This is a genomic window from Lysobacter sp. Soil_C_59, from assembly GCF_057656415.1.
In genome coordinates this window covers 111,737-167,407 of record NZ_JBDGKK010000008.1, presented here as the reverse complement: position 1 = coordinate 167,407, position 55,671 = coordinate 111,737, and the positions used below count along the sequence as shown (strand labels likewise).

Sequence of the window (55,671 nt, the reverse complement as noted above, 5' to 3'; positions counted from 1 at the left end):
CTGATGGAGGACTACGATCCGGAGAAGCGGCCGTTGATCCTGGTGCATGGTCTGGGTAGCAGTCCCTTAGCCTGGAGTCGTTTGACGAATGCGGTCTGGAGCGACCCGGAACTGCGCCGGCATTTCCAGGTTTGGTACCTCGTCTACTCGACCGACGATCCGCTCTTCGTCGCACGGCGCCGCATTGCGGGCTACCTGGACACGGCGTGGAACATTGTGGATCCAGAGGCAGTGGATCGTGCGCGACAAGGCATGGTGCTGATCGGACATAGCTTGGGCGGCGTTCTGTCGAGATTGCTCTGCGTAGAAACGGGCGACGCCCTGTGGTCAACGGCATTCTCGGTGCCACCGGAAGCCGTTCCGGGCGATGCGGCCGACATCGCTGCGATCGAGAGTCTCCTCGTGTTCTCGCCCTACCCCGGGGTCTCCCGTGCGATCTACCTCGCCGCCCCTCATCAAGGAAGCCCGCTCGCAGACCGGTGGTACGCGCGTTTCGTGAAAGGCCTCGCGGGCCGCGCGCCACAGGAGATCCAGGCGCTCAGTCGCATCGCCCGCGCGCACCCGGAGGTCGTCAGGCCCGAGGTCCTTGCCAGCTACCAGAGCGGCAGGATCACGAGCATCTCGACACTGCAGGCTGCACAGCCCGTCCGGCGGGCCAGCGAGCGGCTCTTGCCGGTACCCGGCATTTCCTATCACACGATCGCGGGGCGTTTGCCGTCGCATGCGCCCGAAGGTGATGGCGTTGTGCCACTGGCCAGTGCGGTCATTCCAGGCGCTACCTCGACCTTTGTGGTCGAATCCGGACATGACGTGTACTCCCATCCGGAGGCGATCGCAGAGATCATCCGGATCCTGCATCAAGATCTCAACGATGAATCGAGCATATCCGCCCGGGTCCCTTGAACGCAGCATCGTGCTACCGACTACCGCGCCTGGACTATTTCCTTGTGGACACGTCGTACACTGCGCGTAAGAGGGGCGTGTCATGGCCTTCGGTAAAACGCGCATATACGTCCTTCAGCTGCGCCCTTGCCTCGCTGGCATTCGCCGTCGCCGACCGGTCGGTGGCCATTGCAAGTTCTACCCTAACCTCCCAGCCGAGCGCCCCTTGCTGCCTTGCGATCTGCAGTGCCTCCGCCAGAAGTTCCTGCGCCTGCCCTTGCGCGATCTCGGGCTGGACCATCATCACTTCAGCCTTGGTCCTCATGAGGTCTGGAAGACTGAACACCGCGCCGGTGTCCTGGGCCAGCAAGATTGCCTCATCGATGAAAGACAGCGCTTCGGTTTCCTTTCCGTTTGTACGAAGGACCTCGGCCATCGCCTGCAGGGCATCGAAACGGAGGAACGCAACGCGAAGGCCTGGCAGGCACTTGCGTAACTCTGCTTCCGCCTCGACATAACGCCCGCGATGCTGGAGGAGAAGGCCCTTGACCATGTCAACGTTGTAGGGACGGGTGCCAACGCGATACTCAGTCGACACCGCCAGCACTTCTTGGATCAGTGCCTCCGCGGCGGCGTCAAGATCATTCATGAGAAATATTGGAAAACACATGTGGACGCAGCCGAACAATGTGGAGCGCTGCTCCCTCGCCTGTTCGATCGCCGCCCACGCTAGCTGCAAGGCTTGTTCGGGCAGGCCGAGCGCCCATTTGGTCCGCGCTACACCTATGTCGGCCATGATCTTGGTGCGGCTTTCGAAGTACTGCAGCGGTCGTAGACCCGATGCAGCGGTTAGCCGGGCTGTCTCGAACCATTCGACCGCGGGCATTAGCTTTCCGACGAAATGCAGGGAGGTTCCCATCATCCAGGCCGCAACCGTTCGGTCAGTTGCATCGCCTTCGCTCTCCGCCAGTACGACGTACCGCTCGGCGAGCCGCAATGATTCGTTGAAGCGACCTAGCCCCAGCATGGTCAGGTAGAGACCGCTGGAGAAATAGAGGGTCGAGCGGTCGTCGCCAAGGTTTCGACTCAGTGCCAATCCCCGGCGGAGCACGTACGTAACCTCGTCGCCGAAGCGCGCCATCAAGCCGTGCGTGACTGCAAGGGATTCCAGCAGGGTGAGCTCAGTCGCGGTCGACTGCAGTTGCTCGGGTAGCAGGCCAAGCGCCCGTTCGCAGCAACGCTCGCTTTCGTTCAGCAGTCGATGATGCAGCAATAATGGCGCGGCCAGCGCACTCATCTCCACGGCCAGCGTGTGGTCACCGGCCGAAAAGCACCAGTCCATGGCTGCGCGGACGTTGTCCAGGTCTTCGTCGCGCAGCTCGGTAGTGGCACTCGTCTGGGATCGCAACGTACCCTCGTGGGGCCGCAGTTGCTCGGCGTAGTAGGCCGCGTGCCGGCGCGCGGTTGTATCGCGGTCCATAGCGACGCCAAGTTTGGCTGCCGCATATGCGCGTGTCGTCTCCAGCAGTCTCAGACGCGTGCCCCCTCTCTCCCATCGCACCGTGACCAGCGACTTGTCCGCCAGGTCTGCAATTGCCGCAGCTGCCTGAGGGGAATCGAACTGGGTATCGCTGAGTACGCGAATCGCCGCGTCAATCGGGAAGCTGCCGGAGAACACCGAGAGTCGGTGCAAAGCCACGCGGTCACGCAGCGGAAGAAGATCGTAAGTCCAGTCCAGCATCGCCTCGACCGTCTGGTGCCGAGGTGCGGCGTCACGCCTTCCTCGCCAGTGCAAGGCAGACTCGCTCGCCAACAACTCCGACACGCCCTGCACGCCGAAGGTAGCGACGCGACTGGCCACCAGCTCTATCGCCAACGGGTTGCCGTCCATGCGTCGGCAGATCGCGGCGATACTGGCTGCGTTCTCGTCGTCGATAACCTCCCTCGCACCGCCCGCCTGCGCGCGTTCGACGAACAGCTGCACCGCAGGCCAGTCCCGGGTCTGCGCCGCCGTGAGCTTGCCGGTATTGGGCGGCGATGCCAGAGGCCGCAACAGGTAGACATGCTCGTCCGTCAAGCGCAGCGCCTCCCGGCTGGCACAGCAACGACACATTGCGGGTCTGTTCGCGAAGTTGCTTGCACAGCAGGGCGGTCGCCGCAACGACGTGCTCGCAGTTGTCGAGCACGAGCAGCATCGTGCGCGAACCCATGAACTCTGCCAGCCCGGCCACGCTGACGCTCCCGGAGGGCCGGAAGCCTACGGCCGAAGCCAGCGCTTCGAGCACCCGCTCGTCCCGCTTGACCAAGCTCAGGTCGACGAAAAATATCGCGTCGCCGAAGGACTCCAGCGCATGCGCGGCCAGAACGGCAACCGTGGTCTTGCCCGAGCCGCCGGGCCCCACCACGCTGACCAGCCGCCACTGTGCGACCAGTCGGGTCAATTCACCCACGCTCTCCTCACGCCCGATCGGCCGCTCCAGCGGCGCCGGCATGTGAGACAGGACACGTGGGCCCTGGGCCACCTCAGCCCCCTGCCCTGGCTCGCGAACCGCGCGGACAACCTCGGCGACAAAGCAGTACCCCCGCCTGGCGACGCTGGCGATATAGCGCGTCCCGTCCTTCCTCTCCCCCAGCGCCTTGCGCAGTTGAGCCACTTGTATCCGGACATTGGCCTCCTCTACCACCAGGCCGGGCCATGCGATGGCCATCAGTTCACGGTGGCCGAGCACCTTTCCTGAGGCTTCCACCAGCGCCACCAGGATGTCGAAGGCGCGACTGCCCACCGCCACGTCAGCACCACCCTTCTGCAGCGAACGCGCAGAGGGGTCAAGACTGAACGGTCCGAACTGGAAAGAGGCGCTCATCGCATGCAGTGTTCGCAACGGTGGCTCGTTGACACTATCGGCTTGTGCAGCAAAACCTGCTACGTACCAGGATGTCCGTCCTTCCAGTTTCCCACGCAGATCAAAGCTGAATGGCCATCGTGGTCATTCTCTGTAATGGAACGACGAAACTACGCGCTAGCGGTCAACCGCCAAACCGCGCTGCGCAGGACTTCACAACCTTTCACGCTGATTGACTGCGAACGCAATCGTCCGATGCTAACGTCACCTCACCTAGCGCGTCGTCTGCGTGCCGCGATCTTCCAAAGGCATCGATCGCAGCTGACTCGTACAACACATCGGCGAGAGCTCGACATGACCAACAACGCCCTTCTGATCGCCGTGCTTGCTTCGACACTCGGCGCGGTCACGCACCCGGCGCAGGCCGCCGAAGTCAAGAACATCGTCATCGTGCACGGAGCGTTCGCCGATTCGTCAGGTTGGCGCAAGACATCGGATCTGCTTGAACAGCAAGGCTTTCACGTTGCCCTGGTGCAGAACCCCATCACGTCGCTCGAAGACGATGTTGCAGCCACGCGTCGGGTGCTGGACATGCAGCAGGGTCCGAAGCTCCTGGTCGGGCACAGCTACGGTGGCATGGTGATAACCGAAGCGGGGAATCGGCCCGATGTCGTCGGTCTCGTTTATGTCGCGGCGTTCCAGCCCGACCAGGGTGAGAGCCTGATCACGTTGGCCACTTCCAAGCCCCCGGCGAGCTCGGGAGTAAAGCCGACCGCCGATGGCGAGTATCTGTACTTCGACCCGGCAGTCTTCCATGCCGACTTCGCAGCAGACCTCCCTGCCAGCGACGCATCCTTCATGGCGAGATCGCAGGTCCTTGCCTCGAAACGTGCCTTCACCACGGCGAACGTCAGCCCTGCGTGGCGCACGAAGAAGAGCTGGGCGATCGTCGCGACCAATGACCGCACGATCAACCCGGAGCTGGAGAGGCACATGGCGAAGCGGGCCGGCAGCAAGATCACCGAGATCCCGTCGAGTCATGCAGTGTTCCTGTCGCATCCGGAGCAAGTGGCGGAGTTGATCTCGAAGGCGGCGCGCGAGTCCGGCAAGGATTAGCCATCCCGCACCCATCCAGAGCCGCTGGCTACCGGGTCACCGACCGATGGAGCGCATCTCACGAGTCGATGTCCGCGCCGGGCTTTAGCGAGCCAAGCTCGCCACCTGGGGCCGGCTTGCATCATCCTTGGCGTCATCTGTGGTTATGGCTGGAGTCGCCTGAGCGATCAGGGTCGATCGGAAGTCAGGTGGCAACGCCGAGGCATCGATAACGACAAGACTGCCCGCTTCCGCCAGCAGCCCGATCACAATCTCTCCATCGACGCACGCGTAGCCGAGAGTTCCTTCCTGGATCGGGCGAACATGCAACTTCGGATGGGCCGGCACGGTGCGAACGGCGGCGCGTCCCGCTGGCGCAAAAGCCGTCGTCAAGACCAGGATAGCTTGCCCGATAACTGCGATTGCCTTACCTGAATCGAGCAAGGCATGCGGGTTCTCGTAAGCCGAGACGCCGAAAGGCGCCGCCGCCACTTCTGCCTTCCGGGCATCGGCGTCACTTCGATGGACCTCTGCGACGAAGCAATACCCTCGCGCAGCAACGCTTGAGATGTACTTCAGCCCATCCCGTCCGCACCCCAGCGCCCGGCGAATATTCGACACCTGAACGCGGACATTGGACTCCTCGACCACCAGGTCCGGCCAAGCCAACCCCATCAGTTCGCGATGCGTCAGCACCGTCCCGGCGCGCTCGACCAATGCCACGAGTATGTCCAAGGCACGACTTCCGAGCGGGACCTCGGCAGAGCCCTTCTTCAGGACGCGAAGACTCGGCTGCAAGCAGAAGGGACCGAATGTGAAGGCTTCGTACATAACCGACCCTCCTAAGACCACCAACTCGAGAGTGGAAGTGGTCTGTCATGTTGTCGCGCGCAAGCGTCAGGATCGTTCTACTCGAAACTCCGCAGGGCAGGAGGTCAAATAAGGTAAAAAACGGTAAGCAACCCTTCCTCCAGCGGCTCGCAGCTCCGTTGCGATTTGAGGGGAATGGCGAGCATCGACGCCCTTCGATATCGCCTTGTCCCCTTCACGATCTGGAGCAGTACTTCACAGCGTTTGACGGGCAGTTGCGTGCGTTCCGTGATACGAATTGATTCGTGATATCGCTTCCGCAGTTGTGGCAAGCGAGCGCACGGTCCTATGACGAATTCAGTTCCGGAGAGCCGCCATGAGCGTTAAGTACGTCCTCTGCATCTCCACGAACGCCGGCCTTATCGGTCCGCACAATCGAAAGACAGGCTTCTTCTTCCCTGAGATCGCCCATCCCTTCGAAGAGCTTGACAAGGCTGGTATCGCGATGGAGTTTGCGTCACCGCAGGGCGGAAAACCGCCCGAGGATGGCTTTGACGAGAAGGATCCGGTCCAGACCTGGTTCCTGGGCAGCGCTGCCTATCGGCGGCTCGCACATAGCAGGCCCCTGCGCGATGTCGACGTGCTCAACTACGATGCGATCTTCTTCCCGGGCGGCCTGGGTCCGATGGTCGACATCGCGACGGACACCGACGTCAAGAAGGCGGTGATCCGGGCCTGGAACGGCGGCAAGATCGTATCGGCTGTGTGTCATGGCCCCGTTGCATTCCTCGGTGTAACCCTGGATGACGGCACTCCGCTCATCCATGGACGAAAGCTCACATCGTTCTCGACTGCCGAAGAGAATGGTTACGCCGACCAGGATGTTCCGTTTGACCTCGAGACCGCCCTCCGGCGGGACGGTGCGCAGTACTCATCAGTCGCCCCATGGCAGCCCCACCTCGTAGTCGATGGGCGGCTCATCACGGGCCAGAATCCGGCTTCCGGCAGCCTGGTGGGCGAGGCACTGGCAAGAGCGCTCAAGGGTGCCTGAGGACTTCGATACCGCCACAACCAATGTGCGACAGTGAAGCGCTAGTGCGGGTGGAGCCCGTTCTCCACTTCGTCGATGAATGCGACCGCGAAGTCCTGGGTCGAGATGTCACTCGGACCACTGTTGCCGAACAGCAAATGCGGCATGGCGGTGATAGCGGTCCACTGACCTGCAGCGCTATTGTCGGCGTGCCCACGGCCATGGCGCTACTCTCGCTGAGGCATCGCCTCTGGAGTGCACCATGGCACTGAAGGATCTTCTTCCCGGCAAGCTGGGTTTCGGTACCGCCCCGCTGGGAAACATGTTCCGAGATATTCCGGAGGCGGAGGCGCGGGCCACCGTGGAGGCCGCGTGGGCGGACGGAATCCGCTACTTCGATACCGCTCCTTTCTACGGGGCGGGCCTGGCCGAGATCCGGCTGGGCGAAGCGCTCGCAGGACGACCCCGCGACGAGTACGTCATCAGCACCAAGGTTGGACGCCTGATCCTGGACGAAGTGGAGGATGTCAGCGCTCGCGACCTGGGAGAGAAAGGCGACGTGTTCAAGTACGGTCGCCCGAACCGGATCGTCAACGACTATTCGGAAGATGCCACGTTGCGATCCATTGCCGACAGTCTGCAGCGGCTCGGCACGGACCGGATCGAAGCCGTCTGGGTTCACGACGTGGCGCAGGACTTTTACGGGGATGAGTGGCTCGGCGTGTTCGAAGGTGCACGCAAGGGCGCGTTCCGCGTTCTCGACCGGCTACGTGACGAGGGCGTGATCAAGGCCTGGGGGCTGGGCGTCAATCGGGTGGAACCGATCGAACTGCTGCTCGACCTGGAAGTTCCCCGGCCAGACGGCTTCTTGCTGGCAGGCCGCTACACGTTGCTGGATCACTCCCGTGCGTTGCAGCGCGTGATGCCGCGGGTGGCTGCACGCGGACTGGGCATCGTGGTCGGTGGACCCTACAGTTCCGGCGCGCTCGTCGGTGGTCCGAACTTCGAGTACGCGCCCGCCACGCCCGAGATCCTGGAGCGGGTAGCGCGCATCAAAGCGATCGCGGACCGCCACGGTGTCGGCATGAAGGCTGCCGGACTCCAGTTCGCGCTGGCCCACCCCGCGGTCGTCGGCGCGATTCCCGGTGCGAGCAAGCCGAGCCGTGTGGCAGAGGATCGCGCGGGACTGGCCGAAATCGTGCCGGAGGCGTTCTGGCGCGAGCTGCGCGAGGCACGGCTTGTCGACCCTGCGGCGCCGTTGCCGTTCGGCGTGTGATGGATGTGATCCCAGCCCTGCCCTGCCATCGGCGATAGACTCCATGAAGGGCCGTCACGCCTGGAAGCGTCCGCGATCCGATCGACAAACGAGGATGCCAGCTTGGAACAGCAGATCGCCGTACCGACGTCACGCGAGCAGCTCTGGGCGTTACTCGCCGAAGCGGCCGAGATCGAGCACCACCTCATGTGCTGCTACTTGTACGCGGCCTTCAGTCTCAAGGAGAGCACTGAGGAAGACCTGTCGGAAGTCGAGTTCGACTCCGTCGAGCGCTGGCGCCGCGAGATTCTCGCCGTCTCGGTGGAGGAGATGGGCCACCTCGCCATCGTCTGCAACATCCTGTCGGCCCTTGGCGCGCCGGCCCATCTGGTCCACCAGAATTTCCCGATCCCGCCCGGCTATCACCCGGCGGGCGTCGTGGTGAAGCTCGCGCCGTTCAACCGGCAGACACTCGCCCACTTCGTCTACCTCGAGCGGCCCGACGACGCCGAAGTACAGGATGGCGAGGGCTTTGAACCGCCTCAGCGCTACTCGCGTGCGCTCGGCATGGACCGACTGATGACGGCCTGCACGGACTACGAAACGGTAGGCGAACTGTACCGCTCGGTGTCGGCCGGCCTGCAGCGCCTGAGTGAATCGATGGGCGAACGGCGCCTGTTCGTGGGCAATCCTGAGCACCAGCTCGACGCCGACGGCGCACGGCTGCCCGGATTGAAGACCGTCCGATGCCTGACAACGGCCCTGGAGGCCATCGACGCGATCGTGCGCCAGGGCGAAGGCGCCGACTCGTGCACCGGCGACTCGCACTACCAGCGCTTCCTTCGCATCGGTCGCGAGTACGACGCTCTGCTGGCGACCCGGCCAGAGTTTCGTCCCGCGCGAATGAGCGCCCACAATCCGGTCATGCGGCCACCCCCCACTCCCGAGGGCCGACTTTGGGTCAGCGAAGAACCCGCCGCCGCGTTGCTTGATCTGGGCAACGCCCTGTACAACCACTGCCTGCGATGCGTGTCACTCGCCTATGGCGACGTCGGCCGGGACGCGCAGGCCGCGCTCGTGTCGGCAGGTGTCGACCTGATGCACCTGCTCACGCCCGTCGCGACCCGCCTGGGCACCCTGCCCGCCAATCCGAGCATGCCGCAGGCTACCGCCGGCCTGAGCTTCGCGACCATTCGTTCGTCGGCGGCACTCATGGGCGAAGCGGGAAGCGTCGATATCCTGGTCGAGCGATTGCGCGAGATCGGCGAGCGTTGCGAGCGCCTGATGGATATGCATCCGAAGGAGGCCGACCTGCTGGAAGCCACTCGGGTCGGCACGCTGCGCCTCGCCAATCGACTCTCCGCGCAGGCGGAACGATGCCGGCGCGAGGAAGCCTCGTCGGGTGCCGATGCCGATAGCGTCCAGGTTTCAATCGTTCGTGCGCCCGAAGAGGGCCAGGTCACGCAACCGCAACGCCTCGAGAACGGTGCGGAATTGATACCGGGCCCCGCAGTCGACATCGTCTATAACGGTACGCGCTGCATCCATGCACGTCACTGCGTGCTGGGGCTGCCCGGCGTGTTCAGGGCCAATACGCCCGGCGCATGGATCCATCCGGATGCGGCAAGCGCCGAAGCACTCGTCACCGTCGCCCATATGTGTCCGTCGGGCGCGATCGCGTATCGCCGCCACGACGGTGGCGCCGAGGAAGCGCCGCCGCCGGTCAACCTCATCCAGTTGCGCGAGAACGGACCGCTCGGTGTGCGCGCCCGCATCGTTCTGGACGGCGTACCCGTTGGCATGCGCGCTGTGCTGTGTCGGTGCGGCGCATCCAGGCAGAAGCCGTTCTGTGACGGCAGCCACAACGACATCCACTTTCAGGCGACGGGCGAACCTGCCAGCGTGGATTCGAAACCACTGCCGATGCGCGATGGTCCGCTGAACGTGGATCCGCAGGTCAATGGCCCGCTCGTTCTAAGCGGCAACGTTGAGATCTGCTGCGGCACGGGACGCACCATCAATCGCGTGACATCCACGCGGCTGTGCCGCTGCGGGGGCTCTTCGAACAAGCCATTCTGCGACGACACGCACCGTCGTAACGGATTCCGCAGCTGATCCATGCCGCCGTGGCAACACCTGGCGAGGTTCGGCGCCAATGTCGCCGGAGTTGCCATCGGCCCAGTAGATGCTCCACAGCCGCGTCCTGGGATCGAACAGGCGCAACGCCACGCCTTCGTACGGCTTCGGCGGCAAGGACTCGGTGTACTTGTCGATGTTGCCCAGGCCATCGAGGATCTGGTGCATCTCCACGCGCGAGGTGAAGTCGACCCATTCCGTCGAACCGGTGAGCCGCGATTTCAGTTTGCGATTCCTCAGGTTCCAGTTGCCAATGAGGTAATCGAAGTCGTGGCGCGAAAATGTCGCAGACGGTTCGATCGCACATTAGCACTCCCCTCATGGCCGTCCTACCCCAGATGTCCGGCATCGGCCAGGACTGCGGGCGCCTGCCCCGCTGACACCTGCGCCGCCATCCGGAGCGCCAGCGCATCCACTTCAGCCTCCGCCGCAGCGATGGACGTATGCAGCCGTTCGTCGGCGAACTCGTCGTACTCGATCGCGATACGGTCGACAGCGTCGATGCCGATGTACCGCAGGGCGGTGATGACGCCGGCTTCGACGTGGTTGCTGGCGCCAAGCCGCTCGCCCGGCTGATAACCGTAGTCGCCGCGTGAGCTCAACAGCACCAGGCGCTTTCCCTGATCCGCCAGCAACGGCCAGTAGGGTTCGCCGGAGCGGCTACGATCGAAGCCGAACGTGCGTCCGACGCGGACGATATTGTCGATCCACGCCTTGAGCGTGGAAGGCATGCCGAAGTTGTACATGGGCACGCCGATGACGATGAGGTCCGCGCCCGCCAGTTCGTCGACCAGCGTGTCGCTCTCGGCCAATGCGGCCCGCATCCATGGCTCGCGCTGTTCCTGCGCGGTGAATGCGGCATGCACCCACTGGCCCGTGACCGGCGTGGGCGGTGAAAGCGCGAGGTCACGGTAGACGACCGGATCCTGAGGTCGCTTTGCCTGCCATTGGCGCACGAAACGGGCCGAAAGCCGGCGGGTGTGCGAGCCGTGCGCCTGCTCACCCGATCGACCGGGCCGGGCGCTGGAGTCGATATGAAGTAACCTGACCATGATTCACCTGTGCTGGTTGATACGCACAGGTTCGACCTGATATCGGCTTCAGTAAAACGATCATTCTGCATCCACCAGATGACTGAAATTCATCCATGAGCGCACGTCGACTGCCGCCCCTGACCGCCTTTCGCGCCTTTGAAGCCGCCGCGCGGCACCTCAGCTTCAAGCACGCCGCCAACGAGTTGTCGCTCACCCCGACCGCCATCAGCCACCAGGTGCGCCAGCTTGAGGAGCACCTCGGCGTGCGCCTGTTCGAACGCGGCCCACGGCGCGTCGATCTCACCCCGGTCGGCCAGGAGTTGTTTACCGCATTGCGCAATGGATTCGACGCGATGGCACGCGCAGTGGATGCGGTGCGTCCCGGAACGCAACCTCGCCCCCTGGTGCTGAGCACGACGATGGCTTTCGCCTCGCGATGGCTGCTGCAGCGGATGGCGCGATTCGCACAAGCGCACCCGGGCATCGCGCTCCACCTGCACACCAGTGACGAGCCCGTAGACCTGCATGCGGGCGCTGCGCAGCTGGCGATCCGTTACGGCCCGGCCAGCTACCCGGGGCTGAACTGCGTGCCGCTGCTCCCATCGCGCTTTGCACCCGTATGCGCCCCGGCCCTGGGCGTGCGGACACCGGACGACTTGCGAAAGGTCCCGCTCATCGGCTTCGAATGGTTCCGCCGCGATGCGGACACGCCGGACTGGCCGTTGTGGTTCGAGCGCGCCGGGTGTGCGCCCTTGCCGCGCCAGTTGCAGTTCTCCGACGAAGTGCACGCCATCCAGGCCGCAGTGGCCGGCCAGGGTGTGGCCCTGGTCAACCTCGCACTTGTCGGCGACGAACTGCATTCGGGAATGCTGTTCCAGCCCTTCGACACGGAACTGGCCGGGCATGGGTTTCATATTGCCTGGGCACAGGCTCACGACGCGGATGCCGGCATCGCCGCAGTGCGTGCCTGGCTGCTGGGGGAAGCGAGCGTGGAGTCATCCCCGGCAGCGAAGTAGCTGCCACGCCCGGCTCGCCCTCTCCCGGGAACCTTTTTCGCCCTGTCGCGTCCGCAAGTTGAAGGCTCCGACAGATTCGAGGGAGGTGACGAGATGAACAGCGCTTCCAACCAGGCGCGGCGTCCGCAGCGGCGCTTGTGGCCATGGATGCTCCCTGCATTGTTGGCGGGCTGTGGTCCGGGAGCCACGCCGGAGCCCGGCTCGACCAGGGCCGAAGGCAAGGCGCCTGCCCCGGCCGCCGCACACGACGCGCACAACGACCCGGCCGCGATCGCGACAGGACAGCGAATATTCCGTTTCGACACCTTCGGCGACGAATCCTTCTGGACCGACCAGCTGAAGATGCACGAGGTGATCCGCAAGGCAGTCGATCCCAAGACCGCACTGTCGGTCGGCCTCAAGGTCGATGCCGAAGCGTTGCCGCCTGAAGTGGTCAGCGCCATCAAGGACGGGTCGATCAGCCTCACCAGCCCGGACACGACGGTCGCGCTGCTCAAGCTCGATGCCGTGGTTGGACTCAAGGGGACGGTCGAGAGCGTGGATGGAAAGGACACCTTGACCCGCGTCGGGATTACCTGCGCGCTGTGCCACTCGACGGTCGACGATTCATTCTCTCCCGGCATCGGCAAGCGCCTGGATGGCTGGCCCAATCGCGATCTCGATCCCGGCGCGATCATCGCCCTGTCGCCAACGCTTACGGCGCAACAGAAGGCGATTTACGGGTCGTGGGGAAAGGGCAAGTACGATCCGCGCTACAACCAGGACGGGCGTAATGGGCCGCAGGTCATACCGCCTGCGTACGGGCTGGCCGGCCTTGATCGCATCACGGCCACGGGTGATGGCGACGATATTGCGTACTGGAACCGCTATGTCAGCGTCACCCAGATGGGCGGACACGGTTCGTTCGAAGAGCCAAGAACCGGGGTGAAAGTGAAGCATGGCAGCGATGACCTGGTAAGCAGCAAGCTTCCCGCGTTGCAGGCGTACCAGTTGTCCCTACCCTCCCCTCCTCCGCCGGCGGGCAGTTTCGATCCGGCGGCGGCGCAACGCGGCAAGATCCTGTTCGACGGCGCTGCTGGCTGCTCCGGTTGCCACAGCGCCCCGTCGTTCACGGACGCCAACACGCGCCTGCACGCACCAGGTGAAGTAGTGAGCGAGCCGGAGACCGCGGGCGTGCCGAGCTACGCGTCGCGCAGCGCGACAAAGCAATACAGGACCGCGCCGTTGAATGGCGTCTGGCAACACCCGCCGTACTTCCACAATGGCAGCGCGCCGACGCTGGAGGCTGTGGTCGAAACCTACAACAGCAGGAAATCGCTTGGCCTGACGCCGGCGCAGGTGAAGGACGTGGCGCAATACCTCAAGTCCCTGTAGCGGTGCGACCGGGAGGCTGGCTCGAACGCGCTTCGTCGCCGCTGTCAGGCGATCGCGAGACCCACCGCCTGGAGTTCCGTGCCAGGTACGCTGCCGCGGCGGCGATCGATCAACGCCGCCACGCGTGCCTGCAACTCTGTCGGGGCAAACGGCTTGGTGAGGTAGTCATCGGCGCCTGCTTCCAGTGCTGTCACCTTGTCTGCCCATGCCTCGTGCGCGGTGAGCATCAGAATCGAAGGTCTGGCCCCTTTGGCCCCGGCAATGCGGCGACATACTTCAACGCCGTCCAACCGAGGGAGAGACCGGTCGAGGATCACCAGGTCATAAGCCCTGTCCTCAAGCCGCCCCAGTGCTTCCACGCCATCGTGCGCGAAATCGATGTCGTATCCGATCCGCTCCAGGCACTCGCCGATCAGCTCGGCGATGGTCGGATGGTCCTCGACCACCAGAATCAGCCCGCATTCCAGAACTGCCATGCAACCCTCCCCCGTCGAAACAGCGGCAACCCTGAGGGCGTAACGGTGAAGACGGTGTGGATGTGGCGCCAGGCATCAGGGATCCGAGCGTAGATCCAGCTTGGCGACCTTGTCCTGGTAGTCCTTCTTCGGGTCGATGCCCATCAGCATCTTCACCCCGGCAAGCAGGTTGTTCTCGTTGAGCCAGACCTCGCCCTGGTCGGGATCGAGCCGCAGTAGCGCCAGCTTGGGATCGTTCTTTCCCTCGTACCAGGCGGCGACGAAGGGATTCCACAGACGTTCGACCACGGTGGGATCGGTGTCGACACTCAACTCGCCGCCGACGCTGGCGAACAGCGAGTGCCCTTTCGCGGAGAACGCGGCGATCGCGCGGCGTGGTGCGGTGACCTGCTTCACCAACGCGTTGTCAGTGGAGGTGAAGAACCAGATCGGGCCCCGGCTCTCGTTCTCGAGCTGCGCCGTCATGGGCCGCGTGTGCCCCTCCTCCAGTCCGTCCACGCCCAGCATCATCGTCATGTCGGACTTGAGCGCTTCCCAGAACTTCTGCTCGAGGTCGTCGGGCTTGGTCATTGTCGGTTCTCCATCAGCGGTTGAAAGTGATGTCCCAATCTGGGAGCGCCGGGCTAAAGACGACGTGAAAGAGACGCTTACGCGGCGTGACTGGCGTGCCTCAGGCGGGTTGGGATGTTCCGCGCTTCACTCTCCGCGTGCAGCGCGTGCCGTACGGTGTGACGGATTTCGCCTTGGCCCACGGGTGATCACATGCTGGAGTTGATCGAGGTAGTGGGAATGGGGTTGGTCATGGTCTTGCCCCTGGCCAATCCGCTGACCACGGTTGCGGTGATGCTCGCGCTGTCGAAAGGCATGTCCGAGCAGGAGCGCAAGCGCCAGTCCCTGCTGTGCGCTTGCTACGTCTTCGCCATCATGACGATCGCGTACTACACCGGCCAGCAGGTCATGAGCGTGTTCGGCATCACGCTGTCCGGGCTGCGCATTGCCGGCGGCCTGATCGTGGCCTTCATCGGTTTCCGCATGCTGTTTCCGGGCGATCACGCCGAGGACGTCTCCGACGCGGATCATCCCGTCGAGGAGCGCTCCGGAAAGGCCACGCGTGACATCGCCTTCATCCCGCTGGCCATGCCCAGCACCGCCGGTCCCGGCACGATCGCGCTGCTCATCAGCACCGCGGCGATGATGAAGGACGAGCAGCCATTCGCGCCATGGGTGATGCAGCTCGCGCCGTTGCTGGTGTTCTTCCTTTCGTCGCTCATCGTGCTGGTGTGCCTGCGCAGCGCGGGAACCATCATGCGCTGGATCGGCCAGAACGGCGTGGAGGCCTTCTCGCGCCTGATGGGTTTCCTGCTGGTATGCATGGGCGCGCAGTTCGTCATCAACGGCGTGCTCGACATCATCAAGGATTACCCGCAGGTGAGCTGAGCTCGCGGTGGGGTCCGCACCTACTTCGCCGCGGTGGCGCCGGCGTGCTTCAGCTCGGCGCTGATGCGCTGCACGACCGTGGCTTCGTCGACGCTGCGGCCGAAGTGGTCCTGGTACCGTCCCTTCGCGTCGAGCAGGAACATGAAGGTCGAATGGTCCATCGTGTACTGCCCCTGCTTGCCATACGGGACCTTCTTGTAGAACACGTGGTACTTGTCGGTGATGTCCTTGATCTGCGCCGGAGTGCCGGTGAGCCCGACGAAGTTCTTGCCGAATACGCCGACGTAGGGCTTCAGCCTGGCCGGCGTGTCGCGCTCCGGGTCGACCGTGACGAAGATCGGTGTCAGCGCTACGCCGGTGACCTGCTGTGCCTGCCGGGCAATGCGCGCCATCCGCGCCAGGTCGGTCGGGCAGACATCCGGGCACGACGAGAAGCCGAAGTACATCAGCGCCGGCTTGCCGTGGTAGGTCTGGTCGGTGACGGCGCGACCGGACTGGTCGGTCAGCTTGAACGAGCCACCGACGTCCGTGCGCGTGGCCGCAAGCAAAAGGGTCGGCGCGAGCGCCGTTGCGACGATGAATGCGTGCATGCGCATGATCAGTACGCTCCCGAGTAGGCCAGCTGCAGTCCGTACAGGTCCGAGCGCTGCCCGGCCTCCTTCTGCGTCCCGGCCGACAAACCGATGCTCAGCCGGCCGGTGATGTTGTAGGTCACGCTCAGTTCATTGAGGTAATCGTGGCGGCCGGCACCGGCGATCGGCGGGCGCTTCTTGTCGGTGCGCGTCGCGCCCATCGACCAGGGGCCATAGTCGACCGTGAGCGAAGTGGTCAGGTAGCTGGTGTCGTTGCCCTGCACCGCGTTCTCGTTGTCCACATCGGCGTACTCGATGAACGGCACTACATCGAGGTAATGGCCCCTGAGCGTCTCGCCCAGGTCGGTGCCGGGCAGGCGCGCCCACATGTAGCGTGCCGAAACGATCCGCACGACTTCGTCGCCGGGCATGGTGCCGTCGTTCTGGCCAACGCCCTTCTGGTTGCGCATGTAGCCGGCCTGCAGTTCGAGGAACGGCAGCGCCGGAATGCTGGTCCAGTTCAGCGCGACCGAGTAGGAATCGAGCTTGCCGGTGTTCGCGGGGCCGCCGTCGGAACGTTGCGCGCGGCCACCGCCGCGCAGGAAGGTGCGGCTGAGTTCGGTCGTGTCGAACGTGTAGAGGCTGATGTCGGGCTCGATCAGGCCGAGCTTCTGGCTGAAGTGGCGGTAGCCGAATGTGCCACCGAGCATTCCGCCCAGGTCATAGGCCGCCACGTAGTCGTTGGTGTACAGCCCCGGTGCCTGGTCCATCGCCCGGCCGAACGGCACCTGGAACTTGCCGATCATCCACGACGTGCGTGAGGTGAGCTTGTAGTAGTTCAGCTCGTCGATCACCAGGCCGATGTCGCCAAACGTGCGCTTCTCGCCCGGGTTGGGCGGGTCGGCCGGATTGATCTCGGTGGTCAGCCGGATCTGGTCGTCCGTGCTGAAACGCAGGTAGAAGGACGTGGTGATGTCCGGATAGAAATCCGTCGTGTTGCGCGGGCCGCCGTTGGTATCGCCGTCGAGTCGGCTGAAGTCGTACTGCAGCTGCGCGCTGTAGTCTATGCCGAAGTTCGGGTACTGGCCGTCGTCCGCGCGCACTTCCGGCGCCAGTCCCATCGATCCGCACAGCGTGCCCAGTACCAGGGCCCCTGCCCTTGCCCGGCTCACGGCGCACCTCCGATCGGCCAGCTGCTCGGGTACGGAACCTTGAGGTCCTCACCGGTGTTCTTGAGGTAGCTGCACAGCTGGTTCTCGCCGTAGATGCCGCCCAGTGGCTCGAGCTTCAGCGCCTGCTCGTAGTCCTCGGGCTTGACCACCTGCACGACCTGCATCATGCCGCCGTCCTCGTGCTCGAGGATGTGGCAGTGGTAGACGAACTTGCCGAGCATGGTGGGATCGCGGAACGGGATGCGCACCGTGATCGACCCGGTCGCCGGAATGTACACGTTGTCGCGATAGCCGATGAACGGCACGGGCTTGTCGTTGATCTGCGTGACCTGGAAATCGGTCTGGTGGATATGGAACTGATGCAGTTCCTGTGACGGGTTGTAAAGCCGCCACTCCTCGACATCGCCCAGTTTGACGGTGGTGTCGACGCGGCCGTAATCGAAGCGACGGCCATTGATCAGGAAGGCATTGCCGTCGGTGGGCGAATCCTCGAACGCGAACTGCCGCGTCCGTGCGACCGGCTCCCTGCTGAAATCCTCCAGCCGCGGATACGCGCTGGTGATCCTTCGCGTCGACACCGGTGCGCCGCTGGAGCGCAATACCGCCAGCTGTGCGCCCTTGTACTGGTCGCCTGCAGGACCGGTGTTACCCGAACCCAGCTCGACTGCATGGTCGCCCGCCTGTGGGCCCACCACCAGGACGCTGACCCTGGCCGAAGGGCCGATCAGCATTTCATCGGTCATGACCTGCTGGTTGACCGTGTTGCCGTCCTGCGAAAGGATCTGCACCGGCTGTCCTTTCACCCGCACGCGGAAGTACTGGTTGGCCGAGATGTTGAGCAGGTGCCACAGCTGGGTTTCGCCCGGCTGGATCTCGATGATCGGCTGCTCCTGGCCGTTGACGGTGCGGATCGATGCGGCGGAAGTGATGATCTCGCTGGCAACCTTGCCGGTGGCGGTCTTCTGGAAATTGCGCAGCGCCAGCACTCGCTCCTGGATGCCCTTGAGCTCCGGGAACGGATCGAGCATGCCGTCGACGAGGATCGGTCCGGCGATGCCGGCTTCCACCTGACGCTGCGAGCCACCGTGGAAGTGCGAGTGGTACCAGTACGCGCCCGGGCTGTGGTCGGGCGGAAGCTTGAGGTTGTAGACGCCGACCTGGTGCGGCAGGGTCTCGCGGAAAATGTTGTCGCCTGCTTCCAGCGGAGACACCGTCATGCCGTGGAAATGCAGGTTGGTCTTCTCGTCCATCTGGTTGTCCAGGCGGATCGACATGACGCCACCGGGGCGCGTCCGGATGAGAGGCGCGTTGTAGTCGTCGTTGAAGACCAGCGAGGTGTAACGCTCGTTGCCGACGTTGACGTGGGTCAGGGATGCGCGCAGGTCGGCATGCGTCACGCCGTCGGCGCCGAAGCTGAATTCCTTCGGCGGGCGCAGGGGCTCGGACGCAGTGGTTGCCTTGTGTTCGGAGCTGCACCCTGTCGTCAGTTGCAGCAGTGCCAATGCGAGTGCGGCAGTAAGGACGCCGCTTCGAGCAGCAGGTCGGCAGCTCGTCGGAAGACTTCCCTGCACATGCGCTTCCATGGGTTCACCTCCGTGTCCGGCGCTGGAACTCGCTCACCACCCAGGCGATGTAACCGTGGCGATCGTGCTGACGACCAGGCGGAAGTGCTAGCTGCGGCCACGATCGAGCTGCATCAAGAAGATCCAACGGCGCCATGGTTATCCGGCGGCCACCGGTTGCGATCGCGGCAACTTCGATAGGCTTCGCCTCTCAGGCGATTGCGTGAATCGCTTCACGATCGCCTTGCGCCGCAGGTGCCATAGGCGGCGTCGATGCTGCACTCCGGAGCGCTAGGCCGTCTCCACCTCGGCAACCGCCACCCGGTCCCGGCCTTCGTGCTTGGCGCGATACAGCGCCATGTCGCCGGCACGCATCAACTCCAGGCCCACGTTGCCGTGTTCGGGCATGAGCGCAACGCCGATCGACACGGTGATCCTGGGCAAGGTGCCCGCAGGGCCGATCCGCAGCAGGGCGGCACCGGCGCGGATCTCTTCCGCGCGTTCCAGTGCGGTGGCCAGGTCGGTCTCGGGCAGGATCAGGGTGAACTCTTCCCCGCCGTAGCGGCAGGCAATGTCTTCGGCCCGGCATTTGGCCTGCAGCATCGCGCCGAAGGCCGCCAGTGCGATGTCGCCGGTGGCATGGCCATGGCGGTCGTTGAAGGCCTTGAAGTGGTCCACGTCCAGCATCAGCACCGCCAATGGCTGGCGCCTGCGTTCGCAGCGGGCGATCTCGCGGCTGAGCGACTCTTCCAGGTAGCGTCTGTTGAACAAGCCGGTGAGCGGGTCGCGGATGGCCTGGTGCTGGAGGCTTTCCTTGAGCCGCACGTTGGCCAGCGCCAGCGAAAGCTGTTCGCACAGGCTGATCGCCAGGCTTTCGTCCGGGATGCGACCCTGTCCGAGCCGTTGCAGCGAGATCCACCCGACCACTTCGCCCTGCGCGCTGAGTGGAATGCACAGCCCCGACACTTCTTCGGCACCGGGCGGCCGTCCGGTGTGAGGACAGCGCAGGCCATGGCGCAGGTCGTCCACGCCGAAGGCTGCATTGCGCCGCACCGACCAGCACGCATGAGGCGCCGGCGTCGGATCGGTGGGCGCCAGCCCTTCGCCCCATCTGGCTACCAGCTCCGCCTGGTCGCGCGAGGCGCGAATGACGTAGAGGAAGCCGGAGGTTCCGGGCAACAGCTTGCGAAACGTGGTCGCACTGATTTCATACAGTTCCTGCGCGTCGGACGCGCCCTGCAGCATCCCCGAATACGTGCTCAGTGCCGCCATGCTGTCGGACAGGTGCGCCAGTTGCGAGACCGTCCTGCTCAGCTCGGCATTGGAGGCCGAGGCCGCTGCTTCGGCCTGCGTGCGCTCCCGGTTTTCGCGCGCCAGCAGGCGATGGGCGTGGCCGACGAGGAACAAGCTCAATGGAATGCCGATTCCGGCGGCCAGCAACATCAGCCAGGCGGCGCGTTCGGCGCTCGCGCTGCGCGCACTCAGCAATGCCTGCTCGCCGTGCCGCAGTTCACTCAGGCGCTGGCCCACGTCGATTTCGGCAGCGCGGATCATCGCCGTCCTGGCGTCGCTGAGCGAAGGCGCGACGCCGCGGCTGCCGTAATACTCCATTGCATCGGAACTGATCGCCAGGCGCCGCTCCAGCGACTCGCGCAGTCGGATACTGCGCTGGTGCTGCTGCGGGTTGTCGATGACCATGCCGACCAGCGATTCCATCTCGCGCTGCAACTGGCCCTGGACCTTCCAGAAGTTGTCGCGACTCTCATCGCTGCCGGCCAGGATGTAGCCGCGCGATTCGGCGATGGCCTGGTGCTTGAGCGCTTCGATCTGGCTGATGAGGTTGAGGGTCGCGTGGGTATGGTTGACCCAGCGGTAGTCCGACGCGAGGTTCACCGCGTTGGCTACGACGTAGACCCCCAGCGCAACGAGGATGACTGCAGCCGCGATGAAACCCCGCAATGGCGAAAGACGCTTCAATGGCATATCGGCGCGGCCCCTGCCCGCGCTGGAATCACAAATGCGTGCGCTCCCACGCCGAGTTTTCGCTCGCCCGCCGGACCTCCGCCAATAAAACGAACCGGGAACGTCCTGGATCGTCTGCAACACCTGCAACAGTTCACCGTGACCCCACCCGGAAACTGTGGACTGCGTAGCACTTTCGCGCCTTCTCCGGACTTATCGGCGGGAACAGGGAATCCTTGAGCCGCTCCGGAGCCACGGCTCCTCCCCCTCCGATCCAATAGCCGAAACCGCTACCCTGTCGCGATGAAGCAACACTACGACGCGCTCAGTGGGATACCTGTCGATCCCGTGACCCTGCTGTACCGGCTCGGCGCCGGTGGGCCCAGCCTGCCCAAGGAGCTGGCCGCCGCACGCGCGACCAAGCGCCAGCTGGCGCTGCTGCACGTCGATGTCGACATGTTCCGCTCGATCAACTCGAACATGGGCGAGGCGGTCGGCGACCAGGCCCTGGCCGCGATCGCGCAGCGACTGCGCAAGGCCATGCCGGACGAAAGCTGGCTGTGGCGCCTCAACAGCGACGAGTTCATCGCCGGCATCCGCTACCTGCCCGGCGAGACCGACGGCGAGCAGTTGGCCGAGATGCTTCGCGATGCCTTCGAGACACCGTTGTGGATCCCGCCCTACTCCCTGCCGGTGACGCTGTCGATCGGCGTGGCGGTATTCCCCGACCATGCCAACGACGCGCCCTCGCTGCTGGCCAGTGCCGAGCGCGCACTGCTGGACGTCAAGCGACAGGGTCTCAACAGCATCGGCCTGTACTCGGCCACCGCCGACAAGAAGGCGCCCAACGACGGGTTCGCCGAGCGCTTCGTCGAGGCAATGGACAACCGCGAGCTGCACCTGTTCTACCAGCCGCTGATCGATGCCCAGGACGGCGGCATGATCGGCTTCGGTGCCCTGCTGCGCTGGGACACGCCGAGCAACGGGCTGTTGCGCGCCAGCCGCTTCCTGGAAATCGTCGAGCGTGTCGGCCTGTCGGCGCAGCTGGGATCCTGGGTGGCCGAGGCGGCCGCCAGGCAGCTGGCGCAGTGGCGCGACCAGGGACTGGATTACCTGTCGCTGTCGGTGCACCTGGCGAGCCCGCTGCTGGCGCAGCCGCGTTGCCTGGACGAGATCGGCGAGCTGCTGCACCGCTTCAACCTCAGCGGCAAGTCGCTGGAGTTCGAGGTTTCCGAAAGTGCGCTCGCCCTCGACGCGCATCGCATCCACGACACCCTGGTCGGCCTGCGCGGGCTGGGCGCAACCTTGACCGTGCAGGATTTCGGACTGGGTGGCCTGAGCTTCGCCTCGCTGGCGCAGTACCCGCTGGACCGGCTCAAGATCGACCGCAGCTTCTTCCGCAATGTCGCCAGCGATCCGCGCAGCGCCGCGGTCGTGCGCGGCATCATCGCGATGGGCCATCGACTGGGCATGAAGGTCACCGCCAAGGGCGTGGAGACCGAAGCCGAGCTGGGCTTCCTGCGCCGCAACCATTGCGATTACTTCGTCGGTCACCTGTTCAGTCCGCCATTGCCAGCCGAGCAGCTCGACGATCTCATCCGGCGTCGCTTCCTCCTGCCCGGCGCATTCGCGGCGACGCGGCCGGAGCGGACCGTGTTGTTGCTGGACGACGAGGAGAACGTGCTGCGCTCGCTCGCACGCCTGTTCCGTCGCGACGGTTACAACATCCTCACCGCCAGCAGCGTGCGCGAAGCCTTCGACCTGCTGGCGAGCAACGCCGTGCAGGTCATCGTCTCCGACCAGCGCATGCCGGACATGACCGGCACCGAGTTCCTGGCGCGCGTGCGCGACCTCTACCCCGACACCATCCGCATGGTGCTGTCGGGTTACACCGACCTGGCCACGATTACCGAGGCCATCAACCTGGGCGCGATCTACCGCTTCCTGACCAAGCCCTGGAACGACGACGAACTGCGTGAGCACATCCAGGCGGCGTTCCGCGCGCACGAGCGCCGCGCGGCTGGCGAAGAGGGATTCTGAGTCGCGCGGTCAGGCAGTACCCGCGTCGCGCGGCTGCACCGTCGGCAACACCACGCGGAACGCACTGCCGGCACCGGGCTGGCTGGTGACCTCGATGCGGCCGTTGTGCTTGGCGATGATGCTGTAGGCGATCGCCAGGCCCAGGCCGGTGCCACGCCCGATCGGCTTGGTCGTGTAGAACGGCTCGAAGATGCGCTGCAATGCATCTGGCGCAATGCCGCAACCGCTGTCGGCGATGCTGATCCAGGCCTCGCCGTTCTCGGCGCCGGTGGCGATCACGATGCTTCCGCGTTCGGTGATCGACTGGCCAGCGTTGATCAGCAGATTCATCAGCACCTGGTTGATCTCCGACAGGTGGCACTCCACCGGCGGCAACTCGCCGTAATGCTTCTCCAGGCGGACCTTGTACTTGAGGTCGTTCCAGACGATGTTGAGGGTCGACTCAAGGCCACGGTGCAGGTCCGACGGCCGCATCGCCTCGTCGCGTCCGGCGTGGGAGAAGTCCTTGAGGTCGTGCACGATCTTGGTGACGCGCTCGATGCCCTCGCGCGATTCGGCCAGCAGCTTGGGCAGGTCGCCGATGATGAAGTCGATGTCCAGGCGCTCGCGCTTGATGCGGACCTCTTCGCGCGATGCCAGCGGATCGCCGGATTGCAGCGCGGCCTCGTGGGCCTCGACCAGCGCGAACAGCGCGCCGATGTACTCCTGCAGCGTGCCCAGGTTGGAGTGCACGTAGCCGATCGGGTTGTTGATCTCGTGCGCGACGCCGGCGGCGAGCTGGCCGATCGATGCCATCTTCTCCGATTGCAGCAACTGCTCCTGCGCGCCGGCCAGGCGGCGATAGGTGTTCTGCAATTCGTCGTGGCGCAGTTGCAGCTCGCGTTCGCGACCGTTGCGTGCCGACAGGTCGTCAAAGGTCAGGAAGCTGCGCACGGTGCCGCCGCGCTCTTCGCAGTGCAGTGCGACGGCAAGTACGAGGCCGTCGGCCGAGGTGACCTGGCCGTGCCAGCTGCCGCTTGCGCAGGCCAGCGTCCAGACGTCGTTGGGCAGCAGCGTCAGCAGGTATTCGGGGCCGGCGCCGGGATGGACACGCTCGGCCAACGCGCGGGTCGCGTCATTGGCCAGGGTCACGTGACCGGCACAGTCGACCAGCATCACCGCGTTGTCGGTGACGCTCAGGGCCCAGAGCATGTCGTCGCTCCAGGTCGTGGAGGACGTAAGCGTGTCGCGTTGGTTCATCCCACTCCGAGACAGCGCGCCTGCGGGCGGGCGCCCGGCTGTCCGGCGGAATCGTACACGCTCGTCGACTCGATGCGGCCAAGATGGCGCAGGGCCCAGTTCACTTCGCGACGGCGACGCGCGAGCAACACGCCGTTGGCCTGGTTGAAGTCGCGCAACTGGACCAGGCGGTCGGCCGATCCGGCGTCGGCCGCCATCGATTCGGCGCGGCGCAGCGCGGTGAGCTTGGCGTCGGTGGACGCGAGCAAGGCATCCACGTCATGCGCCAGCAGCGCCTCGCGCTCGGCCTTGAGCGCCTGCTCGAGTGCCTCCAGCGCTGGCTCGATGCCGGCGCTCATCTTTATTTGCCGAGCTGCTGGTCGAGATCGATCATGCGCGTGGCAATGGCCTGCGCGTCGACCTTGTAGCTGCCGTCGGCAATCGCGGCGCGCACTGCGTTGACGCGGGCGACGTCGATGCCGGCCGGGCCGTTGCCGAGCTGGCGCTCGAGCGCCTGCAGGCCTTCGGCCTCACCGGTCAGACGCACGCTGTCGGTGGCATTGGTGGCACCGATCGCCGTGCTGCGCTCGTTGCCGGCGCGCGCCGTTGCGGACGTCACGGCCGCTTCCGGCGGTCGGGCGGCGGGCAGTCCGCCGTCGATCTTGTTGGTCATGGCTCACTCCTGAGTGGCTCGGTCGAACACGGTATCGGCATGGCGAAGGGGAACTTGAGGCGCCCCTGTTCAGCTGGTTTCATGGCATGACTTCCACCACACCCGGGGCCGTCACCCTGCCCCGCAACACCCGGTGCGAGCTGAGGTTTTCCACGCTCACCAGGCCACCGGCACGGTCCGGGCCGAGCGCGCGGCCCTGCATTCTGACCTCGACGCCTCCGGTGCGCGAGACCAGCACCACCGGGTCGCCCCGGCGCAGCGGCGTTCCGCTGGAAAGGTCCGCTTCGGTCGGCACCCGCCCGGCGGCGAGGGCGCGACTGGGGATGCGGCCGACCAGCGCGGCCGGATCGGTGAAGGTCGCCCCACTGGCGCGGCTGATGTCGCGGCGTTGCAGCGACAGTTGACTGGCAGCGATGGCGACGCCGGCCGGTGCCGGCGAGGTGAGCACGACGACATCGGCTTCGCGGCGCACGCGCACTGGCACGTACAGGCGCCAGCCGGGCGTGTCGTCGCATCGGACCTGGGCGGTCCTCGGTCCTGAGGCGACGGCCTGCAATGGCTGGTTGCAGCGCGCCAGGCGCAGTGCAGGGTCGATGACGACCTCGGCATCCGCGTCGGCGGCGCCAATGGCGGCGATGGCCGCGGCGCGGATGTCGGCGGCCGGGTGTGGCGTGGTCGCGTGTGCGTTCGAGAGGGCCAGCAGCCACCACGCGCCCAGCATCGCCGCCATGCCTGCCCGGACCGCGGACGCGCGCGGCGGCAAGCGACAACGGAACGATGGAAGCAATCGCATGGCCAGGGGCTGCTCTACGGACGGATGCATCGACGGTGGCCTGCAAGCGCCGTGCCACGGGAAGACCTGTCGGCAGTGCTCAAGGAACCGGCGTGGCGGCCGTCAACACGGTGCATGAGCCAGGACCTGCTCGACCGCATCGACCAACGCACCCGCCTCGCCGGCCACAACCGGCTGGCCCTGCTGCTGTTCCGCCTGGGTTCGCGTCAGCTTTTTGGCGTCAACGTGTTCAAGGTCCAGGAAGTGCTGCCGCGCCCGCCGCTGTTCACCCTGCCGCAGCTACCACCGGCCTTCGCCGGCGCGGCGGACGTGCGCGGCCGCAGCGTGCCGGTGCTGGACCTGGCGCGGGTCATCGGCCATGGCGATGACGCCGCCGGCGAGCCGAAGTACCTGGTGGTGACCGAGTTCAACCGCTCGGTGCAGGGCTTCCTGGTTGCCGGCGTCGACCGCATCGTCAACATCGCCGTAGAGCAGATCCAGCCGCCACCGGAACTGGGCGGTGATTGCCACTACCTCACCGGCGTCACCCGCCACCAGGGCGAGCTGATCCAGCTGATCGATGTCGAAAGCGTGCTCGCCGAGTCGGTGCCGCGCGCCAGCGATGCCGGCAACCTGACCGCCCTGCCCGTGCACGGCGGATCGCGAGAGGTGCTGGTGGTCGACGACTCGCGCGTCGCCCGCAACCAGATCCGGGCCGTGCTCGGGCAACTGGGGCTGGAGGCCACGCTGCTGTCGGACGGACGCCAGGCGCTCGACCACCTGCAGGCGCTGGTGCAGGCCGGGCAGTCGCCGTGCGAGCGCTACGCCATGGTGATCTCCGATATCGAGATGCCGGCGATGGACGGCTACACCTTGACGACGGAAATCCGTCGCGACCCTGCCCTGCGCGGACTGTTCGTGCTGCTGCACACCTCGCTGTCGGGCGTGTTCAACCAGGCCATGGTCGAACGCGTCGGCGCCGATGACTTCGTGCCCAAATACTCCGAGAGCGAGCTGGCGCAACGGGTGGCGGCGCGGATCCACGCCCTGCGCTGAGGTCCCGGTCGGGCCATCGCGGCCCGCGCCGGCAGCGTCTGGCACATCACTTGCCTGATCCGGGAGGAGAACCCGCCCCCGGAGGGCACATGTCCGACTTCCTAGGCATCCACGGCACGGCGCTGGCGTTGCGAGAGCAGCGCCTGCAGCTGCTCGCGGCCAACATCGCCAATGCCGACACGCCGAACTACCAGGCGCAGGACCTCGACTTCAACAGCGCCCTGCAGGTGGCCCTGCAGCCCGGCGCGGCCGCTGGCGGTGATGTCATCGGCAACGCCGCGGCAGGCGCACGCTATACACGCGCGTCGAGCCAGCCAAGCCTCGATGGCAACACGGTCGATGGCGACCGCGAGAACGCCGCGTTCGCGCAGGCGTCGCTGGAATATCGGGCCTCGATGTCGTTCGTCGAGTCGAAAGTGCGCTCGATGCTCACCGCCATCACTGGCCAATGAGAACTGACCAATGAGCAACCTGCCGATCTTCGATGTCGCAGGTTCTGCGATGAACGCGCAGTCGGTGCGGCTGAGCACGGTCGCATCGAACCTGGCCAACGCCGATTCCATCTCCGGCGATCCGACCACCGTGTTCCGCGCCAGGCAGCCGGTGTTTTCAGCCGAGCCCGTCGCCAGTGATCCGGCCCTGGCCGGCGTCCAGGTCAAGGAAATCACCCAGAGCGACGCCCCTGCCCTCAAGCGCTATGAGCCCGGCCATCCGCTCGCCGATGCACAGGGCTACGTGTACGCGCCCGACATCGATCCGGTGGCGCAGATGGTCGACCTGATCTCGGCCTCGCGCAGCTACCAGGCCAACGTCGAGGTGTTCAACAGCGCCAAGGAACTCGCCCTCGCCACCTTGAACATGGGTCGCTGACGCGACGCCGCACGCACCGACATCACCCGGGGATCCAGATGAGCACGATCAGCGGCACCGACAACACATACGCATCGCTCGGCCTGCAGAGCCCGCAGGCAACGCGCAACAGCTCGCTCGGCCAGGCCGACTTCCTGCGCCTGATGACCGAGCAGTTCAAGAACCAGGACCCGCTCAAGCCGCTCGACAACGCGCAATTCCTCGGCCAGCTGGCGCAGTTCTCCACCGTGCAGGGCATCGACAAGATGCAGGGCGCGATGGAAGCGGTGGCCAGCGTGATGGAGTCCGACCAGGCCCTGCGCGCGGCAACGCTGGTCGGCCGCGATGCGCTGGTGGAGGTGTCGGAAGTGGAGCTCGGCGCTGGCGCCGGTGTCAAAGGCGAGGTCGATGCGCTCAAGGCCGGACCGATCACATTCGAAGTCGTCGACGCGGCCGGTGTAAGCGTGCGGAAGATGACCGTCGAGGCCGGCGCCGCCGGCGACACCGCATTCGAATGGGACGGCCTCAACGATGCCGGTCAGCCCGCCGCCGCAGGCCGCTACACGATCCGCGCCACCAGCGGCACCGCTGCCGACACCGAATCGCTGAGCGTGCGCGTGGCCGCGCACATCGACAGCGTGTCGGTCGAGCCCAGCGGACTGGTCCTCAACCTCGCGGGCCTGGGCAGCCACCCGCTGTCGTCCATCCGTCGCATCGGCTGAACCCTTTCAAGGAGCACACCTCATGAGTTTCCGCATTTCGCTCAGCGGCATGAATGCCGCCTCGGCCGACCTCAACGTCACCGCAAACAACATCGCCAACGCCAACACCACCGGCTTCAAGCAGTCGCGCGCCGAGTTCGGCGACGTCTTCGCGATGTCGCCTTATGGGCTGTCGCGCAACGCCATCGGCGCCGGTGTGCGCCTGGAGAAGGTCGCCCAGCAGTTCGGCCAGGGCAACACCGACTTCACCGGCAAGGCGCTGGACATGGCCATCCAGGGCCAGGGCTTCTTCACCCTGTCGGGCAATGGCGCGACCGTCTATTCGCGTGCTGGCAACTTCGGCCCGGATCCCGACGGTTACGTGACCAACCCGGCCGGGCAGCGCCTGCAGGTGTTCCTGCCCAATGCCGGTGGCAACGGCTTCGATACCGGTCGCATGGGCGACCTGCGCCTGTCGACCGGCGACTCGCCGCCGCTGGCGACGACCGAGGTCGAGGTCGGCACCAACCTGCCGGGCAATGCGACCCCGCCGACGCTGACCCCGTTCGATCCGAATGAACCGTCCAGCTATAGCCACACCACGTCGCTGACGGTCTACGACTCGCTCGGCGCACCGCACACGCAGTCGCTCTACTTCATCAAGACCGCCAACCCGAACGAGTGGGAGCTGCGCACGCAGATCGACGGCGTCAACGTCGGCACGCCGCAGACGCTGCAGTACTCGTCCACGGGCCAGCTGACCGCGCCGGCCGCTCCCGGTCGCATCACGTTGCCGCCTTACACGCCTCCGGGCGGCGCCGCGGCGATGGACATCACCCTCGACATCGGCAAGTCGACGCAATACGGCAAGGCTTTCGGCGTGTCGGCGCTGGTGCAGGACGGCTACACCACCGGCCGCCTGACCGGCATCGAAGTCTCGCCCGAAGGCGTGGTCAACGCGCGCTACACCAACGGCGTGTCGACGCCGCTGGGCCAGGTCGCGTTGACCAACTTCGCCAACCCGCAGGGCTTGCAGCCGCTGGGCGACAACGGCTGGGCGGAGACGTTCGAATCCGGCCAGGCGCGCCGCGGCGGCGCCGGCACGTCCGAGTTCGGCCTGGTCCAGGGCGGTGCGCTGGAAGCATCGAACGTCGACCTCACCGAGCAGCTGGTCAACATGATCACCGCGCAGCGCAACTTCCAGGCCAACTCGCAGATGATCTCCACCCAGGACCAGATCACCCAGACCGTGATCAACATCCGCTGACGTAGGCGCCGACCTCGATGGACAAGAGTCTCTACGTCGCGATGACCGGTGCCAGCGCCACGCTGCGGGCGCAGGCGCAGGTGTCGCACAACCTCGCCAATACCGACACCGTCGGTTTCCAGGCGACGTTGCACGGCACGGTCGCCGCGCAGGTGGCAGGCGAAGGCCTGCCATCGCGCGTGGCCACCATTGGCCGCGACATGGGCGTTAGCAGCGCCGTCGGGTCCATCACCAACACCGGCAACCCGCTCGATGTGGCGCTGCACGGCGATCGCTGGCTGGCGGTGCAGGACAGCGCGGGTGGCGTCGCATACACACGCGCCGGCGACCTGAAGATCAACGCCAACGGCCTGCTCACCACCGGCAGCGGTTTGACGGTGCTCGACCAGTCCGGCGCGCCGATGTCGATTCCGCCCAACGATGCCTTGAACATCGCGGCCGACGGCACGGTGTCGATCGTGCCGCAGGGGCAGCCTGCCTCGACCATGAGCGCCATCGGCCGCCTGCAGGTCGTCTCGGCCGCCACCCGCGACCTGGTGCGTGGCGAGGATGGCCTGATGCATGCCGCGCCCGGCAGCGCCGCGCCGCAGCCTGCCGCCGGCACGGTGCTGACCGCCGGCGTGCTCGAAGGCAGTAACGTCGACGGCACCGGGATGCTGGTGTCGATGATCCAGCTGGCGCGCCAGTTCGAGATGCAGGTACGCGTCTTGCATAGCGGTGACGAGAGCGCGCGATCGGCCAACTCGCTGCTGTCGTCGCGCTGATCGCCACCCTGCCCTACCCCTTCTGACCACCTCGTAACGGAAACCCGCCATGACCCAGGCTCTATGGATCGCCAAGACCGGCCTCGACGCGCAGCAGACGCGCATGGCGGTGATTTCCAACAACCTCGCCAACACCAACACCACCGGCTTCAAGCGCGACCGCGCCAGCTTCGAGGACCTGCTGTACCAGACCGTGCGCCAGCCCGGCGGTGCCACCTCCGAGCAGACGCAGCTGCCGACCGGTCTGTCGACCGGCACCGGCGTGCGCGTCGCCGCGACCGCCAAGGAGTTCAGCCAGGGCAACCTGGCGCGCACCGACGGCGCGCTGGACGTGGCGATCAACGGCCGCGGTTTCTTCGAAGTGCTGATGCCCGACGGCAGCACGGCCTACACCCGCGACGGCAGCTTCAAGCCGAGCCCGCAGGGAGAACTGGTCACCAACTCCGGCTACCCCGTGCAGCCGGGCATCCAGATCCCGGAAGGCGCCGAGAGCATCACCATCGGCACCGACGGCACCGTCAGCGTCAAGCTGGTCGGCCAGGCCGACACGGTGCAGGTCGGTTCCTTGACGCTGGCCGACTTCGTCAATCCCGCCGGCCTGCAGGCCAAGGGCGAGAACCTGTATGTCGAAACCAGCGCCAGCGGTCCGGCGCAGAGCGGTGCGCCCGGTGAAGGCGGCGTCGGCACGCTGGTGCAGGGATCGCTGGAGGGCTCCAACGTCAACGTGGTGGAAGAGCTGGTGTCGATGATCGAGACCCAGCGCGCCTACGAGACCAACGCCAAGGCGATCTCGACCACCGACTCGATGCTGGCCTACCTCAACAATAATCTGTGAGCACGGCGATGAAGACCCCGTTGGCATACGTGCTGCTGGCGATCCTGCCCGGCTGCGCGACCCTGGTCGGCGATGTGCGGCCCTTCGACTATGTCGTGCCGGTGCCGGTCGCGGCAACTGCCGCGCCGGTGGCCCCGGTTGCCGGCAACGGCGGCTCGATCTTCGCCGGCAACACGCCAGGCAATCGCGGCCTGCGTCTTTACCAGGACAACAAGGCGCGCGAGGTCGGCGACCTGCTTACCGTCGTGCTGATCGAGAACACCCGCGCCAAGACCAACGCCAAGACCGCGGTGAGCAAGGACGCCAACCTGGAAATGGCGGCGCCGTCGATCTTCGGCCAGGACATCACCTACAAAGGCAACCCGCTGCTGCAGGCCGAGGTCGAGGGCAAGCGCAAGTTCGCCGGTGCCGGCGACAGCGCGCAGAGCAACCAGCTCGCCGGCGACATCACCGTGTCGGTGGTCGAGCAGCTCGGCAACGGCAACCTGCGCGTCGCCGGCGAGAAGCGCGTGCGCCTGAACCAGGGCGACGAACTGATCCAGGTTCAAGGAATCGTGCGCACTGCCGATATCGGTCCCGACAACCGTGTCACGTCCGACCGGGTCGGTGAGGCACGCATCGTCTATGGCGGTCGCGGCACGCTGGCGCGCTCCAACGCGATGGGCTGGCTGGCCCGATTCTTCAACTCCGCCGCATTCCCCTACTGAGGTACGCCGACCATGCGCCCGAACATCGCGCTGTGCCTCCTGGCCCTCACCGGCCTGCTCGCTTTGTCGGCGGCGCCGGCGCGTGCCGAGCGCATCAAGGACCTGGCGCAGGTCGCCGGCGTGCGCGGCAACCCACTGGTCGGCTATGGCCTCGTGGTCGGTCTGGACGGCAGCGGCGACCGCACCAGCCAGACCCCTTTCACGGTGCAGAGCCTCAAGACGATGCTCGACCAGCTCGGCGTGACGATTCCGCCGGGCGTGAACCCGCAGCTCAAGAACGTCGCCGCCGTGGCCATCCAGGCCGAGCTGCCGGCGTTCGCCAAGCCGGGCCAGGCAATCGATGTCACCGTGTCGTCGATCGGCAATGCCGGTTCGTTGCGCGGCGGCAGCCTGTTGATGGCGCCGCTGCGTGGCGCCGACGGCCAGATCTACGCGATCGCACAGGGCACGCTGGTGGTCAGCGGCCTGGGCGCGGCCGGCCGCGACGGTTCGCGGATCTCGGTGAACGCGCCCAATGGCGGCAGCATTCCCAACGGTGCGATCGTCGAACGTGCCGTCGCCGGCGCCGCACCCAGCGGCCTGGTCACCCTCAACCTGCACGAGTCGGACTTCACCACCGCCGCGCGGATTGTCAGTGCGATCAATGATTCCTTTGGTGGCGGCAGTGCCCACGCTGTCGACGGTGTCACCATCGAAGTGACGCCACCGCCGGGCGATCGCATCGCTTTCCTGGCGCGGCTGGAAACGCTCGACGTCAGCCCGGGTGCGGCCGCGGCCAAGGTCATCGTCAACGCGCGCACCGGCACCGTGGTGATGGGCGGCCAGGTCACGGTGCTGCCGGCGGCGGTTTCGCACGGCTCGCTGACGGTGTCGATCACCGAGAACGCGCAGGTCAGCCAGCCCAACGAGTTCGGCCGCGGCAACACCGTGGTCACTCCGCAGTCGACCGTCGAGACGCACCAGGACGGAGGGCGCATGTTCCTGTTCGCCGGCGGCACCTCGCTGGAGTCGATCGTGCGTGCGGTCAACGCCGTCGGCGCGGCACCGGGCGACATCGTCGCGATCCTCGAGGCGCTCAAGCGCGCCGGCGCCCTGCGCGCCGAGCTCGAGGTGATCTGAGCCTCCGCTCGGAACCGACATGCGTCTGCCCGGCACCCAAGCGATCGCACTGGAACCGTCATCGGCGACGCCGCGTGCGCGCATCGAGAAGGCCGCGCAGGAGCTTGAGGCGCAGTTCGCGCAGATGCTGATCAAGTCCATGCGCAGCGCCAGTCCTGGCGACCCGCTGATGGGCGGCAACAACACCTATCGCGACATGTACGACCAGCAGCTTTCGCGCGAACTCACCAAGGGGCGTGGCCTCGGCCTGGCACCGATGATCGTGCGCCAGCTCGAACGTGGCATAACGCCGGCCACGACCACCGGTGGTGCCCTGCCCTTGCCGGCGACGCCGATGCCGCTGGTGTTGCCGGCGACTTCGCTTCCGCTCGCGCCGACGAGTTCGGGCGTGTCGATGCCCGGGCTGGCGCCAATCGATCCACCTCCAGCGATGACCGGTGCCAGCAATGCCTGCCCGCCGGATGCACCGCTGGATTGCAGCAGTCCGGAAGCGTTCGTCCGCTCGATCTGGCCGCACGCGCAGAAGACGGCAGCGGAGCTTGGTGTACCGGCGAAGGCCCTGGTCGCCCAGGCCGCGCTGGAAACCGGCTGGGGTCGTCGCCTCGCCGGCGAGCAGGGCGTCTCCTCGCAGAACCTGTTCGGCATCAAGGCCGGCAGCCGCTGGGAAGGTCAGCGCGTGAGTTCGAGCACGCACGAGTACGTCGACGGAGCGCGCCGTAGCGAACGCGCCCAGTTCCGTGCCTACGACTCACCGGCCGAAAGCTTCGCCGACTACGCCAAAGTGCTCGGCAACCCGCGCTATGCCGCCGCGCGCAGTGCCGGCGATGACGTCCATCGTTTCGCCAGCGCGCTGCAACAAGCTGGTTACGCGACCGACCCGGCCTACGCCGCCAAGATCGCCGCGATCGCCGACGGCACCACGCTCAACCGCGCACTGGCGAACCTGCCCGGTGCGGCGCCCATGAACAGCTACGCCAGCGCGACGGTCGCCACGCCGTCGGGCACCAAGGGATAAGCGATGTCCGGAATCCTCTCCACGGGTACGTCCGCCCTGCTCGCATTTCAACGCGCGCTCGGTACCGTCGGCCACAACGTCGCCAACGCCGCCACGCCGGGCTACAGCCGCCAGCGCGTCGAATTCGCCGCGCGTCCCGGCCACGCCAACGGTCCGGGTTATATCGGCCAGGGCGTGGACGTTGCCAAGCTGCAACGCCTGGCCGACGGCCTGGTGTTCGCACGCCAGGTCGACAGCAGCGGCGAACTCGGTCGCCTGTCGCAGCTGTCCTCGATGGCTGGCCGCATCGACAAGCTGGTGTCGGATTCCGCCACCGGGTTGTCGGCGCCGTGGTCGGCATTCTTCAACGCGACCAAGGGCGTCAGCGCCGATCCAACCTCGCAGGTGGCGCGCAGCCAGATGCTCGCGGCCGGTGAGCAGCTCGCCGGGCGCTGGCGCGCACTCGACAGTCAGATGTCCGCGCTCGAGGGCGAATCCAACCAGCGCATCAAGGACAAGGTCGGCGACGCCAACCGCCTGGCCAGCGAGATCGCCGCGCTCAACCGCGACATCGCCAGCGCCGGCAGCAATGCCGCCCCGGACCTGCTCGACGCGCGTGCATTGCGCATCGACCAGCTCGCCTCGCTGGTCGGCGCCGAGACGGTGACCCAGGACGACGGTTCGATCAACGTATTCACGCCCGGTGGCCAGCCGCTGGTGCTTGCCGACCGGGCAATGACACTGACGACGGTCGCCGATCCCAATCGCCCCGATCACCTGCAGGTCGCAGTGCAAGGCAGCGGCGGCGCGGTGCGGCTGCCGCAGTCGGCGGTATCGGGTGAACTGGGCGGCCTGCTTGAGTTCCGCGACCGCGTGCTCGATCCGGCCCGTGCCGAACTCGGTCGCATGGCCACCGCCTTCGCCTCAAGCTTCAACGCCGCCCATCGCGCCGGTGTCGACTACAACGGCGCGGCCGGCAAGGATTTCTTCACCATCGCTCCGCCACGCGTCGATGCCAATGCCGGCAACACCGGCAGCGCCTCGATCAACGCCAGCATCAGCGACCTGGCGACGCTCAAGGGCAACGACCTCGTGCTGCGTTTCGACGGCACGTGGAAAGCCACGCGCGCGGACACCGGCGAAGCCGTACCGATGACGGGTACCGGCACCGCCGCCGATCCGTTCAAGGTCGCCGGCGTGTCGCTCGTGGTCGGCGGCACGCCCGCGGTCGGCGACAGCTTCTCGCTGCGCCCCACGGCCGATGCGGCGGCAAGCCTGCGCGTGGCCATCACCGATCCGGCGGAGATCGCCGCGGCGTCGCCGCTGCAGGTCAAGGGTGACACCGGCAATCTCGGCGACGCGCGCGCATCCGGCGCCAAGGTCACCGATCCGGCCGCCTTTGCTTCATTCGGCGGGGCCACGGTCGAGTTCATCGACGCCACCCAGTACACCATCAACGGCGCCGGTCCCTACCCGTACACCGCCGGCCAGCCGATCGGCGATCCGGCGGCAGGCTGGTCGATGACGCTCAACGGCACGCCGGCGGCAGGCGACAGCTTCTCGCTGGCGCGCACGCCACCGCGTTCGAGCGACAACGGCAATGCGCTGGCATTGGCCGCACTCGACCAGAAGGGCGTTCTCGACGGTGGCACCCAGTCGCTTACCGCCGGGCTGAGCCAGCTCACCGCACGCGTCGGCAGCGACTCGCGCCACGCCAAGTTGAGCCTGGAAGCGCAGGTCGCGATCAACGACCAGGTCATCGCCGAGCGCGAATCGCTCAGCGGCGTCAACCTCGACGAGGAGGCCGCCGACATGATGCGTTTCCAGCAGGCCTACCAGGCCGCCGCGCAGGTGATCACCACCGCCGACAACATGTTCCAGACGCTGCTGTCGGCCGTGGGCCGCTGAGGACTGACGATGACGCTACGCATCTCCACCGCTGGCCTGTACAACCAGGGCCTTCAGGGCCTGCTGATGCGCCAGCAGCAGGTTTCGCGCACCCAGCAGCAGCTGATCACCGGCAACAAGCTCGAAGTGGCCGCCGACGATCCGACCGGAATGGCGCAGGCACAGCGCCTGGACCACGCCCTGGCCACGCTCGAGCAGCAAGGCAAGGATGCGGGTCTGCTTGAACACCGACTGCGTTCGCAGGAGCAGGCGATGTCGGACGTCGGCAGTCATCTGACGCGCGCACGCGAGCTGGCGATCCAAGCCAACAGCCCGGTGCTGTCCGACGCCGACCGCAAATCCATTGCCGACGAGTTGCGCTCGATCCGCAGCGAGGTCCTCAGCATTGCCAACCGCGAGGACGGCGCCGGAAGGCGCCTGTTCGCCGGCAGCCGCGATGGCGTGATCCCGTTCGCCGACAACGGCGGCAGCGTCAGCTATGCCGGCGATGACGGCCGCAACCTGGTCGAAGTCGCACCCGACCTCACCGTCGGCGATACCGATGCCGGCAGCGATGTCTTCATGCGCGTGCGCACCGGCGACGGCATCGTCCGCGGCATTGCCGGCGGCGCCAACACCGGCACCGGTGTGCTCCAGGCCAGCGCGATCACCGACCACACCGCCTGGGGCGGACGTTCGCTGCGCGTGGAATTCACCGCGCCCGATGCATACCGCATCGTCGACGCCGCAGGCACGGTCCTCGCCACCGGCGCCTACACCGCCAACACCACGATCAGTGCCGGCGGCGTGCAGGTCACGCTCACCGGTGCCCCGGCGGCGGGCGACACGTTTACGGTCGAACGTGCGCCGGTGCGCGACGTGTTCGCCACGCTCGAGAACCTCGCTGACGTCCTCGACACGCCGGCGACCAGTCCGGTCGAGCGCGCGCGTCGTGGCAATGCTCTCGGTGCGGCGATCAGCGACATCGAAACCGCGCAGGACCACATGCTGTCGGTCCGTGCCGGTACAGGCACGCGCCTGGCGTCGATCGACAGTGCCGCCGACATGCGCGGCGCCGGCGACCTGACGCTTTCGGAAACCCTTTCGCAGCTGCGCGACGTGGACTATGCCGAGGCGGCGAGCCAGCTGGCCGTGCAGCTGACGGCGCTTGAGGCTGCGCAGAAGACCATGCTGCGGGTGCAGGCGCTGTCGCTGTTCGACAAGATGTAAGGCGGAGAGCAACGTCCATGGGTTCCCGCCTTCGCGGGAATGACGAGCAACGACGCTGGGTTCCCGCCTTCGCGGGAATGACGGGCCAAGGCCGAAGGCCGGGCAACAGCAGCACAAGGGGTGCGGAAGGTTTTTTCGTGATCGGTTCATCTGGCCCTAAAGCTTGACAAGGGCACGCCGATATTGATCACAGCAGCGGCGCTAGGCCCACCGGCCAACACCCTGCGAAAGCCGGACAGGCTGTCGCCGCCGGATCCAACCTTCCAGGAGATCGCACCCATGCAAGTCATCAACTCCAACATCATGTCGTTGAACGCGCAGCGGAACCTGTCGACGTCCGGCTCGCAGCTCGCCACCAGCCTGCAGCGCCTGTCCTCGGGTCTGCGCATCAACAGCGCCAAGGACGACGCCGCCGGCCTCGCCATCTCCGAGCGCTTCACCACCCAGGTCCGCGGCATGGACCAGGCCGCACGCAACGCCAACGACGGCATCTCGCTGTCGCAGACCGCCGAAGGCGCGATGGGCGAGATCGGCAACAACCTGCAGCGCATCCGCGAACTGGCCGTCCAGTCGCGCAACGCCACCAACTCCTCGACCGACCGCGCCGCACTGAACGCCGAAGCCCAGCAGCTGAAGGCCGAAATCGACCGCGTCGCCGAACAGACCTCCTTCAACGGCACCAAGCTGCTCGACGGCTCGTTCACCGACCAGGCCTTCCAGGTCGGCGCCAACCAGGGTGAGACGATCACCGTGTCGGGCATCACCAACGCCTCCTCGTCGGCCCTGGGCACCTGGACGTCGGCCTCGACCACGACCTACACCCAGACCACCGCCGCAGCAACGGCCACCGCGTTCGCCACGGGCATGTCGATCGACGTCAACGGCGTGACGATCTCCACCGCCGCCGGTGCCGCCGACGCCGCCGCTGCCGCGACCGCGTTCAAGGCCGCCTTTGACACCGCCAAGGCCAACCCGGCCAACACCGCCCTGGCCAACGTGACGATGAGCGCCGCCGGCGCGATCACCTCGACCGACAAGACCCTGACGCTGGCCAACGCCACCAACGTCAGCGGCGTCACCGCCGGCACCACCAACGGCACCGCGACCGTCGTCGCCGGTACTGCGCAGACCGGTTTCGGCACGCTCGACATCTCCACCGTCGACGGCGCCGACGCCGCGATGCTGGCAATGGACGGCGCGCTGACCGCGATCAACACCGCCCGCGCCAACATGGGTGCCGTGCAGAACCGCTTCAGCTCGGTCGTCGCCAACCTGGGCTCGACCTCGGAGAACCTGTCGGCCGCACGCAGCCGAATCCAGGACGCCGACTTCGCCGCTGAAACCGCCAAGCTGACCCGCAACCAGATCCTGCAGCAGGCCGGTACGGCGATGCTGGCCCAGGCCAACCAGGCGCCGCAGGGCGTGCTCAGCCTCCTGCGCTGATGATCCAGCCACGTGGCGCGGCTCCGGCCGCGCCACGTGTTGTTTGCGTGGTACGCGTCTTGCCTGAGGCAATCGCAGCGTCAAAGTTCCACCGCCCCACCCTCCTTTTCCGATCCCGCGAGAAACCACCGTGGCCCGAGTCCGAACCGTCCACCTCCCACTGGCCGTTCGCCACGCCCACGGCTCGTCGGGATCGCTTCCTGAGCGGAGCGCGCAATGGCAGGCATAAGCAGCTCGGGCATCGGCAGCGGCCTCGACGTGCCGAACCTGGTCGCGCAGCTGGTCGCCAACGAGCGCGCGCCGACCGCGGCGCTGATCGATCGCAGCGAGCGCCAGACCAAGGCGCAGATCTCCGCGCTGGCCACGTTGCGCAATGCCTTCGATGGCCTGCGCACGGCCCTGACCAAGCTGACCTCCGACGACTCGGCACTGGCCCGCAAGGTCAGCGTCCAGGCCGAGGCAGGCTTTACCGCCACTGCCGCCGCCGGTGCGGCGACCGGCAACTACCAGGTCGAAGTGCTCGCGCTCGCCGGCGCGCACAAGCTTTCGTCTGCCGCCTATGGCAAGAGCGACAGCGTGGTCGGCACCGGCCGCCTGACCATCGCCAGCGGCGAAACCACGATCAACGTCGACATCGACGACAAGAACAACACCCTCGCCGGCATCCGCGACGCGATCAACCGCGCCGCCGACGGCAAGGGCGTCACCGCCACCATCGTCAATGCCGACGACGGCGCACACCTGGTGCTCAGTAGTACCCAGACCGGCGCTGCCAACGCCATTCGCGTGACCACCAGTGGCGGCGACGGCGGCCTGACGGAGCTGCGCCACGACCCGCCCAATGCCAGCACGATGACCCAGCTCAGTGCCGCCACCGACGCGCGCATCAAGGTCGACGGGCTGGAGCGATCCAGTGCCAGCAACACCATCACCGACATGCTGCAGGGCGTGACCCTCACGCTCAACAAGGCGGCCGTGGGCACGGTCAAGGAACTCAGCGTCGCCAGCGACCCGACCGTGCTGCGCAATGCCGCCAAGGGCTTCGTCGCCTCCTACAACGCAGCGCTCGGCGCGATCGCCAGCACCTCCAAGTACGACCCCGCGACCAAGATCGCGGCGGCCTTCAACGGCGATGCCATGGTCCGCGGCACCGGCCAGGAGCTGCGCAACCAGCTCAGCGGCTCGGTCACCGACCTCAAGGCGCTGGGCATCACCATCGCGGCCGATGGCACGCTGAAGATGGACGATGCCGCATTCGATGCCGCGATGGCCAAGGATCCGACCACGGCGACGAAGTTGTTCAGTGCCGACAACGGCCTGGCATCGGGCCTGCAGAAGACCATGGCCGGCCTGCTCGACGACGACGGCCTGCTCGACAGCCGCAGCGACAACCTCGCCGGTCGCACGCGCTCGATCGAGGACCAGCGCACCGCGCTGGACCGTCGCATGACCCAGGTGGAAGCCCGTTATCGGGCGCAGTTCGTCGCCCTCGACGGGCTGATGGCGAAGATGCAGTCGACCAGCAACTTCCTGGCCCAGCAGCTCGGCCTGCTTTGACCCCTACCCTGACGAGCCGCGCCATGCACAGTGCCCGCACCTACGCCAACCAGTACCGCCAGACCGGCGTATCCAGCGCCGTGCTCGAGGCCAATCCGCACCAGCTGATCGCGTTGATGCTGGCGGGCGCCCGCGAACGCGCACGCCTGGCCATCGCCTGCCTCGACCGCGGCGACCTGCCGCGCAAGGCGCAGGCGATCACCGACGCCAGCACGATCATCGGTGGCCTCAATGGCGCCCTGAACCTGGAAGCCGGCGGCGAGATCGCCGACGGCCTGCAGGCGCTCTACGACTACGCCCAGCGAAGGCTGCTCGCGGCCAACCTCGACAACGACGCCGAGCCGCTGCGCGAAGTCGATGCCCTGCTTGGCGATATCGAGTCGGCATGGCGGGCGATCTCGCCGGAGACGGTCTGATGTCGCCCGTGCCGCCCGTGCTGCCGGTGGACGAAGTCCGTGCGGCGATTGCCGCCGACGACTGGGCACTCGCCGACACGCTGCTGGCGCGGCACCACGAGCAACTCGCGGCGATCATGCTGCAGTTCACATCGCCGCTGCGCAACGACAGCCTCTGGCTCGACCTGCTGCGCCAGCAGAATGCGCTGCTGGACGAGCTTCGCGAAGCGCGTGACGGTGTCGAAACGGCCATCGCCCGGCTTCATGCCGACCGCCGTGGCGCCAACGCCTGGCTGCGGGAGCTGGCATGACGGGTGGCGCAGCCCCATTTGACTCGGTGTTCGGCGACACCCTCGCCTGCGACGAGTTGCGGCCCGCGGCATTCCTGCCCGGGGCGCTCGACCAAGCACAGATCCAGGCGCTTTGGACGCGCGGTGAAATGCTGCTGCGTGCCCTCGCCGTCGTCGAGGACAGCGCCGGCAGTGAAGAAGGCGAACCACCGGCCGACCACGCCGTGCTGCGCATCGAGGCCAAGCTCGACCTGTTGACCGCGCTCGTCGCCAACCTCGCCGGCAACCATGGCGCCGACCCGCTGCACGCGTTGCGCTGGTCGTCGCAAGGTGCCTGCCTGGGCGTTGATGCCGCCATCCCGGTGGGTACGGCCGGTCGCCTGCGCATTCAGCCCGCTGACTGGCTGCCATCACCCTTGGAACTGACCGCGACCGTGCACGGCTGCGATATCGGCAGCGACGGCAAACCCCGGGTCTGGCTGCGCTTCGGTCCACTCTCGGCAGCGCTGGGGGCCGCCCTGGAGCGGCACCTGTTCCGTGTCCACCGCCGGGCAGTGGCCGAGAGCCGGCGCGCCCGCTGATTTATCAAACGGCGGTCACAGTACGGCCTAACGGCGCTGCCCTCCTTTGCACACTACGGCTATCGTGGCCGGGTGGTGCAAAGGGGAACACGCGTTGTGCGAGTACTGATTTGCGACGACCACACCCTCGTTCGCGCAGGTGTGCGTAGGTTGCTGGAGTCGTTTGCCGACATTGAAGTCGTCGCCGAGGCGAGCAACGCTGACGAAGTGATTGTGCGAACCCAGCAGACCCAGCCCGACATCGTGCTGCTGGATCTTTCCCTGCCCGGTCGCAGCGGCTTCGACGCCCTGGCCGAGTTGCGCCGCATATGCCCCGATACCGCTGTCGTGATCATGTCGATGCACGACGACGCCCTGCACGTGCGTGAAGCACTGCTGCGCGGTGCCAGCGGCTTCGTCGTCAAGGAAGCAGCGCCGGCGGAACTTGAGATCGCGGTCCGTGCGGCGGCGTCTGGTCGCACCTTCCTCAGTCCGCAGGTTTCGGCACCGCAATTGCAGGGCTACCAGTCCCGCAACAAGGCCAGCAACGGCAATGGCCATGCCAACGGCGAAAGCAAGGGCATGGAGGACATCGACAGCCTCCCCCGTCGCCAGCGCGAGATCCTGGTGGCGTTGGGCACCGGCCGCACCACCAAGCAGATTGCCGCTGACCTGGGCATCAGCGTGAAGACCGTGGAAACCCATCGCGCCCGCATGATGGAAGCCCTCGGCGTGCGCAATGCCGTCGAACTGCTGCGCATCGCCATGCGCCACCACGACCGGCGCTGACAAACTGACGCAGTGCGTCAACGTTCGTCACGGTTCGGACCGCTTGCGTCGAAACCACGACGCAATGTCAGGGATCCCCTGACATCGATACAGGTATGCCCCTAGTGGCCTGTAGGTTTGCCCCTATCGGATAGCCGTCACGGAAAGTTGACGATGGTCACGGGGATCGGCTGGATGCTGATCAGGGGAACCGAAGTGAAAGCCACAATCCGCGCCAATCTAGTGCAGGGCGTCAATTTGACGCCGCAACTGCTGCAGTCGATCCGGTTGTTGCAACTGAACTCGCTGCAGTTGGAACAGGAACTTCGCCAGACGCTGGAGCGCAATCCGCTGCTCGAGCAGGAAGAAGCGGCCGACGACAGCGAAGCGACAGACGATGCCGAACTAGCCAGTCTCGAAGTCGCAGCCTGGGACGAACTTCCCGAACCGGGTTTCCTCTCCGGCGGCGGCATGGCCGGCGGCGACGCCGATGACGCCGCCGCGCGCATCGCCGCCGAAGGGTCCAGCGATCCGCGCGTGCGTTTGCTGGAACTGCTCGCGGTGCACTGGAACGCACGCGACCTGGCATTGGCTGCCTGGTGGCTGGACCACTGCGACGACAATGGTTACCTCGAGCAACCCCTCGACGAACTGTCGGCGTTGGCCGCGCAGGCCTTCCCGGCCCAGGCCGATGAAGTTGAAATCGTGCGCCTGCGCCTGCTGCATGGCGACTGGCCGGGCATGGCCGCGGCCGATGCCGGCGAGTGCCTGCGCGCGCAGCTGGCGCAGCACGCCGACAGCCCGGTCCGCACCATCGCCATGCGCATCCTTAGCGACCATCTGCCGTTGCTGGCCGCGCACGACGATGCCGCCCTAGCCTCCGCGCTGGGCGCCACGCTCGATGACGTCCGCGCCGCGATCGCGGTGATCCTCACCCTGCGCGCCCATCCCATTGAATCGCTGCCGCAGGCCGAAGGCGCGCACGTCGTTCCCGACGTGGTCGCCTGGCACGCCGGCGGCGCCTGGCGAGTGGCGCTGAATCAGCGCACCGCCCCGAAGGTCCGCATCGCCGCGCATTGCGAGCGCGCCCTGAGCGGCAACGGCGGCAACCATGCCGTCCTGCGCGGCCTGCTCGATGAAGCCCGCTGGCTGGTTCGCGGCCTGGCGATGCGCAACGACACCCTGCTGCGTACCGCGCAGGTGCTGATCGAACGCCAGCGCGCCTTCCTCGACCAGGGCGAGGAAGCCATCGTGCCGCTGACCCTCAACGAGGTCGCCGAGGCGATCGGCATGCACGAGTCGACCGTCTCGCGCATCGTCAGTGGCAAGTACATCCAGACCCCGCGTGGCACGTTCGAGCTCAAGCGCCTGTTCGCGGTGCGACTGGAAGGCGCCGAAGTGGCCGGCAGCGCGGTGCGCGCCATGGTCAAGCGCCTGATCGAATCCGAACCGGCCGCCGCGCCGCTCGCCGACGACGTGATCGCCGGCCTGCTCGCCCGCCAGGGCGTGCGCGTGGCCCGACGCACCGTCGCCAAATACCGCGACCAACTCTCGATCGGACCGGCCCGGGCGCGTCAGCGCCTGCCGCGCCGTGCAATGGCGGGCTGACAGGAATGAACGCGATGAAGCAACTGAACGTACTCCTGGTCGATGACCATCCCGGTTTCATTTCCGCGGCGATGCGCAGCCTGCGCCGGCTGGAATGGCTGAACGTGGTCGGCACGGCCGGCAACGGCATCGAGGCGATCGCGCAGTGCGAGACGCTGCGCCCGGATGCGGTGCTGATGGACCTGGCCATGCCCGAGATGGGCGGCCTGCAGGCGACGCGGCTGATCAAGGCGCAGGACAACCCGCCCTTCATCGTCATCGCCAGCCACTTCGACGACGGTGAACACCGCGAGCACGCCCTGCGCGCCGGTGCCGACGCCTTCGTCAGCAAGCTGGCCTACCTGCACGACGTGGTGCCGATGCTGGAGGCGTTGTTTGCTGCTTCGACGGGCTCGGACGAATCGGGAGACGTGGCATGAGCGAGTCGCGCATCCTCGTCCTCGACCACGACATGGAACGCGCCGAACGCGTGTCCACCCTGCTCGAGTTCATGGACTTCAGCCCGCGCATCGTCACCGATGCCGGCGACATCGACCTGACTCGTGCCCGCGGCAGCGACTGGGTGGCCGTGATCCTGGGCGACATTGGTGATGGCGCCAGCTGGCAGCAGTTCGCGCAATGGCTGGCGAAGCAGTCGCTGCATCCCCCTGTGCTGGAACTGCCCGGTCATGACGCCGCTGCCGCCTGGCGCGCCGCGCTGCACCCGCAAACCGTTTGGCCGCTGCACTACCCGATCCGTCGCACCGAGCTGCAGGAAGCGCTGCGCCGCGCCAGCCTCAAGCGTCTGGACGAAGATGCGCGCCAGGAAATCCCCAAGGTCGGGCCGACCGGCCGCAGCACCGCGGTGCTGCAGCTCAACCGCATGATCGACCAGGTCGCCCCGCACGACACCACGGTGCTGGTGCTGGGCGAGTCGGGCACCGGCAAGGAAGTCGCCGCGCGTGCGATCCACGCCCGTTCGGCGCGTCGCGACAAGCCCTTCGTCGCCATCAACTGCGGTGCGATCCCGCCGGACCTGCTCGAGAGCGAACTGTTCGGCCATGAGAAAGGCGCCTTCACCGGCGCGCTGACCCAGCGCAAGGGCCGCTTCGAAATGGCCGAGGGCGGCACGCTGCTGCTCGACGAGATCGGCGACATGAGCCTGCCGATGCAGGTCAAGCTGCTGCGCGTGCTGCAGGAGCGTTGCTTCGAGCGCGTCGGCGGCAACGAGACGCGCCGCTGCGACGTGCGCGTGGTCGCCGCGACCCATCGCAACCTCGAGGACCAGATCGCCAAGGGCAACTTCCGCGAAGATCTCTTTTACCGCCTCAACGTCTTCCCGATCGAGATGCCCGCCCTGCGCGAGCGCAGCGAGGACCTTCCGGACCTGATCGCCGCCATCACCCAGCAACTAAGTGAGGGCGGTCGCGGCCGGGTCGCGCTGGGCGACGATGCGGTCGCCGCGCTGGGCCATTACGCCTGGCCTGGCAACGTGCGCGAGCTGAGCAACCTGCTCGAGCGCCTGGCCGTGCTTCATCCGGGCGGCACCGTGCGTGTGGCCGACCTTCCGGCGCGCTACCGTGCGGCGCTGCCGCCGGGCGAGATGTTCGAAGCTCCGGCCAGGCCGGCGCAGATTGCGCCGCCGCAGCTTGCGCCTGTTGCCATCGCCACGACCCACTCGCCGATGCTCGATCCGGCATCGCTCTCGCCCACCGCGACGTTGCCGCCGCAGGGTATCGATCTGCGCGGTCACATCGCCGGGATCGAGCTGGAACTGATCCGTGCCGCGCTGACCCAGTCCGGCGGTGTCGTCGCCCATGCCGCGCCGCTGCTGGGCCTGCGCCGCACCACGCTGGTCGAGAAACTTCGCAAGTACGGCATCGATCGCGAGGCGTCGGAGATTGCTGTGGACCAGGGTGGAGACCAGGCGGCGGGATTCTGACGCCGCTCTGGCACGCGCCTTGCCTAGTCTCTGCAAGCCCGTTTGGCAGCGACTGACACGATGACCGACGCCATCTCATCGATCCTTTCCCAGATCCGCGCGCACGAGATGCGTTCGCGCGGTGTGGTGGCCGATGCGCCACTGGGCAACGAGATCTCGATCGATGGTGGCAGGGCGTCCACCGGCGTCAACGGCACGCCCGGCTTCCAGCAGACGCTGTCGAACGCGATCGACAAGGTCAGCCAGACCCAGGCCAACGCCAGCAGCCTGCAGCAGGCCTTCGAAGTCGGCGACCCGCGCGCCGACCTGGCACGGGTGATGGTCGCGATGCAGCAGTCGCAGGTCGCCTTCCGCGCCACCGTCGAGGTGCGCAACCGCCTGGTGCAGGCCTACCAGGACGTCATGAACATGCCGATCTGATCAGCTAGCACGCCGACCTCACCGCCGACCCGCCACCACCTCCACGCAGCAGACCCGCACCGATGAGCGTGATCGCACTTCCCCAAGGACCTGCCGGAACCCTGCGCGACCTGCGTCGCCTGCAGGACATTCCCGCGGTGCGCCAGCTCGGCATGTTCGCGATGGTCGCCGCCGCCGTCGCACTTGGCTTGTGGCTGTTCTTCTGGACGCAGAAGCCCGACTACGTGCCGGTGTTCGCCGGCCTCGACGCCAAGGCCACCGGTGAAGCATCCGAGCTTCTGCGCACCGCGCAGATCCCGTTCCGCATCGATGCCGGCAGCGGCGCGCTGGCAGTCCCGACCGACCAGCTCGGTGCCGCCAGGATGGCATTGGCCTCGGCAGGACTGCCCGCCGACAACACCGCCGGCTTCGAATCCATCCAGGGCGACCAGGGTTTCGGCACCAGCCAGTTCATCGAGAACGCGCGCTACCAGCACGCGCTGGAGATCGAACTGGCACGCACCATCGGCAACCTGCGCCCGGTGCGCGAGGCACGCGTGCACCTGGCGCTGCCCAAGCCCAGCGCCTTCACCCGCCAGAACGAACCGGCCAGCGCCTCGGTGGTGCTGCAGTTGCAGACCGGCAGCACGCTGGAGCGCGGCCAGGTCGACGCGATCGTGCACCTGGTCGCCTCCAGCATCGCCGAGCTGCCGCCCGAGCGCGTGACCGTGGTCGACCAGTTCGGGCGCATGCTCTCCAACGCCGACCCCGACAGTGACGATGCGATCGGCGCCAAGCAGTTCGAGCAGCAGCGCAGGCAGGAGTCGGTTTACGTGCAGCGGATCCAGGAACTGCTGGAACCGATGACCGGCCCGGGCCGCATCAGCGCCCAGGTCAGCGTCGACATGGACTTCGCCCAGACCGAACAGGCCAGCGAGCGCTACGGGCCGGAAGCGGCGGTGATCCGCAGCGAACAGATTTCCGAATCGGGCAACCTGGGTGCGGCAGTCGCACCGCCGCAGGGTGTCCCGGGCAGCGTCAGCAACACGCCGACGGCTGCGAACACCGTTGCCAATGGCGCCAATCCTGCAGCGGCGCCTGCCGCCGCAGCGGCGGCCCCCGCGGTTGCCACGGCGACCGGTCCGGGCAGCCGCAGTGCAGTGCGCAATTACGAGATCGACCGCACCCTCACCCACACCCGGCAGGCACCTGGCCGGATCCGTCGCGTCACCGCCGCGGTGCTGGTCGACAACGTCGCGCCGTCGGCCGGCGAGAACGGCAAGCCGACCAAGGCGCGTCCGCTCAGCGCGGCCGAACTGCAGCGCATCCAGACCCTGGTGCAGCAGGCCATCGGCTTCGACTCCCAGCGCGGAGACGTCGTCTCGGTGGTCAACGCACCGTTCGCCCGCGAATCGGTCGACACCGGCAAGGACGGTCCGCCGATCTGGCAGAACCCGCGTGCACGCGACCTGCTGCGGATCGCGATCGGTGGCCTGGCGGTGTTGCTGCTGATCTTCACCGTACTGCGCCCGGCCCTGCGCCAGCTGATCGCGCCGAAGTCGCGCACCACCACCACCGCCACGGCGGTCGTGATCGCGCAGGACGAAGAGATCCCGGTGGCGCTGTCGGCGCCGCAGTCGAGCAAGGCCGCCAACACCGCGCAGCTGAACTTCGACGAGAAGCTCGAGGTCGCGCGCACGGCGGTGAACACCGACGCCAAGCGCGTGGCGCAGGTCGTGCGTGACTGGGTCGAATCCGATGGCTGAGCCGATGGCCTTGTCCGGCGTGCAGCGTGCCGCGATCGTGCTGCTGTCGCTCGGCGAGCAGCAGGCCGCCGAGGTGCTCAAGCACATGGGCGCCAAGGAAGTGCAGAAGCTCGGCGTGGCGATGACCTCCGTCGGCGGGGTCTCGCGCGACGATGTGCTGCGCGTGTTCGACGACTTCGTCGATGTGCTCGCCCAGCCCAGCGGCCTCGGGTCCGGTGCAGACGAGTACGTGCGCGCGGTGCTGACCCAGGCCCTCGGCGAGGAGCGCGCCAGCAGCCTGATCGACCGCATCCTCCTCGGGCGCAACACCTCCGGCCTGGATACGCTCAAGTGGATGGAGCCGCGTGCGATCGCCGACCTGGTGCGCCTGGAACACCCGCAGATCATCGCCATCGTCATGTCGCACCTGGATGCCGACCAGGCCGCCGAAGTGCTCAAGTGCCTGCCCGACCGCGTGCGCGCCGACGTGCTGGTGCGCATCGCCACGCTCGACGGCATTCCGCCGCACGCGCTGAATGAACTCAACGACGTGATGGCGCGCCAGTTTGCCGGCAGCCAGAACCTCAAGTCGTCCTCGGTGGGCGGCATCAAGGTCGCCGCCAACATCCTCAACTTCATGGATTCGGGCCAGGATGAAGTGATCCTCGGCGCGATCGGCCAGGTCGATGGCGAACTCGGCGGGCGCATCCGCGACCTGATGTTCGTCTTCGACAACCTCTCCGACCTCGACGACCGCTCGATGCAGGCCGTGCTGCGCGATGTCCCCAGCGAGCGCCTCGCCCTCGCCCTGCGCGGCGCCGAGGCCAAGGTGCGCGAGAAGATCACCGGCAACATGTCGCAGCGCGCCGCGCAGATCCTCATCGAGGACATGGAAGCGCGCGGCCCGGTGCGGCTTGCCGAAGTCGAGGCGGCGCAGAAGGAAATCCTCACGATCGTTCGCAAGATGGCCGATAGCGGCGAGATCCAGCTCGCGGCCAAGACCGAGGCCTTCGTATGAACGCCTCGGCATGGCCGTCCGACGTGGTCCGCTGGAACGCGCCGGGCCTTGCCCTGGTTGCGGAAGAGTCGCTGCCGCCATTGCCGGCGCCGCCCAGCGTCGAGGAACTGCAGGCGCTCGAACGCGCCGCACACGCCGAGGGCTTTGCCCGCGGCCACGCCGAAGGCCTGGCCGCCGCGCAGGACGAAGTGCGCCGCACCATGGCGCAAATCGAAGGCATCCTTGACGGCTTCACCCGCCCCCTCGCCCGTCTCGACGGCGAGGTGGCCGATGCCCTCGCCGACCTGGCCGTGCGCATCGCCGGCACCCTGCTCGGCCGCGCCTACATTGCCGACGCGACGCTGCTGGCAGACCTCGTGCGCGAAGCGCTCGACGCGGTCGGCAGCGGCAGCCGCGAGATGGAACTGCGCCTGCATCCGGACGACTTTGGCGTGCTCGCGCCGCACCTGGCCGGACTCGACGGCGTGCGCCTGACCATCGACGCCAGCCTCGGCCGCGGCGAGCTGCGCATGCACAGCGAAAGCGTCCGCATCGACGGCACGCTTGCCGCGCGCCTGCAGTCGGTGCTCGATGCCGCGCTGATCGCCAGCCCGGACGCATCGGCATGAGCAATGTCGCCGCCAGCCATTGGCACGAAGCGCGCGGCCTGCGCCTTGCAGCGCGACTGCATGCGGCCAATCCGCAGCCACCATCGCTGGGCCTGGCACGCGAAGGCGTGCTGCGCCGCGCCGTCGGCCTGACACTGGAAGCCTCCGGCTGCAGTGCTCCGCTGGGATCGCGCTGTCGCGTGGAGACCGCCGGCGGCCGCTGGGTCGAAACCGAAGTCGTCGGATTCGCCGGCGATCGCACCTTCCTGATGCCCACCGCGAACCTGGAAGGCCTGCTGCCGAACGCGCGCGTGGTGCCAACGCGCCGGCGCGGCGAAGTGGCCGTCGGCGAAGGCCTGCTGGGTCGCGTCATTGACAGTGACGGCGTGCCGTTCGACGGACGTGGCCCCATCCGCGCCGAGAACTGGGTCGGCCTTGGCGGCGTCGCGATCAATCCGCTGATGCGCGAGCCGATCACGCGTTCGCTCGATGTCGGCGTGCGCGCGATCAATGCCCTGCTGCCGATCGGCCGTGGCCAGCGTATCGGGCTGTTCGCCGGTTCCGGCGTCGGCAAGTCGACGCTGCTCGGCATGATGACCCGCTACACCGCCGCCGACGTGATTGTGGTCGGCCTGATCGGCGAGCGCGGCCGCGAAGTCCGCGACTTCGTCGAGGCCACGCTGGGCGAGGAAGGCCTGCGCCGCTCGGTGGTCGTCGCCGCTCCCGCCGACCGGCCGCCGCTGGCGCGCCTGCACGGTGCGCTGCGCGCGACCGCGATCGCCGAGTGGTACCGCGACCAGGGCCTGCACGTGCTGCTTCTGATGGACTCGCTGACCCGCTTCGCCCACGCCCAGCGCGAGATCGGCCTGTCGGTCGGCGAGCCGCCAACCACGCGCGGCTATCCGCCGTCGGTGTTCGCCAAGCTGCCGCAACTGGTGGAACGTGCCGGCAACGGTGCCGAAGGTGCCGGCTCGATCACCGCCTTCTACACCGTGCTGACCGAAGGCGACGACCAGCAGGAACCCATCGCCGACGCCGCCCGCGCGATCCTCGATGGCCACATCGTGCTGACCCGCCGCATCGCCGATGCCGGCCAGTACCCGGCGATCGACGTGGAGGTCTCGGTCAGCCGCGTGATGCAGGACATCACCGATCCGGCCTGGCGCGAACGCATCCGCAAGCTCAAGCGCCTCATGGCCGCGTACTCGGCGCAGCGCGACCTCATCGCCATCGGCGCCTACCAGCGCGGCAGCGACCCGGCGGTCGACGAGGCGATGGCGCGCTGGCCGGCAATCCAGGCCTTCCTCGGCCAGGACGTCACCGAAGCATCCGACGTCGAAGCCAGTCGCGCCGCCCTGGCCCGCCTGCTCGACGGCACCGACACCTCAACCCTGCCGCAAGTCCTGGAGATTTGATCCCGATGCGTTCGCAACGTCTCGATCCCCTGCTCAAGGTGGTGCAGCAACGGCAGGACAAGGCCGCCCGCGATGTCGCCGAGCGCGAACGCGAGCTGGCAGCGCAACAGGAGCGGCTGGATGCACTGCGCCGCTACGCCGAGGAATACGCCGCCGCACCTGCAACCGCGACGACGATCCCGGCACTGCTGGTCAACCGGCTGGCATTCCGCGAGCGACTCAACGCCGCCGTGGTGCAGCAGGCCGGCGTGGTCGACAACAGCAAGCGCCTGAGCGATGTCGAGCGTGCACGCCTGATGCTCGCCAGCCGCGAGACCAAGGTGCTGGGGCAGCTTGCCGACAGCTATCGCGCGCAGGAATCCCGCCAGGCCGAACAGCGAGTGCAGCGCGAACTGGACGACATCGGTGGCCGCACCGCGCGTGCCGCCGCGGTCGCGGCCGAGAGCGGCGAATCCGGCGGAAGCAAGCCGTGATCGGATCGACCGCCGGCACCAGCATCGCGCCGCCTTCGTCCACCGTCGCTGCCGCCGGAAGCGGCACGCGCCAAGGGATGACGGATGCGCCTGCACCGGGCGGCGCTGGCGACAGTCAGCCGGCCGATGCAGCGACAAAGCCTGAAGGTGGAAAGCAGGCGCCTTCGACGCAGTCCGCGGCAAAGCGCGATGCCGACGCCAGCGAGCCGTCTTCGCCGACCGACTTTGCCGAGCTGCTCGCCGCGAAGACCGACGCGCCGCCGGTGGCAACGCTGCCCGCGCCAACGCCCTTTGAGCCGGCCAGCGTCGAAACGGCGCAGGCAGACAACACGCTTCCCGACCAGTTGCTCGCGCTGATCACCGGAAGCTGGAGCCTGCCGGCCGCGAACGCACCGCAGACGGCACCGGCCAGCGCCAGTGCATCACGCCCCCTGCCAATGACTGGTGCGGCGACGCCGTTCAACCTGTCAGCGCCGACCGCCGACAGCGCACCTGTCGCCAACGCCGTGCCTGCCCTGGCCGCATTGACCGACTTGGCTGCCGCCACCGCGGCGCGGGGCGAGGACCTTGCCGCAGCCCCGATCGACTCGCCTGCGTTCGATCTCGGTTGGTTGGCCACCGCCGCCCCTGCTGCCTCGCCGCCCCGCGCGGACGCGACCGTCATCGCTGCGCCGCTGGCAATGCCCACCGACCCCGACGCCGGTTTCGACGACGGCTTCGGCGCCCGCATCGCATGGATGGCCGAGCAGCGCGTCGGCCACGCCGAGATCCGCCTCAACCCCGAACACGTCGGCCCGATCGAGGTGCGCGTGCAGCTCGACGGCACCCGAGTGACCGCCGAGTTCCACAGCGCCCACGTCGAAGTGCGCCAGGCGATCGAAGCCAGCGTCCCGCGCCTGCGGGAAATGCTCGGCCAGCAAGGCCTGCAACTCGGTCATGCCGACGTCGGCCAGCGTCACGCGGGCCAGAACCCATCCGGCCAAAGCCAGGCTCCCGCCCACGGTGAGCAGGAAACTGCCAGCGGTTCGCGCGCGAGTGCCGGCACGGCAATGGCCGTGCGCAGCCGCGGCCTGCTCGACGAGTACGCCTGAAACGCCGGATCCCGGCGAGCGCCCCGTCACCGGCATCCCGGCGGACGCACCATCACCGTCATCCCGGCGAACCCCGGGATCCATTTGCGCTCTCGCATGCAAGCAAGTCACTGGGTCCCCGCCTTCGCGGGGATGACGGGCTTGAGAGCAACGTCCATGGGTTCCCGCCTGCGCGGGAACGACAAAGAAAACGAAGACCGGGCAATGAGATGCCGAGCGTCGTTCGACGGGTCGGGGATTGCGGAGCAGTGGGCCATGGATGGCCCACGCCCCGCCTCCGGACAGGATGTCCGGCGAAGGGGCGGAGCAATCCCCGACCCGGCGGACGACGCCATTCCGCAGCAGACGCCGCCCCGCAGCCTGACGCAACTTCGTCAACAGACCGCCATCGCGGCATTCAGACTTACGTCAAAACACCGACACGCCAACGCTCACGGTCACGGCACAGCGCTTGCACGGCACACGGCATAGCCCCCCAGGAGCGCCGAACGTGTCAGCCCCCAGTTCCCACGCCTCGAAATCCAGCCAACGCCAGCGCGAAGAAGGCGGCAAGCGCAACTGGCTGGCGATCGCCATCGTCCTGGTTGCCGCTGCAGGTGGCGGCGGCTGGTGGTGGCAGCAACAGCAGGTCCAGGCCGCGACCCAGGCACCGGCGCAGTCCGCGCCGGTCCGCCCGCAGGTGCACTACTTCGCCCTGGAACCGGCCTTCGTGGTCAACCTGGCCGACGACAACGAGGTGCGCTACCTCCAGGCCGACCTGCAACTGGTCACCCGCGATCCGGCCACGCTGGCCGCGTTCGAAGCCCACGTGCCGGCGATCCGCAACCGCCTGCTGCTGCTGTTCGGCCAGCAATCCTCGCTGCTGCTCGCACAGCGCAGCGGCAAGGAACGCCTGCAGGAATCGGCGCTGGCCGAAGTGCGCAAACTGCTGCAGACCGAGGGCGCACCCGACAAGGTCGAAGCGGTGATCTTCACCAGCATGGTCACGCAATGATGAGCGCAGACCTGCTTTCCCAGGACGAGATCGACGCCCTGCTGCACGGCGTCGACAGCGGCGTGGTCGAGACCGAACCGCCGCCGGCACCGGGCGAAGCCCGCAGCTACGACTTCGCCAGCCAGGACCGCATCGTCCGCGGCAAGCTGCCGACGCTGGAAATGATCAACGAACGCTTCGCCCGCACCTGGCGCATCGGACTGTTCAACCTGCTGCGCCGCTCGGCCGACCTGTCGGTGCGCGGCATCGACCTGGTGCGCTTCGGCGAGTACATGCACTCGCTGCAGGTCCCGACCAACCTCAACCTGGTCAAGATGAAACCGCTGCGCGGCACGGCGATCGTGATGTTCGAGCCGCGCCTGGTGTTCACCGTGGTCGACAACTTCTTCGGCGGCATGGGCAAGTACCCGGCCAAGATCGAAGGCCGCGAGTTCACGCCGACCGAAATGCGCGTGATCCAGCTTCTGCTCAAGCAGACCTTCGCCGACCTGGTCGATGCCTGGGCGCCGGTGATGCCGGTCGAGTTCGAGTACCTCAACTCCGAGGTCAACCCGCACTTCGCCAACATCATCAGCCCGCGCGACTACATCGTGGTCAGCCGCTTCCATGTCGAGCTCGAAGGCGGTGGTGGCGAGCTGCATGTCGCCCTGCCCTACGCGATGCTGGAACCGATCCGCGAACAGCTCGATGCCGGCGTGCAGAGCGATCGCGTCGAGAAGGACGAAAGCTGGACGCGGGCGATGCGGCTGCAGCTGCAGGACGCCGAGGTCGAGCTCAGCTCGGCGATCGCGCGTCGCCAGATCAGCCTGCGCGAACTGTCGCGCCTGCGCGTGGGCGACATCATCCCCATCGAACTGGCCACCAGCGTCCAGCTGCAGGTCGAGCAGATGCCGCTGTTCTCCGGCGAGTTCGGCGTCCACAACGGCCGCAATGCCATCAAGGTCACGCAGGTCCACGCCGCGCGGACCATCCCTACCCTCGAATCACTCACGGCGACGCCATGAACAACACCGACCTCACCGCTGCACGAGCCGCCTTCGACCCGCTGACCGCCGATGCGTCCTTCGGCCATGGCACCGACCTCAACCTCGACGTCATCCTCGACGTGCCGGTATCGCTGTCGCTGGAAGTCGGCCGCGCACGGATCCCGATCCGCAACCTGCTGCAGCTCAACCAGGGCTCGGTGGTCGAGCTCGAGCGCGGCGCCGGCGAGCCGCTCGACGTCTACGTCAACGGCACGCTGATCGCGCAGGGCGAAGTAGTCGTGGTCAACGACCGCTTCGGTGTTCGCCTTACCGACGTGGTCAGCCCGGCCGAACGGATCAAGAGGCTGCGATGAGCACGGCCGCAAGCCACACGGTGCCCACCACCACCGCGCATGTCGCCGTGCCGGCTGCCCCATCGCCGGCGACCGCCGGCAGCATCGGCGGCGCGGTGTTCGCGCTGGTGTTCGTGATCGGCCTGATCGTCGCGCTGGCCTGGCTGGCCAAGCGCATGCCCGGCTTCGGCGGCGCCAGCAATCCGGCGCTGCGCATCGTCGGCTCGCTCGCCCTGGGGCCGCGCGAGCGCCTGGTCGTCGTCGCTGTCGGACAGACCCAGTTGCTGCTCGGCGTCGGCGCCGGCGGCACACGCACCCTGCACACCCTCGAGCAGCCGCTGCCGGTCGCCGAACCGGCCACGCCGGCATTCGCGCAGCTGCTCGCACAGCATTTCGGAAAGAAGGCATGAGCCGCGACAAGATCATCCGCTGGTCGTTGCGCACGATCGGCAGCCTGCTGGTCGCAGGCCTGTTGACGGTCATGAGCGCAACCGGCACGGCATCGGCGCAGGCGCGCTCGCCGGCGACGCCGCTTCCGGCATCCGTTGCAGCACCGGTCGCACCGACCACTGCCGCGCCGGCCCGCGCCCTGCCGTCGGTCACCGTCGGCAAGGTGGGCGGCGAGACGGTCAGCATGCCGCTGCAGGTACTGGCGCTGATGACCGGCATCACCCTGCTGCCGGCGGCACTGATGGGGATCACCGCGTTCACCCGCATCATCATCGTGCTGAGCCTGCTGCGACAGGCATTGGGCACCGGGCAGACGCCGGGCAACCAGGTTCTGCTCGCGCTGGCGCTGTTCCTGACCGCGATGGTGATGATGCCGGTGTTCGACCAGGCCTGGGCAGCCGGCATCTCGCCGTACCTGAACAACACCATGGACTTCAAGAGTGCCTGGGCGGCGGCGTCGGAGCCGTTCCGCGGCTTCATGTTCGCGCAGGTGCGGCAGAACGACCTGATCACCTTCGCCGGCCTGTCGCACACCGGCCCGTACGCGACACCGCAGGACGTGCCCTTCAGTGTGCTCGCCGCGTCGTTCCTGACCAGCGAGCTCAAGACCGCGTTCGAGATCGCGTTCCTGGTCTACATCCCGTTCGTGATCATCGACCTGGTGGTGGCGAGCGTGCTGATGTCGATGGGCATGATGATGCTGTCGCCGATGCTGATCTCGGCGCCGTTCAAGATCCTGCTGTTCGTGCTCGTCGACGGCTGGGTGCTGGTCGTCGGTTCCCTCGCCGCCAGTTTCAACCCGGTCTGACGGGGCGACGACGATGAGTCCGGAAGTCGCCCTCGGCGAAATCGCGCGCGGCCTGCAGATGGC

At 67.0% G+C, this 55,671-nt stretch carries 57 protein-coding genes (2 of these 57 only partly in view); 43 read left to right on the top strand and 14 right to left on the bottom strand.

What is annotated here, in order from left to right:
- Positions 1-903: the 3' portion of an esterase/lipase family protein gene (locus AC3A3Q_RS15150; RefSeq protein ID WP_487587030.1), read on the top strand. Its footprint begins 735 nt before the window's first position; 903 of the gene's 1,638 nt are visible here — the last part of the coding sequence; the start codon falls outside the window, past its left edge; it ends in the stop codon at positions 901-903.
- Between the two features lie 34 nt (positions 904-937).
- Here the strand turns inward: AC3A3Q_RS15150 and AC3A3Q_RS15145 are convergent, their stop codons facing one another.
- Together AC3A3Q_RS15145 and AC3A3Q_RS15140 are read right to left on the bottom strand one after the other, a co-directional pair.
- Entirely contained in the window at positions 938-2,623 is a 1,686-nt protein-coding gene (locus tag AC3A3Q_RS15145) for a winged helix-turn-helix domain-containing protein (protein ID WP_487587047.1), read from the bottom strand.
- 31 nt (positions 2,624-2,654) lie between these two features.
- Positions 2,655-3,746, bottom strand: a complete 1,092-nt coding sequence (locus AC3A3Q_RS15140; RefSeq protein ID WP_487587029.1) for a winged helix-turn-helix domain-containing protein — start codon at positions 3,744-3,746, stop codon at positions 2,655-2,657.
- A gap of 333 nt (positions 3,747-4,079) precedes the next feature.
- On the opposite strand from AC3A3Q_RS15140, the gene AC3A3Q_RS15135 reads away from it, so the two are divergent.
- Positions 4,080-4,841 (top strand): alpha/beta hydrolase, encoded by a 762-nt coding sequence (locus AC3A3Q_RS15135; RefSeq protein WP_487587028.1) that lies wholly within the window; start codon positions 4,080-4,082, stop codon positions 4,839-4,841.
- An 84-nt stretch (positions 4,842-4,925) separates the two neighbouring features.
- On the opposite strand, the gene AC3A3Q_RS15130 is transcribed toward AC3A3Q_RS15135, so the two are convergent.
- Complete coding sequence (locus AC3A3Q_RS15130; protein WP_487587027.1) at positions 4,926-5,651, bottom strand: winged helix-turn-helix domain-containing protein; 726 nt, start codon at positions 5,649-5,651, stop codon at positions 4,926-4,928.
- A 355-nt stretch (positions 5,652-6,006) separates the two neighbouring features.
- Between AC3A3Q_RS15130 and AC3A3Q_RS15125 the strand changes: the two genes are divergently transcribed.
- The 3 genes from AC3A3Q_RS15125 (at position 6,007) to AC3A3Q_RS15115 (ending at position 10,030) form a co-directional block, all read left to right on the top strand.
- A complete protein-coding gene (locus AC3A3Q_RS15125) occupies positions 6,007-6,681 on the top strand; it encodes a type 1 glutamine amidotransferase domain-containing protein (RefSeq protein WP_487587026.1) in 675 nt (224 codons plus the stop codon).
- 241 nt (positions 6,682-6,922) lie between these two features.
- A complete protein-coding gene (locus AC3A3Q_RS15120; protein ID WP_487587025.1) occupies positions 6,923-7,936 on the top strand; it encodes an aldo/keto reductase in 1,014 nt (337 codons plus the stop codon).
- 102 nt (positions 7,937-8,038) lie between these two features.
- The gene (locus AC3A3Q_RS15115; protein WP_487587024.1) at positions 8,039-10,030 is read left to right on the top strand and encodes a ferritin-like domain-containing protein; all 1,992 of its coding nucleotides are present in this window, start codon (positions 8,039-8,041) and stop codon (positions 10,028-10,030) included.
- A gap of 350 nt (positions 10,031-10,380) precedes the next feature.
- Here AC3A3Q_RS15115 and AC3A3Q_RS15110 read toward each other — a convergent pair whose 3' ends face one another.
- Complete coding sequence (locus AC3A3Q_RS15110; protein WP_487587023.1) at positions 10,381-11,103, bottom strand: FMN-dependent NADH-azoreductase; 723 nt, start codon at positions 11,101-11,103, stop codon at positions 10,381-10,383.
- Positions 11,104-11,198: 95 nt separating this feature from the next.
- Here AC3A3Q_RS15110 and AC3A3Q_RS15105 point away from each other — a divergent pair, with 95 nt between their 5' ends.
- Both AC3A3Q_RS15105 and AC3A3Q_RS15100 read left to right on the top strand, forming a co-directional pair.
- Positions 11,199-12,101, top strand: a complete 903-nt coding sequence (locus AC3A3Q_RS15105) for a LysR substrate-binding domain-containing protein (RefSeq protein WP_487587022.1) — start codon at positions 11,199-11,201, stop codon at positions 12,099-12,101.
- A 93-nt stretch (positions 12,102-12,194) separates the two neighbouring features.
- On the top strand, positions 12,195-13,475 hold the full coding sequence (locus AC3A3Q_RS15100; RefSeq protein ID WP_487587021.1) for a c-type cytochrome: 1,281 nt from the start codon (positions 12,195-12,197) through the stop codon (positions 13,473-13,475).
- Between the two features lie 44 nt (positions 13,476-13,519).
- Here the strand turns inward: AC3A3Q_RS15100 and AC3A3Q_RS15095 are convergent, their stop codons facing one another.
- Entirely contained in the window at positions 13,520-13,951 is a 432-nt protein-coding gene (locus AC3A3Q_RS15095) for a response regulator transcription factor (protein ID WP_487587020.1), read from the bottom strand.
- A gap of 75 nt (positions 13,952-14,026) precedes the next feature.
- A complete protein-coding gene (locus AC3A3Q_RS15090; protein WP_487587019.1) occupies positions 14,027-14,521 on the bottom strand; it encodes a pyridoxamine 5'-phosphate oxidase family protein in 495 nt (164 codons plus the stop codon).
- A gap of 192 nt (positions 14,522-14,713) precedes the next feature.
- On the opposite strand from AC3A3Q_RS15090, the gene AC3A3Q_RS15085 reads away from it, so the two are divergent.
- Positions 14,714-15,388 (top strand): MarC family NAAT transporter, encoded by a 675-nt coding sequence (locus AC3A3Q_RS15085; protein ID WP_487587018.1) that lies wholly within the window; start codon positions 14,714-14,716, stop codon positions 15,386-15,388.
- Positions 15,389-15,408: 20 nt separating this feature from the next.
- Here the strand turns inward: AC3A3Q_RS15085 and AC3A3Q_RS15080 are convergent, their stop codons facing one another.
- The 4 genes from AC3A3Q_RS15080 to AC3A3Q_RS15065 form a co-directional block, all read right to left on the bottom strand.
- Positions 15,409-15,984 carry an SCO family protein gene (locus AC3A3Q_RS15080; protein WP_487587017.1) on the bottom strand — a complete coding sequence of 192 codons (576 nt, stop codon included), beginning with the start codon at positions 15,982-15,984 and terminating at the stop codon, positions 15,409-15,411.
- 2 nt (positions 15,985-15,986) lie between these two features.
- On the bottom strand, positions 15,987-17,132 hold the full coding sequence (locus tag AC3A3Q_RS15075) for a hypothetical protein (RefSeq protein WP_487587016.1): 1,146 nt from the start codon (positions 17,130-17,132) through the stop codon (positions 15,987-15,989).
- Positions 17,129-18,634, bottom strand: a complete 1,506-nt coding sequence (locus AC3A3Q_RS15070; protein ID WP_487587015.1) for a multicopper oxidase family protein — start codon at positions 18,632-18,634, stop codon at positions 17,129-17,131. Before AC3A3Q_RS15070 ends, AC3A3Q_RS15075 begins: the two co-directional genes overlap by 4 nt.
- 351 nt (positions 18,635-18,985) lie before the next feature.
- Positions 18,986-20,677 (bottom strand): sensor domain-containing diguanylate cyclase, encoded by a 1,692-nt coding sequence (locus tag AC3A3Q_RS15065; RefSeq protein ID WP_487587014.1) that lies wholly within the window; start codon positions 20,675-20,677, stop codon positions 18,986-18,988.
- Positions 20,678-20,959: 282 nt separating this feature from the next.
- On the opposite strand from AC3A3Q_RS15065, the gene AC3A3Q_RS15060 reads away from it, so the two are divergent.
- Positions 20,960-22,696, top strand: coding sequence for an EAL domain-containing protein (locus AC3A3Q_RS15060; RefSeq protein ID WP_487587013.1), 1,737 nt, complete (start codon positions 20,960-20,962; stop codon positions 22,694-22,696).
- Positions 22,697-22,705: 9 nt separating this feature from the next.
- On the opposite strand, the gene AC3A3Q_RS15055 is transcribed toward AC3A3Q_RS15060, so the two are convergent.
- The 4 genes from AC3A3Q_RS15055 to flgA form a co-directional block, all read right to left on the bottom strand.
- Entirely contained in the window at positions 22,706-23,935 is a 1,230-nt protein-coding gene (locus AC3A3Q_RS15055) for a sensor histidine kinase (protein WP_487587012.1), read from the bottom strand.
- Positions 23,932-24,273, bottom strand: coding sequence for a flagellar protein FlgN (locus AC3A3Q_RS15050; RefSeq protein WP_487587011.1), 342 nt, complete (start codon positions 24,271-24,273; stop codon positions 23,932-23,934). The genes AC3A3Q_RS15055 and AC3A3Q_RS15050 overlap by 4 nt, the downstream gene beginning before the upstream one ends.
- A gap of 2 nt (positions 24,274-24,275) precedes the next feature.
- Positions 24,276-24,587, bottom strand: a complete 312-nt coding sequence (flgM, locus tag AC3A3Q_RS15045) for a flagellar biosynthesis anti-sigma factor FlgM (RefSeq protein WP_487587010.1) — start codon at positions 24,585-24,587, stop codon at positions 24,276-24,278.
- 79 nt (positions 24,588-24,666) lie between these two features.
- A complete protein-coding gene (flgA, locus tag AC3A3Q_RS15040) occupies positions 24,667-25,317 on the bottom strand; it encodes a flagellar basal body P-ring formation chaperone FlgA (RefSeq protein WP_487587009.1) in 651 nt (216 codons plus the stop codon).
- A 177-nt stretch (positions 25,318-25,494) separates the two neighbouring features.
- Here flgA and AC3A3Q_RS15035 point away from each other — a divergent pair, with 177 nt between their 5' ends.
- The 34 genes from AC3A3Q_RS15035 to AC3A3Q_RS14870 form a co-directional block, all read left to right on the top strand.
- On the top strand, positions 25,495-26,415 hold the full coding sequence (locus AC3A3Q_RS15035; protein WP_487587008.1) for a chemotaxis protein CheV: 921 nt from the start codon (positions 25,495-25,497) through the stop codon (positions 26,413-26,415).
- A gap of 89 nt (positions 26,416-26,504) precedes the next feature.
- A complete protein-coding gene (gene flgB, locus AC3A3Q_RS15030; protein ID WP_487587007.1) occupies positions 26,505-26,867 on the top strand; it encodes a flagellar basal body rod protein FlgB in 363 nt (120 codons plus the stop codon).
- Positions 26,868-26,877: 10 nt separating this feature from the next.
- Entirely contained in the window at positions 26,878-27,285 is a 408-nt protein-coding gene (gene flgC / locus AC3A3Q_RS15025; protein ID WP_487587006.1) for a flagellar basal body rod protein FlgC, read from the top strand.
- Between the two features lie 38 nt (positions 27,286-27,323).
- Positions 27,324-27,986, top strand: a complete 663-nt coding sequence (locus AC3A3Q_RS15020; protein WP_487587005.1) for a flagellar hook assembly protein FlgD — start codon at positions 27,324-27,326, stop codon at positions 27,984-27,986.
- A gap of 22 nt (positions 27,987-28,008) precedes the next feature.
- Positions 28,009-29,232, top strand: a complete 1,224-nt coding sequence (gene flgE / locus AC3A3Q_RS15015) for a flagellar hook protein FlgE (RefSeq protein WP_487587004.1) — start codon at positions 28,009-28,011, stop codon at positions 29,230-29,232.
- 17 nt (positions 29,233-29,249) lie between these two features.
- On the top strand, positions 29,250-29,996 hold the full coding sequence (locus tag AC3A3Q_RS15010) for a flagellar basal body rod protein FlgF (protein WP_487587003.1): 747 nt from the start codon (positions 29,250-29,252) through the stop codon (positions 29,994-29,996).
- A 49-nt stretch (positions 29,997-30,045) separates the two neighbouring features.
- On the top strand, positions 30,046-30,831 hold the full coding sequence (gene flgG / locus AC3A3Q_RS15005) for a flagellar basal-body rod protein FlgG (RefSeq protein WP_487587002.1): 786 nt from the start codon (positions 30,046-30,048) through the stop codon (positions 30,829-30,831).
- Positions 30,832-30,839: 8 nt separating this feature from the next.
- Complete coding sequence (gene flgH / locus AC3A3Q_RS15000; RefSeq protein WP_487587001.1) at positions 30,840-31,538, top strand: flagellar basal body L-ring protein FlgH; 699 nt, start codon at positions 30,840-30,842, stop codon at positions 31,536-31,538.
- A 12-nt stretch (positions 31,539-31,550) separates the two neighbouring features.
- Entirely contained in the window at positions 31,551-32,657 is a 1,107-nt protein-coding gene (locus AC3A3Q_RS14995) for a flagellar basal body P-ring protein FlgI (protein WP_487587000.1), read from the top strand.
- 19 nt (positions 32,658-32,676) lie between these two features.
- Positions 32,677-33,672 (top strand): flagellar assembly peptidoglycan hydrolase FlgJ, encoded by a 996-nt coding sequence (gene flgJ, locus AC3A3Q_RS14990; RefSeq protein WP_487586999.1) that lies wholly within the window; start codon positions 32,677-32,679, stop codon positions 33,670-33,672.
- A 3-nt stretch (positions 33,673-33,675) separates the two neighbouring features.
- Entirely contained in the window at positions 33,676-35,559 is a 1,884-nt protein-coding gene (gene flgK, locus AC3A3Q_RS14985) for a flagellar hook-associated protein FlgK (protein ID WP_487586998.1), read from the top strand.
- A gap of 9 nt (positions 35,560-35,568) precedes the next feature.
- On the top strand, positions 35,569-36,768 hold the full coding sequence (flgL, locus tag AC3A3Q_RS14980; RefSeq protein ID WP_487586997.1) for a flagellar hook-associated protein FlgL: 1,200 nt from the start codon (positions 35,569-35,571) through the stop codon (positions 36,766-36,768).
- Positions 36,769-37,047: 279 nt separating this feature from the next.
- A complete protein-coding gene (locus tag AC3A3Q_RS14975; protein WP_487586996.1) occupies positions 37,048-38,211 on the top strand; it encodes a flagellin in 1,164 nt (387 codons plus the stop codon).
- A gap of 216 nt (positions 38,212-38,427) precedes the next feature.
- Complete coding sequence (fliD, locus tag AC3A3Q_RS14970; RefSeq protein WP_487586995.1) at positions 38,428-39,768, top strand: flagellar filament capping protein FliD; 1,341 nt, start codon at positions 38,428-38,430, stop codon at positions 39,766-39,768.
- A 23-nt stretch (positions 39,769-39,791) separates the two neighbouring features.
- Positions 39,792-40,184 carry a flagellar export chaperone FliS gene (gene fliS / locus AC3A3Q_RS14965; RefSeq protein WP_487586994.1) on the top strand — a complete coding sequence of 131 codons (393 nt, stop codon included), beginning with the start codon at positions 39,792-39,794 and terminating at the stop codon, positions 40,182-40,184.
- Complete coding sequence (locus AC3A3Q_RS14960) at positions 40,184-40,474, top strand: hypothetical protein (protein WP_487586993.1); 291 nt, start codon at positions 40,184-40,186, stop codon at positions 40,472-40,474. The genes fliS and AC3A3Q_RS14960 overlap by 1 nt, the downstream gene beginning before the upstream one ends.
- A gap of 26 nt (positions 40,475-40,500) precedes the next feature.
- The gene (locus AC3A3Q_RS14955; RefSeq protein ID WP_487586992.1) at positions 40,501-41,034 is read left to right on the top strand and encodes a PilZ domain-containing protein; all 534 of its coding nucleotides are present in this window, start codon (positions 40,501-40,503) and stop codon (positions 41,032-41,034) included.
- Between the two features lie 96 nt (positions 41,035-41,130).
- Positions 41,131-41,802, top strand: a complete 672-nt coding sequence (locus tag AC3A3Q_RS14950) for a response regulator (protein WP_487586991.1) — start codon at positions 41,131-41,133, stop codon at positions 41,800-41,802.
- Positions 41,803-41,997: 195 nt separating this feature from the next.
- The gene (gene rpoN / locus AC3A3Q_RS14945; protein WP_487586990.1) at positions 41,998-43,389 is read left to right on the top strand and encodes an RNA polymerase factor sigma-54; all 1,392 of its coding nucleotides are present in this window, start codon (positions 41,998-42,000) and stop codon (positions 43,387-43,389) included.
- A 14-nt stretch (positions 43,390-43,403) separates the two neighbouring features.
- On the top strand, positions 43,404-43,808 hold the full coding sequence (locus AC3A3Q_RS14940; RefSeq protein WP_487586989.1) for a response regulator: 405 nt from the start codon (positions 43,404-43,406) through the stop codon (positions 43,806-43,808).
- Entirely contained in the window at positions 43,805-45,310 is a 1,506-nt protein-coding gene (locus tag AC3A3Q_RS14935; RefSeq protein WP_487586988.1) for a sigma-54 dependent transcriptional regulator, read from the top strand. Before AC3A3Q_RS14940 ends, AC3A3Q_RS14935 begins: the two co-directional genes overlap by 4 nt.
- Before the next feature lie 60 nt (positions 45,311-45,370).
- Complete coding sequence (gene fliE / locus AC3A3Q_RS14930; RefSeq protein ID WP_487586987.1) at positions 45,371-45,730, top strand: flagellar hook-basal body complex protein FliE; 360 nt, start codon at positions 45,371-45,373, stop codon at positions 45,728-45,730.
- Between the two features lie 62 nt (positions 45,731-45,792).
- A complete protein-coding gene (fliF, locus tag AC3A3Q_RS14925; RefSeq protein WP_487586986.1) occupies positions 45,793-47,475 on the top strand; it encodes a flagellar basal-body MS-ring/collar protein FliF in 1,683 nt (560 codons plus the stop codon).
- A 10-nt stretch (positions 47,476-47,485) separates the two neighbouring features.
- On the top strand, positions 47,486-48,472 hold the full coding sequence (gene fliG, locus AC3A3Q_RS14920; protein WP_158731641.1) for a flagellar motor switch protein FliG: 987 nt from the start codon (positions 47,486-47,488) through the stop codon (positions 48,470-48,472).
- Positions 48,469-49,080 (top strand): FliH/SctL family protein, encoded by a 612-nt coding sequence (locus AC3A3Q_RS14915; RefSeq protein WP_487586985.1) that lies wholly within the window; start codon positions 48,469-48,471, stop codon positions 49,078-49,080. The genes fliG and AC3A3Q_RS14915 overlap by 4 nt, the downstream gene beginning before the upstream one ends.
- Positions 49,077-50,474, top strand: coding sequence for a flagellar protein export ATPase FliI (fliI, locus tag AC3A3Q_RS14910; RefSeq protein WP_487586984.1), 1,398 nt, complete (start codon positions 49,077-49,079; stop codon positions 50,472-50,474). The genes AC3A3Q_RS14915 and fliI overlap by 4 nt, the downstream gene beginning before the upstream one ends.
- A gap of 5 nt (positions 50,475-50,479) precedes the next feature.
- Positions 50,480-50,947 carry a flagellar export protein FliJ gene (locus tag AC3A3Q_RS14905; protein WP_487586983.1) on the top strand — a complete coding sequence of 156 codons (468 nt, stop codon included), beginning with the start codon at positions 50,480-50,482 and terminating at the stop codon, positions 50,945-50,947.
- Entirely contained in the window at positions 50,944-52,038 is a 1,095-nt protein-coding gene (locus tag AC3A3Q_RS14900; RefSeq protein ID WP_487586982.1) for a flagellar hook-length control protein FliK, read from the top strand. Before AC3A3Q_RS14905 ends, AC3A3Q_RS14900 begins: the two co-directional genes overlap by 4 nt.
- A gap of 490 nt (positions 52,039-52,528) precedes the next feature.
- On the top strand, positions 52,529-53,032 hold the full coding sequence (locus AC3A3Q_RS14895; protein WP_487586981.1) for a flagellar basal body-associated FliL family protein: 504 nt from the start codon (positions 52,529-52,531) through the stop codon (positions 53,030-53,032).
- Positions 53,029-54,036: a flagellar motor switch protein FliM gene (fliM, locus tag AC3A3Q_RS14890; RefSeq protein WP_158730979.1), complete on the top strand. Its 1,008-nt coding sequence runs from the start codon at positions 53,029-53,031 to the stop codon at positions 54,034-54,036. Before AC3A3Q_RS14895 ends, fliM begins: the two co-directional genes overlap by 4 nt.
- Positions 54,033-54,371: a flagellar motor switch protein FliN gene (fliN, locus tag AC3A3Q_RS14885; protein ID WP_487586980.1), complete on the top strand. Its 339-nt coding sequence runs from the start codon at positions 54,033-54,035 to the stop codon at positions 54,369-54,371. Before fliM ends, fliN begins: the two co-directional genes overlap by 4 nt.
- Positions 54,368-54,760 carry a flagellar biosynthetic protein FliO gene (gene fliO, locus AC3A3Q_RS14880; RefSeq protein ID WP_487586979.1) on the top strand — a complete coding sequence of 131 codons (393 nt, stop codon included), beginning with the start codon at positions 54,368-54,370 and terminating at the stop codon, positions 54,758-54,760. Before fliN ends, fliO begins: the two co-directional genes overlap by 4 nt.
- A 71-nt stretch (positions 54,761-54,831) precedes the next feature.
- Positions 54,832-55,608 (top strand): flagellar type III secretion system pore protein FliP, encoded by a 777-nt coding sequence (gene fliP / locus AC3A3Q_RS14875; RefSeq protein ID WP_487587046.1) that lies wholly within the window; start codon positions 54,832-54,834, stop codon positions 55,606-55,608.
- A 13-nt stretch (positions 55,609-55,621) separates the two neighbouring features.
- A protein-coding gene (locus tag AC3A3Q_RS14870) for a flagellar biosynthetic protein FliQ (protein ID WP_487586978.1) crosses the window boundary here: on the top strand, positions 55,622-55,671 show its 5' end (the start). Its footprint extends 220 nt past the window's final position; 50 of the gene's 270 nt are visible here — the first part of the coding sequence; it begins with the start codon at positions 55,622-55,624; its stop codon lies beyond the right edge, outside the window.

Bases quoted from the DNA above. Each gene is read 5' to 3' on its own strand.
- flgK (WP_487586998.1), top strand. From the start codon at position 33,676: ATGTCCGGAATCCTCTCCACGGGTACGTCCGCCCTGCTCGCATTTCAA.
- flgL (WP_487586997.1), top strand. From the start codon at position 35,569: ATGACGCTACGCATCTCCACCGCTGGCCTGTACAACCAGGGCCTTCAG.
- flgG (WP_487587002.1), top strand. From the start codon at position 30,046: ATGACCCAGGCTCTATGGATCGCCAAGACCGGCCTCGACGCGCAGCAG.
- fliF (WP_487586986.1), top strand. From the start codon at position 45,793: ATGAGCGTGATCGCACTTCCCCAAGGACCTGCCGGAACCCTGCGCGAC.
- flgM (WP_487587010.1), bottom strand. From the start codon at position 24,587: ATGACCAACAAGATCGACGGCGGACTGCCCGCCGCCCGACCGCCGGAA.
- flgC (WP_487587006.1), top strand. From the start codon at position 26,878: ATGAGCAACCTGCCGATCTTCGATGTCGCAGGTTCTGCGATGAACGCG.
- AC3A3Q_RS14975 (WP_487586996.1), top strand. From the start codon at position 37,048: ATGCAAGTCATCAACTCCAACATCATGTCGTTGAACGCGCAGCGGAAC.
- AC3A3Q_RS14935 (WP_487586988.1), top strand. From the start codon at position 43,805: ATGAGCGAGTCGCGCATCCTCGTCCTCGACCACGACATGGAACGCGCC.
- AC3A3Q_RS15060 (WP_487587013.1), top strand. From the start codon at position 20,960: ATGAAGCAACACTACGACGCGCTCAGTGGGATACCTGTCGATCCCGTG.
- AC3A3Q_RS15105 (WP_487587022.1), top strand. From the start codon at position 11,199: ATGAGCGCACGTCGACTGCCGCCCCTGACCGCCTTTCGCGCCTTTGAA.
- AC3A3Q_RS15080 (WP_487587017.1), bottom strand. From the start codon at position 15,984: ATGCGCATGCACGCATTCATCGTCGCAACGGCGCTCGCGCCGACCCTT.
- AC3A3Q_RS15135 (WP_487587028.1), top strand. From the start codon at position 4,080: ATGACCAACAACGCCCTTCTGATCGCCGTGCTTGCTTCGACACTCGGC.
- fliP (WP_487587046.1), top strand. From the start codon at position 54,832: ATGAGCGCAACCGGCACGGCATCGGCGCAGGCGCGCTCGCCGGCGACG.
- AC3A3Q_RS14995 (WP_487587000.1), top strand. From the start codon at position 31,551: ATGCGCCCGAACATCGCGCTGTGCCTCCTGGCCCTCACCGGCCTGCTC.
- fliS (WP_487586994.1), top strand. From the start codon at position 39,792: ATGCACAGTGCCCGCACCTACGCCAACCAGTACCGCCAGACCGGCGTA.
- AC3A3Q_RS15035 (WP_487587008.1), top strand. From the start codon at position 25,495: ATGAGCCAGGACCTGCTCGACCGCATCGACCAACGCACCCGCCTCGCC.
- flgB (WP_487587007.1), top strand. From the start codon at position 26,505: ATGTCCGACTTCCTAGGCATCCACGGCACGGCGCTGGCGTTGCGAGAG.
- AC3A3Q_RS14960 (WP_487586993.1), top strand. From the start codon at position 40,184: ATGTCGCCCGTGCCGCCCGTGCTGCCGGTGGACGAAGTCCGTGCGGCG.
- AC3A3Q_RS14915 (WP_487586985.1), top strand. From the start codon at position 48,469: ATGAACGCCTCGGCATGGCCGTCCGACGTGGTCCGCTGGAACGCGCCG.
- AC3A3Q_RS15100 (WP_487587021.1), top strand. From the start codon at position 12,195: ATGAACAGCGCTTCCAACCAGGCGCGGCGTCCGCAGCGGCGCTTGTGG.
- fliN (WP_487586980.1), top strand. From the start codon at position 54,033: ATGAACAACACCGACCTCACCGCTGCACGAGCCGCCTTCGACCCGCTG.
- AC3A3Q_RS15055 (WP_487587012.1), bottom strand. From the start codon at position 23,935: ATGAACCAACGCGACACGCTTACGTCCTCCACGACCTGGAGCGACGAC.
- fliI (WP_487586984.1), top strand. From the start codon at position 49,077: ATGAGCAATGTCGCCGCCAGCCATTGGCACGAAGCGCGCGGCCTGCGC.
- flgH (WP_487587001.1), top strand. From the start codon at position 30,840: ATGAAGACCCCGTTGGCATACGTGCTGCTGGCGATCCTGCCCGGCTGC.
- AC3A3Q_RS14905 (WP_487586983.1), top strand. From the start codon at position 50,480: ATGCGTTCGCAACGTCTCGATCCCCTGCTCAAGGTGGTGCAGCAACGG.
- flgE (WP_487587004.1), top strand. From the start codon at position 28,009: ATGAGTTTCCGCATTTCGCTCAGCGGCATGAATGCCGCCTCGGCCGAC.
- fliM (WP_158730979.1), top strand. From the start codon at position 53,029: ATGATGAGCGCAGACCTGCTTTCCCAGGACGAGATCGACGCCCTGCTG.
- fliE (WP_487586987.1), top strand. From the start codon at position 45,371: ATGACCGACGCCATCTCATCGATCCTTTCCCAGATCCGCGCGCACGAG.
- AC3A3Q_RS15140 (WP_487587029.1), bottom strand. From the start codon at position 3,746: ATGAGCGCCTCTTTCCAGTTCGGACCGTTCAGTCTTGACCCCTCTGCG.
- flgA (WP_487587009.1), bottom strand. From the start codon at position 25,317: ATGGCGGCGATGCTGGGCGCGTGGTGGCTGCTGGCCCTCTCGAACGCA.
- AC3A3Q_RS15090 (WP_487587019.1), bottom strand. From the start codon at position 14,521: ATGACCAAGCCCGACGACCTCGAGCAGAAGTTCTGGGAAGCGCTCAAG.
- AC3A3Q_RS15145 (WP_487587047.1), bottom strand. From the start codon at position 2,623: ATGCTGGACTGGACTTACGATCTTCTTCCGCTGCGTGACCGCGTGGCT.
- AC3A3Q_RS15085 (WP_487587018.1), top strand. From the start codon at position 14,714: ATGCTGGAGTTGATCGAGGTAGTGGGAATGGGGTTGGTCATGGTCTTG.
- AC3A3Q_RS15065 (WP_487587014.1), bottom strand. From the start codon at position 20,677: ATGCCATTGAAGCGTCTTTCGCCATTGCGGGGTTTCATCGCGGCTGCA.
- flgJ (WP_487586999.1), top strand. From the start codon at position 32,677: ATGCGTCTGCCCGGCACCCAAGCGATCGCACTGGAACCGTCATCGGCG.
- AC3A3Q_RS15010 (WP_487587003.1), top strand. From the start codon at position 29,250: ATGGACAAGAGTCTCTACGTCGCGATGACCGGTGCCAGCGCCACGCTG.
- AC3A3Q_RS15120 (WP_487587025.1), top strand. From the start codon at position 6,923: ATGGCACTGAAGGATCTTCTTCCCGGCAAGCTGGGTTTCGGTACCGCC.
- AC3A3Q_RS15020 (WP_487587005.1), top strand. From the start codon at position 27,324: ATGAGCACGATCAGCGGCACCGACAACACATACGCATCGCTCGGCCTG.
- fliO (WP_487586979.1), top strand. From the start codon at position 54,368: ATGAGCACGGCCGCAAGCCACACGGTGCCCACCACCACCGCGCATGTC.
- AC3A3Q_RS15050 (WP_487587011.1), bottom strand. From the start codon at position 24,273: ATGAGCGCCGGCATCGAGCCAGCGCTGGAGGCACTCGAGCAGGCGCTC.
- AC3A3Q_RS15130 (WP_487587027.1), bottom strand. From the start codon at position 5,651: ATGTACGAAGCCTTCACATTCGGTCCCTTCTGCTTGCAGCCGAGTCTT.
- fliD (WP_487586995.1), top strand. From the start codon at position 38,428: ATGGCAGGCATAAGCAGCTCGGGCATCGGCAGCGGCCTCGACGTGCCG.
- AC3A3Q_RS15110 (WP_487587023.1), bottom strand. From the start codon at position 11,103: ATGGTCAGGTTACTTCATATCGACTCCAGCGCCCGGCCCGGTCGATCG.
- AC3A3Q_RS15095 (WP_487587020.1), bottom strand. From the start codon at position 13,951: ATGGCAGTTCTGGAATGCGGGCTGATTCTGGTGGTCGAGGACCATCCG.
- AC3A3Q_RS15125 (WP_487587026.1), top strand. From the start codon at position 6,007: ATGAGCGTTAAGTACGTCCTCTGCATCTCCACGAACGCCGGCCTTATC.
- AC3A3Q_RS14940 (WP_487586989.1), top strand. From the start codon at position 43,404: ATGAAGCAACTGAACGTACTCCTGGTCGATGACCATCCCGGTTTCATT.